We start from the raw sequence: 57671 nt of genomic DNA on the forward strand, positions 1-57671 counted from the left end.
TGGTGCGCAGCAGTTGCTCGCGCGGATAGCCCAGGATGCTGCACAGCGACGGGTTGACGTCACGCCAGGCGCCTTCCAGCGACACGATGGCCATGCCCTGCGGCGCGGTTTCGAAGGCGCCGGCAAAGCGTTCTGCCGCCAGTTGCGCGGCGGCCTGCGCCTGCAGTTCGGCGGTCACGTCGATGGCCATGGCCAGATAGCCGGCCAGGCCCTGCTGCGCGTCATGGATGATGTTGAAGCACAGCCGCACCCGCCGCAGCTCGCCGTCCTTGCGCACCAGGGTCCACAGTTCCTCGCGCAGCACGTCGCCAGCCGAGGCCGCGGCCAGTTTCACGTACGACGGTGGCGACAGCGCCAGGGTGGCCATATGGCGTTCCAGCTCGGCCTGCAGATGGAAGCGTGCCGGGCCGCTGCCCAGGACCTCCTCGGCCGTATAGCCCAGCAGCTGTTCGGCACCGGGATTGAACAGCTCGGTCCGGCCCAGCGGATCGAAGGCGATGATCGCCACGTCCTGCGAGGCATCCACCAGCGCCTGCAAGCGCGCGCGCTCGGCCGACAATGCCGCCGACGCATTCTTGAGCTCGGTGATGTCGTGCATCACGCAGACCGCGCCCAGTGCGGTGCCCTTGTCGCCTACCACCGGATCCGCATTGCACAGCACGCTGCGCGCCGGTTGCCCGGTGGCGCGGATCACCAGCTCGGCATTGCGCACATGCTCGCCGCGCCAGGCGCGCAGCAGCGGAATGGCTTCGGTAGGCAACAGGCCGTTGCCATCGGCGGTGTACAGGTCGAAGTGCTGCGCCCATTGCGCCGGCGGCAGTACGCGCGGATCGGTGCCGTGCCATTGCCGCGCAGCGTGATTGAACTCGCGCAGCAGGCCATCGGTGCCGCAGGCCACCACGCCATCGGGCATGGCTTCCAGCAACATGCTCAGGGTCTGCCGCTGCGCCTGTGCGGTCAACCGGTCGCGGCGGGCTTCCAGCTGGCTGACCGCCTGCCGCGCCAACCGGATCAGCGCCTGCTTTTGATTCTCCTCGAGCACGCGCGATCGGGTGCTGAGCGTGCACAGGGTGCCGTAGGCGTAGCCTTCGCGGCCGATCAGCGGCACGCCCACATACGAGCGTACGCCCGGGGCCGCAGTCACCAAGGGGTTGTTGACGAAGCGCGGGTCGGCCTCGGCATCGGGCACCTCCATCAGCTCGGTGCCCATCACCGTGTAGGAGCAGAACGACACGCTGCGCGGCGTGCCTTCCAGGTCGGTACCGCAGCGCGCCTTGAACCACTGCCGGTCGGCATCGAGCAGCGACACCAGCGCCATCGGCGCACCGGTCACGTGCGCGGCCAGCCAGGCGATGTCGTCGAACTCGGCTTCGGCTTCGGTGTCCAGCACCTCCAGCCGGCGCACCGCTTCCACGCGCAGGGCATCGTTGGCGGGGATCGGCACGGGCGGCAGCGGGGCGGTCATGGCGTGGTCGGCGAGTGGCGTCGGGTCAAGGTAGGTCGCCCGAAGTAACGGCGAGGCGATGGCCAACTTAAGCATCCGCGGCCGCGTTCGTTGACGCGGATCCGTCGGCATCCCGGTACAGCGGGTTCGACTGCGGTCCCCCAGGGCGCGTGCGAACTCGGGCTGCGAACGCGGCACGGACCCACCCTGCCTGGGCGCCTGGAGCGGCTGGCAAGACATGGCGAGCGGTCGTCAGGTGGGTGTGGACGGCGCCGAGGAACCCCAGCGTACACGTGGCACATGCCGCACCGAGCACCGGCCGCGCCCACCTGGCGGTGAGCGCAGTCGTTTTGGCTAGCCGCTCGTAGGTCGGCATCGCGACGCCTGCGGACCATCGGCATGGGCCGGGCTCGCCCGCCGGCCAGGGCAGCACACCTTGGCCGGTGCTGTGCGTCTGACCTGCCCGCAGCGCGGCCCCACATCACCTTCCAGCAGCGCGACGGCAAGCCACGAGCGCGGCCCACGCCCAGGCCCGCCCCTACCGCCGGCCCAACGGTGCCGGCGTCACCGCCCTGCCGCGACCGGCCGCCACCCTGCCGGACCGCATTTGCGGCCTCGCCAGGCAGCCACTACCCTCGGCCGATTGTCCCGTCCTGGAGTGTCACATGCTGCGTCCGCTGTCCCTGTTGATCGCCGGTGTGCTCGGCGTTGCTGCCGGATCCGTTGCCCCCGCCGTCGCTGCCGCCCCGGCCAGCCTGTCCAAGCCTGCGGCCAGCAGCGCCATTCCCGACATCGCCTACACCCGCTTCACCCTGCCCAACGGCCTGACCGTGGTGGTGCATGAAGACCACAAGGCGCCGGTGGTGGCGGTCAGCATCTGGTACCACATCGGGTCCGGCGACGAGCCGGCCGGCAAGACCGGCTTTGCGCACCTGTTCGAGCACCTGATGTTCTCCGGCTCGGAGAACAACAAGGGCAGCTTCTTCGCGCCGCTGGAAAAGGTCGGCACCACCGACATGAACGGCACCACCTGGTTCGACCGCACCAACTACTTCGAGACCGTGCCGACCACCGCGCTGGATACCGCGCTGTGGCTGGAATCGGACCGCATGGGCCACCTGCTCGGTGCGATCGGCCAGCAGGAACTCGATACCCAGCGCGGCGTGGTGCAGAACGAAAAACGCCAGGGCGAGAACCGCCCGTATGGCCGCGTGGAACAGAACATCCTGTCCAACCTGTTCCCGGCCAACCACCCCTACCAGCACGACACCATCGGCTCGATGGAAGATCTGGACGCGGCCTCGCTGGGCGACGTCAAGCAGTGGTTCAACGACAACTACGGCGCGGCCAACACCACCCTGGTGCTGGCCGGCGACATCACCGTGGCGCAGGCGCGGGCCAAGGCGCTGCAGTATTTCGGCGACATCCCGTCCGGCAAGCCGGTGCCCCGCCAGCAGCCGTGGATCACCCCGCTGGCCGCGCAGAAGCGTGGCGTGCAGCACGACCATGTCTCCCAGCCGCGCATCTACCGCACCTGGGTGGCACCGCAGCTCGGTACCGACGATGCGATCCAGCTGGACCTGGCCACCACCGTGCTGGGCGGCGGCAAGACCTCGCGGCTGTACCAGCGTCTGGTCTACCAGGACAAGTTGGTCGACGACGTCTCCGCCTCGATCCAGCCGCTCGCCCTGTCCAGCCAGATGCAGATCCAGGCCGACGTGAAGGACGGCGTGGACCCGGCCAAGGTCGAAGCGGTCATCGACGAAGAACTCAAGAGGTTCATCGCCCAGGGCCCGACCGCCGACGAACTGCAGCGCGCGCAGGTGGCCTACCGCGCCGGCTTCGTGCGCGGGCTGGAGAAGGTGGGCGGCTTCACCGGCAAGGCGGTGATCCTGGCCGAGGGCCAGGTCTATCGCGGCGACCCGGGCGCCTACAAGAAAGATCTGCAGCGCGGCCAGGCCGCCACCGTGGACAGCGTCAGGCAGGCCGCCGCCACCTGGTTCGGCAAGGGCGACTATCTGCTGACCGTATTGCCGGCCGGCAAGGACTTCGACCCGGCGGCCGAGGACAAGGCGGTGGTGGCACGCGCCGCCGAGCCGGGCAAGCCGGCGCCCAAGCTGCCGGCCGCCGCCCGCTACAAGACCGTCGCCAGCACGCTCGATCGCAGCAAGGGCGTGCCGCAGACCGATCAATTCCCGGACCTGAGCTTCCCGCAGTTGCAGCGCGGCAAGCTGAAGAACGGCATCGAAGTGATCCTGGCCGAGCGCCACACCATCCCGGTCACCCAGGTGGAGCTGCTGTTCGACGCCGGTTATGCCGCCGACCAGGGCAAGAAACTCGGCACCGCCAGCTTCAGCGCCGCGCTGATGAACGAGAGCACCGCAGCGCTGGATTCGGTGGAAGTGGCGCAGCGCCGCCAGCGCCTGGGCGCGATCACCTCGGTGGGCTGCGACCTGGACAGCTGCAGCGCCTCGCTGGACGCGCTCAACGATCGGTTGCAGCCCTCGCTGCAGCTGTTCTCCGACATCGTGCGCAACCCGGCGTTCAAGAGCAGCGATATCGAACGCGTGCGTGGGCAGTGGCTGTCCGGCATCGCGCAGGAGAAGACCCAACCCAACAGCCTGGCGCTGCGTGCGTTGCCGCCGTTGCTGTTCGGCAACCAGCACCCCTACGGCATCCCGCTCACCGGCAGCGGCACCGAGGCGGCGATCAAGAGCCTCACTGCGCAGGATCTGCAGGCTTTCCACAGCCAGTGGCTGCGTCCGGACAACCTGCGCATCCTGGTGGCCGGCGACACCACCCTGGCGCAGATCATTCCGCAGCTGGACGCGGCGTTCGGCGACTGGAAGGCCCCGGCCACCCCGCTGCCGAAGAAGAACCTGGTCGAGGTGGCGGCGCAGCCCAGGCCGCGCGTCTACCTGATCAACCGCCCGGACGCGCCGCAGTCGGTGATCCTGGCCGGCCTGCTGGCCCCCTCCACCAAGACACCGGACAACCTGGCCATCGGCGTGGCCAACGGCGCCTTCGGCGGCACCTTCACCTCGCGCCTGAACATGAACCTGCGCGAGAGCAAGCGCTGGGCCTACGGCGCCGGCACCCGCATGATAGACGCGCAGGGCCAGCGTCCCTACATGTTCTCCGCGCCGGTACAGACCGACAAGACCGCCGAGTCGGCCAACGAGATCTTCAAGGAAGCCAGCGCGGTTATCGGCGCCAAGCCGCTGACCGGCGAGGAGATCGAGAAGATCAAGAACCAGCGCATCCGCGCCCTGCCCGGTAGCTTCGAAACCACGGACGCGGTGATGGGCGCGATCGAAGGCATCGTGCAGTTCGACCGCCCGGACGATTACGTGCAGACGCTCAAGCCGCGCCTGGAAGCGATCGATCAGGCGGCGGCGCAGAAGGCCATTGCGCAGATCATCAAGCCCGAGGCCATGACCTGGGTGATCGTCGGCGACCTGAAGAAGATCCAAGCCCCGGTGCGTGCACTCAAGCTGGGCGAGGTGCAGGTGCTGGACGTGGACGGCAAGCCGGTCAAGCGCTGAGCACCGCCGCATCGGCCCCCGCAGCATGCAGGGGGCCGATGATGCGGCCAGCCTGAGCGGCCTGCGCCAGCCGCAGGGACACGCTGGCGACGACCTCCCCCCGCGGCGGTACTGCCGCAGGAGGCCGCAGGCCCGATCCAGCGCGCAACCGTACAGTCGGATGCAGCCTGCCTTTCCACGCTGCGTTATCGGCCGGCCCGGTTAAGCTTGGGCACTCTCCTCGACAGGTGCTTGGCTCATCCGATGAAAGAGATGCCGAAGGCAGACGAAGCTTCCCGCCAGCAGGTGCTCGACGGTTATCGCATCGTCGACAGCCTGCCCGAAGACACCTACCAGGACATCGTGCAGGTGGCCGCGGCGTTGTGCGAGACGCCGATCGCGCTGATGTCGCTGGTGGACCGAGACCGCCAGTGGTTCAAGGCGCGACTGGGCGTGGACCTGCAGCAAACCGACCGTAGCCAGGCGGTATGCGATCACGCCATCCGCGAGCCCAGCAACCTGATGGAAGTGCCCGACCTGACCCAGGACCCGCGCTTTCGCGATATTTCCGTGGTGACTGGCGACACCGGCGCGCGTTTCTATGCCGGCATGCCGCTGGTGACCGACGACGGCGTGGCCCTGGGCACCGTCTGCGTGCTGGACACCGAGCCGCGCCGGCTCAACGACATGCAGCGCACCGGCCTGCAGGCATTGGCCCGGGTCACGATGAACCTGCTGGATGCGCGCCAGCAGGCGCTGCAACAGGAACGCGAGGCCATCCTGCAACCGGCCGCCGATGCGGCGGTGGGAACCAGCCAGGCCAGCAGCGACGATCCGTATCGCCTGGTGATCCTGGAGGTGCAGGAACTGGCTGCCCTGGCCGAGCGCCAGAGCGAGCGCCTGCTCGGCCGCGCCTTGCAGGACCTCGACCAGTCCTTCGCCACGCTGGTGCAAGGCCCCGGCAACAGCATCGACCGGGTCACCGACAGCGCCGAATTCATCGCCGTGCTGCGCGGCCCCGATGCCGAGCGCACCCTGCAGGCCCTGCGCGAGGTGGCCCAGCAGCAACACCCGCTGGGCCTGACGGTGTTGCTGGGCGAGGCACGCGCCAGCCGCGCGGACGAACCGATCGGGCAGGTGTTCCTGCGCGCGGAAATCGCGCTGAGCGCAGAGAAGGACCGTTACCGCCAGCATCTGGCGTAGGCATCGCTCCGCAGGCGTACCCTCACCCCAACCCCCGCTCCGCGCCCCGGCCCGCGCCATTGGCGCGGGCGCTCCAAGGCACATGCGCCAATGGCGCGTAAGCCATGCCTTCTCGCCCCGGCGGGAGAGGGGCATGAATCGATTCTCCGGCGGAACAGGGGCTTGAAGTGCTCGCCCGGCGGGAGAGTGGCTCGAATTGCTTCAGTCTGGTCTGCCATTGAACCCAAGCGGCCAAACAACAACTCCAGCACGCAACAGCGTCCGTCGCGTCTGAAGCCCTTTCCCGCCGAGATGGGATGGGGTGAGGTGCGGCAGTGCTGCGGTGCTCGACGTCACGATGACGGTACCGCGCTCCCAACTGCTTTGAGACAGCAACGAAAACTCAGCACTCACCCCACCGCGCACTGCTTCAGTTGCCGGTCCGCGTACCACAGCGCGCGGCGCGCCATGTCGTAGGCGTTGTCGGCCTGGCGCGGCAGCAGTTGCGCGGCCATCACCGGATCGGCGCCGTTGTTCAGTGCGTGCTCGGCGCGCTCCAGATCCGACAGATGCGTGCGCACCGGCGACAGCAGCGAGGTGCGCCGGGATGCATCGCAGCGTGCGCTGCGTTGCTCCAGCGATGCCAGGGCGTCGCGGATGCGGCGGCTGGCTTCTCCCTTGAGGTCGGGCGGGCTTTCGTGCGCGATCGGTGCGGCCTTGTAGGCATCGCCGGTCGCCTCGCTGCCCAGATCGGCCTGGTTGCCGGCCAGTGCGGGATTGAAGCGCACATCCGGCGGCGGACGCGCCTTGGCTACCTGCGTCTGCGGCCCGTTGAGCATGTCGTTGAACTTCTTCATGCCGCGATCCATTTCCTGCATCGCCACATCGCCCAATGTGCCATCGCTCTTCCAGTCCTTGGCAAAGCGCGTTTGCTGGTACTGCACCGGGTTGACCCGCTCCATCACGCTGCGTGCTTTCGCTTGCGCGCGCGCGTCGGTCATGCCCGGCGGCACCGCAGCGCCTGGCGCCAGCGGATCCAGCCGGGTGTCCGGCGGCATGCGCAGGCGGCCTTCGCGGGTGTACAGCTGGGCGGCCATCGCATCGTTGGCCGATGCATTGGCCGCCGCCACCTGGCGCTGCGGCGGTGGCGTGCGTGTGGGCGGCGGCGCAGCACGTGCGGTCGATGCGGCGGCGGGCGGCCGTCGCTCGGCCTGCGTTGGCGGCACGGCCGGAGCCGGCTGCGTGAGCGGCTGGCGTGGCAGGAAATACACCTGCAGACTTTCGTCGTGGCGTACCGACTGACGCGGGGCTGGCATGTACAGCAACAGGCAGGCAAGAAAAAACAGGATGGCGCCCGTGCATGCGGCTGCAGCCATATGCGGGACAAGCGCTTCCTTCCTGCGGGTAATCACTATGCGGGAGACCGGTGAGGTGGGAGGGTTGGCAATCGCTTCTGCAGTCACGGTGCCGAGCGCACAAATCTAGCGGGCCCGGCGTTTGCGCGCGTTCGAAATTCGTTGTCCGGCCACTCAGCCCCAGCCGCCATTCACATTCGCTGGGCATGGCCGGATCGGAGCGCATGGAGCGGGCCTGGTGGCGTGCAGTCACTCGTCGTGGGTGGGCATTCCGAAGTCGACTCGCGATGGTTGGCTCATGCCGCATCACGCGCAGGCAGTGCCCAGATCGGATCGCAGGCTCGCTGTCCTTACGCGTCGTCGGGCAGATACAACCGCTGACAAACCTCGCAGAAGAACGCGCGCCGGCCGGCCTTGCCCAAGTGCTTGCGATACTGCAACGGCGCGCCATCGCGCGGGCAGCTGCTCTTGGTATGCACCTGGAAGTGCTTCTTGAGCACCGCTGCCTTCTTCCACGTATAGAAATCGAAACTGTACTCGCGCGCCTGCGTGACCAGTTCGCCGAGTTTGCGCGCCGGCAAGGCACCCACCCGGCTTTCCGGATGCACGCCAATCCGATGCAGGACCTCGTCCTTGATGATGTTGCCAACCCCGGCAAAGATGTCCTGGTTCAACAAGGCATCGGCTGAGAGCATCGCAGGGGCGGCACGTAGCTTGCGGCGCGCCTGCGCTGGGTCCCAGTGGGGGCTCATGACATCCGCGCTCCAGTCGTAGACCGTATCCAGCGGACCTTCGACGAACTGCACCGAGCACGCATAGACGTTCAATCGCTCGCCCTTGGAGAACTCCAGCCGTAAGCGCGGCACGGCATTGGGCTTGTCTTCGTTGATGCGGTAGCTGCCAAACAGCAGGAAGTGGATGCGTACGCTGAACTGCGCGCATTCGATCAGCAGATGCTTGCCCCAGCTGCGCACGGCCAGCACCTTGCGATGTTGCAGGCGCGCGATGTCCAGCTTGCTGTTGCCGGACACGCGCAGCATCTTGCGGCCCACGAAACGGGCCGCTTCTTCGCGCAGGATGACCAGTGAGGGGCCTTCGGGCATGCCCCAGTATCGAAGCGGCGCGTGAGTCGGTCGTGATCGCTGCGCACACGCAATCCTGACGTGGGCACCGGCATACCGTCGTGTCAGCCAACACCGTCGATGCCATGCCTGCTCGCGCTTCCCTCGCAACTGAGTGCCTCCGGTGTGGCTGCGCAGGCTGGTCGATTCCCGCTGCCGAGCGTGCCGCCTTCGGCGCGGGCGCCAACGTGCTGCAGCGCTACGCCACCCGCTTCAACGCGGTAGAGATCAACTCCTCGTTCCATCGCCCGCACCGCCGCGACACCTATGCGCGCTGGGCCGACAACGTGCCCGAGGACTTTCGGTTCTCGGTCAAGCTGCCACGCAGCATCAGCCACGATGCGCGGCTGCACGCTGCCGGACCCTTGCTGGATGCCTTCCTCGCCCAGGCCGGTGCGCTCGGCGCACGCCTGGGCTGCCTGCTGCTGCAATTGCCGCCCAGTGCGGCATTCGAGGCGCGCGTGGCGGCGAGCTTCTTCGCCATGCTGCGGCGGCGCTGGGATGGCAGTGTGGTCTGCGAGCCGCGCCACGCCAGCTGGTTCACACCGCAGGCGCACGCGGTGATGATCCGTCACCGCATCGCACGTGCCGCCGCCGACCCAGCGCCGCACCCGTCCGCAATCACACCGGACCCCACCACCGGCCCGTCTTACTGGCGTTGGCATGGGAGTCCGCGCGTCTACTACAGCAGCTACGATGCGCCGGCGTTGGCTGCGCTGGCGGCAGCCGTGCACGCTGCGGCGCGGCCCGGTAACGACCGCTGGGTGATCTTCGACAACACCGCCGCCGGCTTGGCCGTGCCCAATGCCTTGCGGATGCGGACCCTGCTGGGCATCGAAGCGGTCGGTTGACGCGCTTCACTGCGTTCGCCGGCCATGCCGTTGCATTGCCGGGCCGCGCATCTAGCTGCCAGGGCGGCTGCGCCGGTGCAACGGCCAAGCTGCACTTTACCCTGACGCATGCCGGCGTGGTGTCGCGCCTGCCGACGCCTGCGCCCGCACTGCATCAACGGTGCCACGCGCCGCAACCGGCCAAGCCGGCTCTGGCGCATTTCTTGCAGTTCCACTGGCGATCCAAGGCGACGCCGCGGCGCTCAAGCTGCTCCGATCCGCGCCGATACGCCAGGATTGGCGCACGTTGCGGCGGCGCGCCGGATCACCTTGCTGAATCCTGTTGCCACCACGCGAAGTGCGCCGGCGTTCCGGCCACCCGCGCGGTCCCGCCCGCCACTTCGGTCGTTTACCATGCCACACGCCACTGCCCGTTCTGGAGATGCCATGAGTTCTGCCGCGCCCCCGTGCTGCACGTCGCTGCTTGGCCTGTCGCTGAGCATGTTCGTCGCGCCGTGCACGCTGACCGCCGCGCCGCTGGAAACTCCGGTTGTCACTGCGCCCGCCTCGACGCCGCCCACGCCGGACCTGGCCTATCCCGAATTGTTCCAGGCGGTGCAGAACGCAGACCTGTTCGAGGACCAGAAGCACTTTGTCGACTTCCTGCCGCTGCGCGACCCGGCGCTGATCAACGCCGACTATCTGGCGCAGCACGACCACCCCGGCTTCGACCTGCGCCGCTTCGTGGACGCCAACTTCGAAGAATCGCCGCCGGTGCAGACCGACGTGATCCGCCAGGACACCGCACTGCGCGAACACATCGACCTGCTGTGGCCCAAGCTGGTGCGCAGCCAGACCCAGGTGCCGGCGCACAGCAGCCTGCTGGCGCTGCCGCATCCCTACGTGGTGCCGGGCGGGCGCTTCCGCGAGGTGTACTACTGGGATTCCTACTTCACCATGCTGGGCCTGGTGAAGAGCGGGCAGACCACGCTCAGCCGCCAGATGCTGGACAACTTCGCCTACCTGATCGACACCTACGGGCATATTCCCAACGGCAACCGCACCTACTACCTCAGCCGCTCGCAGCCGCCGTTCTTTTCCTACATGGTGGAACTGCAGGCCGGCGTGGAAGGCCAGGCCGTCTACCAACGCTACCTGCCGCAGCTGCAGGCCGAATACGCCTACTGGATGCAGGGCAGCGAGGGTCTTGCGCCCGGCGAGGCCGCACGCCACGTGGTGCGCCTGGCCGACGGCAGCGTGCTCAACCGCTACTGGGACGAACGCGATACCCCGCGCCCGGAAGCCTGGCTGCACGACACCCGCACCGCCGCCGAAGTACAAGACCGCCCGGCTGCCGAGGTCTACCGCGACCTGCGCGCCGGTGCCGAAAGCGGCTGGGATTATTCCAGCCGCTGGCTGGCCGACGGGCAGAACCTGCGCACCATCCGCACCACCGCCATCGTTCCCATCGACCTCAACAGCCTGCTCTACCACCTGGAGCGCACCCTGGCCCAGGCCTGCTCGCAACCCGGCGCCGACTGCACGCAGGACTACGCCGCACTGGCGCAGCAGCGCAAGCAGGCCATCGATGCGCACCTGTGGAATGCGGCCGGCTATTACGCCGACTACGACTGGCAAACCAGGACCCTGAGCGACCAGGTCACGGCGGCCGCGCTGTATCCGCTGTTCACCGGCCTGGCCTCGGACGCACACGCCCAACGCACCGCCACCACGGTGCGCGCGCGCCTGCTGCGCCCCGGCGGCCTGGCCACCACCGCGGTGAAGACCGGCCAGCAATGGGACGAGCCCAATGGCTGGGCGCCGCTGCAATGGGTGGCCGTGGACGGCCTGCGCCGGTATGGCGAAGACGCACTGGCCCGCAGCATCGGCGAACGCTTCCTCGGCCAGGTGCAGGCGCTGTTCGCACGCGAGCACAAGCTGGTGGAAAAATACGGCCTGCACGCCGATGCGGCCGGCGGCGGCGGTGGCGAATACGCCTTGCAGGACGGCTTCGGCTGGACCAACGGCGTCACCCTGATGCTGTTGAACCTGTATCCGGGCAAGGACGCCGCGCTCGTCAAGCGCGTGCGCAAGCCCGAGCCGGCAGCGCGCTGACCCTGCGCACGCTGCCGGGCACTGTTCGGCAGCGCTGACGGCCCTTGCATCCCTGGCAGGCAGCAGCACAGGCGGATGACTGCAACACGCATCGCCTGCGTGTTGCGCCAGTGCAGGGCGTACCGGCGCGCTGCAGTGATCGTTGGTTACTGCACCACCGGCCAGCCCTTGCTGTCGTAACCCAGGCGGTTGATGCCCAGCCGCGCATCGCCGCGATCGTCGTAGTAGTGGTAGACCAGGATGTCGCCATCGCCATCGCGGAACACCGATTGCCCGCCCGGCCCATGCATGCTGCCCTGGCCGGCATGGATCACCGTGCCGCCGCCGTTGCGCATGTCCACCCCGGCACGATCCAGATACGGCCCGGTCACCGACCGCGCACGCCCCACGGCGATCCTGTAGGTGCTGCTGGCGCCCTTGCAGCACGCATCGAAGGACACGAACAGGTAGTACCACCCGTTGGCCTGCTGGATGAAAGGCGCCTCCACTGCGCCGGGCGAAGGCCGGCTCGCCAGGCTGTAACGGAACGTATTGCTGGCCAGCTGCTTGCCGGTGCCCGGGTCGAGCTGGATCAGCTTGATGCCCGACCAGAACGAGCCGAACGCGAGCCACCATTTGCCGCTGGCATCCACCACCAGGTTGCCGTCGATGGCGTTGTAGTCGTCGCCGCTGCGTGAGGCGTAGACAATGCCCTGGTCCTTCCACGAGCCCGGCTTGCCGGTGCTGCTGCTGGCCAGGCCAATGGCCGATGCATTGGAACCAAACGACGATGCGGTGTAATACATCAGGTACTTGCTGCCGCGCAGCGAGACATCCGGCGCCCATACCTCGTTCTTCGGGTTATAGGTCTTCACCCAGCCCGGCATGCTGCCGAAGATCGCACCTGCATTACTGAATCTGGTGCGGTCGGTGCTGGTGAGCACGCCCACCGTGGAATAGATGTAATAGCGCCCATCGCCGAGCTTGAGCATCGACGGATCGTGCACGATGGTATCGCCGGTCACCACGCCCGGGCCGGTGGCTGCCCATGCCGCCGTGCCATCCACACCAGACACCGCAACCGCCGCTGCGCACAGCAGTGCAAGCGCACCCACACGCAACGCGCCTGCAGTGCGCACCGGCTCCCATCGATTGCCGCGACCTACACGCATCGTCTTTCTCCTTCGATTCTCGAGATCCCCTGCCACGGCAATCTAATCCGGTAAGGTCTGCTTGAACCCGACGCCGTTCGCAGAAGCGTGCAGGGTGCGGTGCCGACGTGCGCGGTCGTGGTGAGTCGTGGAGCGCCGATGGCCACCGATACATCGCGAATCGTTCGATGGCAGCGCGGCGTTAAGCACCTGCAGGCGCCGAGTCGCGTAACGCCGATCCGCACGCTGCGACGATCAACTTTCTGCAGCGGCGCATTGAATCGTGTTGCAACACACACGCAGTGCCACCGGATCAGCGTGGGTTACCGCGCAGCAGTCCACCGGTCGTTGCTATGTCACCGCACAACACTCGCAAGCGTTTGCCTGCCGCCGCATCGCTGTACGTATCGCTACTCCGCACGCAGGCGCAGGTCGCGGTGACCGATCGCTTCGTTGCCGCTGTAGTCGCGTGCAACGATGCGCAGGACATAGTCGCCCGCCGGCAGCGCGCCAGCCTGCCAGTGGCCGCTGCCGATGCGCCCATCGCGCACGGTGTTGCTGACCATGTAGCGGAAGCGTGTCACCGCGCTGCCGTGCACGGTGATCCCGCTGTCGGGCGCATAGGCGACCAATACCGCATCCGGATCGGCCGGCATGCGATTGAAGACGATCGTCATGCGTGGTGCGTCCTCACCCGGCAATGCCACGCCCTGCGCATCCAGCACCTGGTAGCCCAGCGCATACAACCCCAGCCGGCGACGCGGCAGGTTGCCATCCACTTGATCCCAGGCGTCGACCAAGATCTGCACGCCTGCCGCGCGCGGCACCTGCACCACGCCCTGGATCACCGGCAACGGCTGGCCACCGGCATCGAGCAAGCCGATGCGATCGATGCGTGGCGCGACGTGATCGGCATATCCGGTAAAGCCCAGCTGCACCGCATTGCGCTCGAAGCCATTGGCGCCGGCAGTCAGATGCACATGCGCCATGCCGTTGAGCGTGCCCAAGGCATCGCCGGCATGGAAGCGCGTACCGCGCAGCACCCGCACGCGCTCGGGTTCGCCGTGCTCATCGCGCAACAGGTGGAAGCGTTGCGGATCCAGCACTGCGCCCTGTGCGGTGCGGCCTACGCGCATGTGGATGTAGCCCAGCGTGTCCAGCGCCATGCCCTCGCCCAGTTGCCCCAGCCCCCAGCTGGCATTCGGGCTGAGCACCTTGGCATCGGCGATGGCGACCACCCGCTGGCCGACATCGCCGGCGATATCCAGGCCCGCGTGCAGGTGATCGCGACTGAGCCCCTGGTAGTTGCCGCGCACTTCGCCCAGCGTGCCCACCACCTCGTGCCAGCCATCCTGCGGCTGCAGCGGCCAGCGGCCCTGCGTCTGCGGCAGCGGCAGCGGTTGGGTCGGCGCCGGCCCCACCACCGGCGATGGCTTGGCGATGGCCTCGCTCGCCGGTACCAGACGATGCACGCGGGCACTGCCGGCATCGCCGACATACACCGCACCGCGTGCATCCACTGCCACCCCGGCCGGCCGCGACAGCCGCTGGTCGACGTCCTCGCCACCCAGCATGACGACATGCCCGGCCCGCGACACCTGCAGCACGCGGCCGCTGGCATCGGCGACGTAGAGCACCCCGTCCCGGGTGATGGCCATGCTCGTCGGCCGATGGATCAACCCACTGGCATCGGTGGGCCGACCGCCCAGCAGCGTGGTCACCGTGCCGTCCGGCGCGATACGACGGATCGCATCGTTACGCATGTCGGCCACCCACACGGTGCCATGCGCATCCACAGCCAGATCGGTCGGCGTATCGAAGCGCGCCTGCGCGCCGACACCGCCGGCCATGCCCGGTCGCGTGCCGCCAGCCAGGGTGCGCACCTGGCCGCCGGGTTCGATCACGCGGATGCGATCGTTGTAGGTGTCGGCCACGAAGACGCGCCCGTGCGCATCCACTGCCACGCCGATCGGCCCATTGAAGCGCGCCTGCGCTGCAGCACCGTCGCGATCGCCGGCAACGCCATCACCGGCCAGGGTGGTCACTGCGCCCTGCGGCGTAAGCTTGCGGATCGCATGGTTGCCGGTGTCGGCAATGTAGAGATTGCCGGCTGCATCGAGCGCGATTCCCGACGGCGTATCGAAGGCCGCCGCCGCACCGATGCCATCGGCAAACCCTTCGCGGCTGCCGGCCAGCGAGTGCACGGTGCCCTGCGCGTCCATGGTGCGGATACGGTTGTTGTCGCCGCCATCGGCGATGTACAGCCTGCCCTGCGCATCGATCGCCAGGCCGTAGGGTTCGTCGAACTGCGCATCGGCCGCGCGCCCATCCCGTGCGCCCCGCACCCCGTTGCCCGCCACCCACTGCAGCTGTGCCCTCCAGCCCAGCGGCGTGGCAGCAGGCTCCTGCTTCTCTGCCGCTATGCGCGGCCTGGACATCGACCACCACGCCAGCAACAACGCCGTCGCGGTTGCTGTCAGCAGGATGCCGATCCATCGAATGCGGGGATTCGCCATGCGGTGCGCAGTAGGTTGAGAGAGCGGCACTGTAAGCGGGTTTGCCCTGCTGCGGGGAGCGCGCCGGACCCACGGACGCCGCACGCGGCGCATGCAGGCATGCATCGCCCGCTGCGCAGGCCTGCGCGTATCATGCGCACTCTTTCACTCCAGGACGGAACGCATGGCCGTACGCACACTCAACGAGTTTCTCGCCCACTCCAAGGAAAAGGACGTCAGCCCCGATCCCTTCGAGCTGGAAAACCCGCATCTGCTGGAAGTCCGCCTGGACGGCATGGTGTGGTCCAAGGCCGGCGCCATGGTCGCGCGCACCGGCAACGTCAAGTTCACCCGCGAAGGCCTGCTCGAGCAGGGCCTGGGCAACCTGCTGAAGAAGGCGGTCAGCGGCGAAGGCATGCAGCTGATGAAGGCCGAAGGCCAGGGCCGCGTGTATCTGGCCGATGTCGGCAAGCTGGTCACGCTGCTGCGCTTGAATGGCGAGTCGATCTTCGTCAACGGTAACGATGTGCTGGCGTTCGAATCCGGCATCGAGCACAAGATCACGATGATGCGCAAGGTGGCCGGCATGCTCTCCGGTGGCCTGTTCAACGTGCGCCTGAGCGGCCACGGCATCGTGGCGATCACCTCGCACTACGAGCCGTTGACCCTGCCGGTCACCGCCGCCAGCGGCCCGGTGTTCACCGACCCCAATGCCACCGTGGCCTGGTCGGGCACGCTGACCCCGGAGCTGGTCACCGATGTGTCGCTCGGCACGCTGTTCGGCCGCGGCTCGGGCGAGAGCCTGCAGATGCGCTTTGCCGGCGAAGGCTGGGTGGTGGTGCAGCCGTACGAAGAAGCCAGTTTCCAGGCCAAGGGCTGATCGTGCATGCCCGGCTGCGCGTTGCGTGGCCGGGCAACGTGCCGGCACTGAGCTCATGCGCAACGCGGCGCATATCGCGCTGATCCCGGGACTGCGCCTGGCGTTCGCCGACGCTGTACTGGCCGTGCGCGTAGCCTCGGGACATCAGCGATGGACGTGCAGCTGCGACGGTGCAGATCACTGGCATGACCTCGTGTCGAGGGGATCGCAGAGGGCAGTTCGCAGTTCGACGCCACCAGACACACCACATCCTGCACACGCATGGATCGCGCCGTTTAGATCGACGAGCGCGTGTACGGGTTTCTCTTTTCGGACCTGAAGATCTAGCGTGCCGGTCCAGTCGAATCGGCCTGGATACGCTGCAGGATCGCAAACGCAGCGACCGGTCTCACACCCAGCCACGCTTGCGAAACCACGCCAGCGGAATCACCACGCTCAGCGCGATCACCCCCAGCGCCCAGAAGTAGGCGTCGTGCCACTTGAGCTCGGGCATGTAGGCGAAGTTCATGCCCCAAATGCCGACCAGCACGGTGGGCGGAATGCCGACCACCGAGGCCACTGCCATCACCTTCATCACGTTGTTCTGGTCCATGTTGATCATGCCCAGCACGCTGTCGAGCAGGAACTCGATGCGGTCGTCCATGTGCTGCTGGAATTCGCTCAAGGTGGTCAGGTCCTTGTGCAGCAGACCGATGCGCCTGGCCGCATCGGCACCGAACCAGTCCGGCGTGGCGCTGTCCAGATAGGTCACCAGCCGCAGCATGCCCTGCCCCGCATTGTGCAGGCCGCCCAGCTGCCGGCCCATGCCACCGACCTGGTGCAGCATGCGTTCCAGATCGCGGGTCTTGTGCGGGTTGTCGAATACCTGCCGGGTGGTGTCGGTCACCGCCGCTTCCAGGGCTTCCAGCCGGTCTGCCAGTCGCCCGACCAGCTGGTCGAACATGCGCAGCAACAGATCGTCGGAACTGTGGCAGGGCTCGTGCTCCAGCCGCGCGGCTACCGCCTCCAGCGAGCCGATGCGCTGCTCGCGCAGGGTCACCAGCATGGTCGGCGACAGCGCAAAGCCCAGCGGCGCGGTGGGGCCATCGTCGTCCTGGAAACGCGGCACGTTGAGGAACAGCACCTCGCCCTGGCGGCGCACCCGGCTGGAGAATTCGATCTCGCCGATCGCCGCACGATCCGGCAGCGCGAAGCCCACCCGTTCGGCCGCCTCGGCCAGCTCCTGCGGACCGGGCTGACACAGGTCCACCCAGCACCCCTGCGCGTGGTGGATTCCGGCAATCGGGTGGATCGTGATCATGCGGCAGGCCATGGCGATAGATGGCCGCGAGCATCGTGCCCGGCCTGAGCCGCGTCAACGCTGCGCGCAAACGCGCTCAGCTGGCAGTGGCCTTTATCGCGGTGTTGTGCAGCCAAGAACACAAAGGCCCCGCACTGCGGAGCCCTTGCAATACAGCCAACGCTGCGGCACTTACCCTGTGCGCGTCTGGGCACGCTTCACGACATAGCCGATCGCCAGGATCAGGAACCACACCGGGCTGGCCAGCAGGGCCTGGCGCGTATCGGCCTGCAGGGTCAGCAACACGATCACGAAGGCGAAGAACGCCAGGCACACGCAACACATCACCACCCCGCCAGGCATCTTGAACTGCGATGCTGCATGCTGCTCCGGGCGCTTGCGGCGATAGGCGATGTAGGCGCACAGGATCAGCGACCACACGAACATGAAGAGCACCGCCGACAAGGTGGTGACCAGCGTGAACGCGGTGACCAGATTGGGGATCAGATACACCAGCATCGCGCCCAGCAACAGGCACATGCAGGAGAACAACAGGCCACGTGCCGGCACCGCCGCACGCGAGAGCCTGGCAAATCCCTTGGGCGCATGCTGCTCCTCGGCCAGGCCGTAGAGCATGCGGCTGGTGGAAAAGATGCCGCTGTTGGCCGAAGACGTCGCCGAGGTCAGCACCACGAAATTGATCAGGCTGGCCGCGGCCGGCACCCCGGCCAGCACGAACAGCTCCACGAACGGGCTCTTGTCGGCCACCACCTGCCGCCACGGCGTCACCGCCATGATGGCGATCAGCGCCAGCACGTAGAAGATCAGGATCCGCACCGGAATCGAATTGATCGCCTTGGGCAGATTGCGGCGCGGGTCGGCGGTTTCTGCTGCGGTGGTGCCTACCAGCTCGATCCCGACGAACGCGAACACCGCGATCTGGAAGCCGGCGAAGAATCCGCCGATGCCCATCGGGAACATGCCGCCGTCGTTCCACAGGTTCGCCAGCGAGGCCACATTGCCCGACGGCGAACGGAAGCCCCACGCCACCAGCCCCGCACCGGTGATGATCAGCGCGCAAATGGCGATGATCTTGATCAGCGCAAACCAGAACTCCATCTCGCCGAACAGTTTTACCGTCACCAGATTCAATGCCAGCAGCAACAGCACACACGCAATCGCCGGAATCCACGGCGCCAGGCCGGGAAACCAGAACTGCGCGTAGGCGGCAATGGCGATCACGTCGGCGATGGCGGTGATGATCCAGCAGAACCAGTACGTCCAGCCGCAGAAGAATCCGGCCCAGGGGCCGAGCAGATCGGTGGAGAAGTCGATGAACGACTTGTAGTCCAGGTTGGACAGCAACAGCTCGCCCATCGCACGCATCACGAAGAACAGCATCGCGCCGATGATCAGATAGACGAACAGGATCGACGGCCCGGCCAGACTGATCGTCTTGCCCGAGCCCATGAACAGGCCGGTGCCGATCGCCCCACCGATCGCGATCAACTGCAGGTGGCGATTGGAGAGACTGCGTTGCAGATGATCGGGCGCGGACGGATCGGACATGGGCACGGCACCGGCAAGTGAACAATCCGTCAAAAATACGAGATCGCGCCGGCCGGCACCAGGGGGCTGCAAGAGCCGGCGGCACGGGGCGGCATGCGTCGTACGACGCCGACATGGTGCGTATGGTGGAGGTGTGCGCGGCGAAGCGCTGTCCGCCCGTGCGCGGGCCAGACGCGTTTGGCAACTCGCTCGCCGACGCAGCTCCCGGTCCGGCGCCAGACGGCCAAGACCGCTGCCCCCATGACGCCGGGCCATCCATTGCGCGCAATGGTCGGGCATTCCAGGCCCGGTGTGCGCTCCGCGGCAACCCCATGGCGCGCAGCTGACAGCAGCGCGCGCAGCACGCCGTGCTCGATTGCATCATGGCGGCGCGGCATCTCGCACGAACAGCGACTCCCATTCCAGTGCCCACGTCCGCCCGTGGTTGCATGCATGCTCCCGCCCGCTTCCTTGACTGGGCGCACGGATCGCGGCCGACATAGCTGGTTTCCTGCGCAGCCGTCACTCAGGAGACTTACATGCATTCGCGCTCTCATGTCTTTCTCGCGCTAGCGCTGCTGGCCCCCGTCACCGCCTCGGCCGTCCAGGTCGACACGCGCGGGCAACTGATGGACACGCAGGGTCGGCCGCTGCAGATCCGCGGGACAACCTGGCCGGGATTTGACCGCGCCGGACTGGCCGCCACCGGCTTGCGCGACAACACCCTGGCACATCTGCTGGACCAGCTGCAGGCGGCCGACATCAATGCCGTGCGGCTTCCGATCTGCGCAGCGGTGCTGCAGAGCAGGCCCATCACCGCCTCGGAGGTCGCCGGTGACCCCGCACTGGCCGGCTTGAATGCGCTGCAGCTGCTCGACGCGGTGGTGCGTGCAGCCAGCGAACGTGGGCTACAGGTCATGTTCGCATTCGCCGATGGTCGCTGCGATGACGGTGCACCGCAGCTCGGCACGCAAGCTCAAGCCTGGATGCAGGGCCTGGCCACGCTCGCGCGCCGCTACGGTGCAAACCCTGCGGTGATCGGCATCGATCTGGGGAGCAGCGGGTATCGCAATGCCAGCTGGGCAGGAAATGACGCCCAGGCCGACTGGAACCGGGTGGCATCGCGCGCCGCTGCGGCGGTGCTCGCACTGGCGCCGCGCTGGGTGGTGGGTGTCGAAGGTGTCGGCAGCACTGCGCTGTGCAGCGACACCGCACGCAAGGCCGCGGGCAGCAATCTGCAGCCGCTGGCGTGCGTGCCGTTGCGCGTTCCGGCGCGGCAGCTGGTCCTGATGCCCAAACTGGCCGGGCCGGATCGCGACGCGGCACCGGCGTTTGCAGCACCGGACTTTGCCCAGGCGCTGCCAGCCACCTGGCAGCGCGATTTCGGCAGGTTTGCGGCCGATCACGCGGTGGTGCCGGTCAGTCTCGGCGGCGGCCTGGGCGATGGCGATCCGCGCGACCCGGCATGGCAGGCCGCGTTGAGCGGCTATCTGGCCAACAGCGGACTGCGCAGCGCGTTCCTGGGCAGCTGGGAAGTGGGCAATGCCAACAACGGCGGGCTACTTGCGCCAGATGGCAGCCCGCGGACAGACAAACTGCAGCTGCTGCACCGGGCGTGGGGAACGGCGCCTGCGGCAGGCGTCGCCGCATCGGCGAACACAGCCGCTGGCAAGAACGCGAGCAAGGCGACCGCCTGGAACAGCACCTTCACCGGTACGGCGACGTACACCGGTTCCGGCTACTCGGGCGGTGCGCTGTTGCTGGACCCGATCCCCAGTACCGCCTTCATCACCGCGCTCAACCCGACGCAGCTGAACTTCGGCGGCGTAAAGGCGGCAATGGCTGGCGCCTACCTCGAAGTGACCGGCCCCAAGGGCAAGACCACGGTCTACGTGACCGACCTGTATCCGGAAGGAGCCTCCGGCGGGCTGGACCTGTCGCACAACGCATTCGCCGCGATCGGTGACATGGTGGATGGGCGCATCCCGATCAGCTGGAAGCTGGTGCGCGCACCGATCACCGGCAACGTGCAATACCGCATCAAGGAAGGCAGCTCGCGCTGGTGGGCCGCGATCCAGGTGCGCAACCACGCCTATCCGGTGGTCAAGTTCGAAGTCAAGCAGGGCAACACGTGGAAGAACCTGCAGAAGATGGACTACAACCACTTCCTGGGCGAGCAGTTGGGCAACCAGCCGCTATCCATTCGCATCACCGACATTCGTGGCAAGACCCTGCTCGATACGATTCCGGCGCTCTACGAAGACGGCAGCCATCCGGCCTATTTCCAACCGGGAAACGTGCAATTCCCCTGAGCCATCCTGCCAGGCGGACTGCGTGCCGCCTGGCGCCCGGTCCGGCATCCCATTGCTACGCCGCGCGTTACGTAGATCGCCGATTCGGATGGGGACTCTCGTGCAGCAGGTCTGGAGAAAGCGCGCAGAAAGGTCGATGCCAGCGTCTCACCACTGGCTGTCACGCGTGGCATCGGATACAGGCGGCGGCGACCGATTACCCGCCCGCAAGACCTCCGCCGACACGCCCCGGCAGGGCGCTGTCATCAGTCCTCTCAAGTTCGCCGACCTCATCGCGCAAGCCGCCTTTCTGGGGAGGCCGCTCTTCCAATGGAATCTCGTCTTCGTTCGTATCTGGATCTGGTGTGCCATGCATCGACATGGCGAACGTAAATATCTGGCGATCGATGTATGGAGTAAGCTGCATGGGTGGCTCCGTGGACGCGATGGGTGGGACCACGCTAGGCCGGCTGACGCTACCCGGCTGTGAGCCAGGCAGCCTGCGCCGTAACGTCGTGTTGACAGGCCATCGGGATTGTTGCGCCCTCGGTGCGTGAAGCTGGCGCCGTTGCACCTGACACCCACTGGCGCGATAGCAATTGCAGAACGTGTGGCCAAGCCGACAGCGGCCGTTGATGGGCCAACACTTCCACCGGCACTGCAGGGTGCACGACAGCGATGGCCTTCGCCTTGCGTCACTCCGCCTGCGCCGATCTGCAAGGCTGTCGCACCCACACATATCGCTATCATGTGCCTCCCTCTCGGAGCCATGCCATGCGCGCTCGCATCTTGATCGGATTGCTGCTGACCTGCGGCGTCGCGCACGCGGCTCCGCCAGCCTCACGCCTGGATGCAGTGCTTGCCTCCGGTGTGTTGCGCGTGTGCACCACCGGCGACTACCGCCCCTATTCCTTGCTGCGCGCCGACGGCACGTTCGAAGGCAGCGATATCGCGCTGGTGCAGTCGCTGGCCAATAGCCTGGGCGCGCGGATCAGCTTCGTGCGTACCAGCTGGCCGCAGCTGTTGCCCGATCTGCTTGCCGACCGCTGCGAGATCGCCGTTGGCGGTATTTCGGTGACCCTGCCGCGGCAGCGCCAGGCCAGCTTCAGTGCGGTACTGGAGGTGGATGGCAAGATTCCGCTGGTGCGCTGCACCGACCAGGCCCGCTACCGCAGCATTGCGCAGCTCAACCGGCCCGAGGTACGCGTGATCGAACCGCCTGGCGGCACCAACGAAGCCTTCGCACGGCGCGAGCTGCCGCGCGCGCAACTGCGCCTGTTCGCCGACAACACCGCCATCTTCCAGGAGCTGGTGGAGCGGCGCGCCGATGTCATGATCACCGACGCCTCCGAAGCGCTGTACCAGCAAAAACGCCTGCCCGGCCTGTGCGCCATCGCTCCCGAGCAGCCGTTGCAATACAGCGAAAAGGCCTTCCTGCTCCCGCGCGACGACGCTGCATGGAAAGCCTACGTCGACCAATGGCTGCACCTGAGCAAGGCCAGCGGCGAGTATGCCGGTCTGGTTGAGGCCTGGCAGAGGCCTTGATTGGGGATTCGGGATTCGGGATTCGGGATTGGGGATTCGCAACAGCACTACTGCGCTCACGTCGCGCTGAGCCGAAGCACTTGCTCTTGCTTCTTGCAAATCCCCAATCCCCAATCCCAAATCCCAAGGCGCAAAGCGCCGCCTAAACGATCTTGGTCCGCCGCCACCAGCGCGAGACCTGTTCCTCGCGGATCAGCGTGAACAGGCCCGCGCCCAGGATCAGTGCGATGCCCACGCCCATCGGCCAGTCCAGATGGTCGTGGAACAGCAGGTAGCCGAAGCCGATCGCCCACAGCATCTGGCTGTACTGGGTGGGCGCCACCACGCTGACCGGCGCCAGGCGCGTGGCGTACATCATGCAGATGGCAGCCAGGCCGGCGAGCAGGCCGTAGCCGGCCAGCAGGCCCCACTGGTAGAGCGAGGGCCAGACGAAGCTCGGCAACATCAGGATGCCGCCCATCACCAATGGGCCGATGACGCCGGCGCCGTACAGCGTCAGGCGCTTTTCGCCATGCCCGGCCATGCGCAGGGCGATCACCGAGATGGCGCCGACCAGGCCGCAGACGATCGCTGCCACATGCCCGTGGGTGAGATGCCGAAACCCGGGCCGCAGCACGATCAGCACGCCGATGAAGCCCACGATCACCGCCGTCCAGCGTCGCCAGCGCACTTCTTCCTTGAGAAAGACCACCGACAGCACGGTGACGAAGATCGGCATCAGGAAGATCAGCGCAAACGCTTCGGCCATCGGCAAGGTGGTGAAGGCGATCACCGAGGTGAGATTGCCGATGGCACCGGTCAGCGCGCGCAACAGCCACAACGCAGGCTGCCTGGCCATGACCAGCTCGCGCAGCCGGTCGTCGGGCTTTTTCAGGAACGGCACCGCCAGCAGCATCAGCAAGGCGCCCAGAAACAGCACCTCGTAGACAGGCAGGCTGCCTTCCAGCAGCTTCACGAATGCATCGCTGATCGAATAGGCCGCATAGCAGGCGAACCCCAACAACACACCTTTCAGCATTGCCGACACTCCACGGTTGATGCCGATCCAGACCAGCCGTGGATGTGGGCAGCCCGCAGTATGCGACCGGACGGATGTCAGCGGAACCGCGCCGGGTTCGCACGGCGGCAGCGCCAGGCAAGGCCTGCAGGCAGCCGGCCATCTGCCGCATCGGCAAAGGGCGCTGCGTACCAGGCAAGGTAGCGCGTCGGCGACGTGCCGCAGGCGGCCGCCACCATGCACCTGCGGCAGGCGCACTCGCCCACTGCTGCCGCGCAAGCTGGCGCGGCAGGATCCTGCCACTGCACAGGTGCGCTCACTCTGAACGCTCGCCACGCTGGCGCGACGCGGGCGGTCCTGCCGCGGTGAGCCGGCCGCACCGCTACGGCGCGATGCAGGCAACGGCGCAGGTGCCGCGGTGCAATGGGTCGGTTACGATGCCGTTCCTTTCACGCAGCGGCGCGCAGACCCGTGCCGGCCCAGCAGACCCTGACGCGTGCCCCACTATTCCGGACCGTTGCTCACTCTTTCCGATGCCCAGGCGCTGCTGGCGGCGCGTAGTGCGGGCCTTGCCGCGTGGACCGGCTCGCTGGATCTGGGCCGCAGCACCGACACCGCACAACTGGATATGCAGACCTGGCAATGGCGTGGCCGCGGCTACCCCTACCCGGGCAAGCTCAAGGACCGCACGCTGTACTTCTGGGACAACGACGACTTCGCGCCGATCTCGCGTTTCGGCAGTGCGCTGATCAAGCTGGTGCCCACCGAATGGGGCGCGCCCACCTTCGAGATCGATGGCATCAAGATGCTGCCGTCGGCACAGCTGTCGCCGTTCGAGGATGCGCGCCGCAAGGTGGCGCTGGTGAATCCGCGCGGCAAGAGCGTGCTCGATACCTGCGGCGGGCTGGGCTACTTCGCGGCGTGTTGCCTGGAAGACGGCGTGGCGCAGCTGCGCTCGTTCGAGAAGAACGCCGACGTGCTGTGGTTGCGCACGCTCAACCCATGGTCGCCGGACCCGGATGCGGCATCGGCCGCTGGGCGCCTGCAGCTGGTCCATGCCGACGTGTCGCAGCAGATCGACACGCTTGCGGACGACTCGGTGGACGCTATCCTGCATGACCCGCCGCGCTTCGGCATTGCCGGCGAGCTGTATTCGCAGGTCTTCTACGATCACCTGGCGCGTGTGCTGCGCCGTGGCGGGCGGCTGTTCCACTACACCGGCGCGCCGAACAGGCTCACCAGCGGGCGCGATGTGCCCAACGAGGTGAGCAAGCGGCTTGCCAAGGCCGGCTTCAGTACCCAGCTCGCGCTCGACGGCGTGCTCGCCATCTTGCCCGCGCGCCGGTAACGCGCGCGGCGTACTGCCTGGCCGCGCAACGGATCTGCGATGCCGCCCCTTCGACACCACCCCGTGCGCGTAGTCCATCGTGCACAAGCGTCCGCTGCAGCAGCCGCGTCGCCGGCAGTGAGCCATGTACGGTAGCGGGCAGTCGTCAGGCGGGTGAGGACAGCGCACTGGCAATCGGCGTGTCGGGATGGCCCTGCCGATTCGCAGCACCGGCCGCACCTTTCGGCCGCTGCGCAACAGTTGTGTCGGCTGCTTCTGGAAGCAGAGTCATTCGCACCGGTGTGATCGCAGCGCTGCTGCAATCGCTGGTGGCTGTGCGGCGTGATCGACGATCGCTGCACAGCTATTGCGGTCTTGGCGCCACGACCGTGGTGTTTCAGGCGACGATTCGCTGCCGCTAGCCATCCAGGCCAAAGATCAGCGTGCGATGCGCCGCCACGCCGGCCATTGCACCGCTGGCGACGGCGAAGGCTACCGATGCGGCGGGGTTGGCGACATCGCCGCAGGCGAATACGCCTTGCACCGTGGTGGCCTGCAGCGCATCCACCGCGACGTGGCTTCCCAAGGGACCATCGTTGCTGCCACAGCCCAGCTGCGCGACCAAGGGGCTGAGGGTGGTACGCGGGGTGACGAACACGCCATCCAGCGCAAACGCCTGGCCATCGCACAACACCAGTTCCAGCGACTCGCCCTCCCCTTGCAATGCGGCCACCGCACCGCCGACCACTTGCACACCGCGCGCCTGCAGCTGCCGCTGCTGCGCAGCGTCCAGCACCAGCGTGTCATTCAAGAACAGGCGGGTAGCGCCCCAGTCCGGCAGCATCGCCGCCTGGTGCGCCGCAAACGCCGAGGTCGCCAGCACCCCGATGTTCCCCCGCTGCAACTCGTAGCCGTGACAATAGGGACACACGAAGACCTGCCTGCCCCAGCGCTCGGACAGGCCGGCGACCGCGGGCAACTGGTCGGCCACGCCGGTGGCCAGGATCAGGCGGCGTGCGGTGTGGCCGCTGCCATCGGCCAACGTGACCTGGAAGGCATCGGCCTGCCCACCTAGCTGCGTCACCTGCCCGTCGACCCACTGCACGCTGGGATACGCCAGCAGCTGCGCGCGCGCTTCGGCGGCGATCTGCGCCGGCGATTCGCCATCGCGCCCCAGAAAACCGTGCGAGGTCGCCGCGAAGCGGTTGCGCCGCTGGCCGCCATCGACCACCAGGACCGTGCGCCGGGCGCGCGCCAATTGCAGGGCGGCGGAAAGCCCCGCGTAGCTGCCGCCAATGATGATCACCGCGTGCTGCATGTCCGCTCCCGGTCGCTACGCCATTTATGTAATTTTCAATGTTACATGAAAAGACGCACAGCTCAACCCCGGGGCAGTGCCGCGCACTGCGCCGGATATGTGCGGGATCAACGCTGCAGCGTGCGGCTGCGCTTGCCTGCGGCCTTTGCCGGCGTGCCTGGCGTTGCCGTGCCGGCGCCGCACATCGCATCGAAGTCGCTGGCCAGGGCGGCCAGCGTCACCGACCCCAGGCGATGCAGCAGCAGCGCTTGGGCATCGGCCAGCGCATCGGCGATCGCCGCGTTCACCACGCGCTCCACCCCGCACTGCGGGTTGGACTGATCGGCGCCGATCGCAAACAGGTGCGGGCCGCCGACCGCGCGATGCACATCCAGCAGCGTCACCTGCGCCAGATCGCAGGCGATCTGCCAGCCACCGTTGTGGCCCTTGCTCGATTGCACGTAACCGGCACTGCGCAGCCCGGCCATGGTCCGGCGCACCACCACCGCATTGGTCGACAACATGCCGGCGATCTGCTCGGAGGTCATCGGCTGCGCGCTTCTGGCCATGTGCAGCAGCACGTGCAACATGCGGGAGAGACGGCTATCGGTGCGCATGCGGTCCTGGGGTGGTCGGTCGGTTCACGGCAACGACCTGTCGTCGTCGCTGCACGATTGTGCCGCAGCACCACGCCATTATCGCAGCACGTCGCTGCGCCGCAGGCTCAGCACACCGCCCACTGATCGCGCCCGGCGGTCTTGGCGGCATACAGCGCCAGATCGGCCTGGCCCAGCAACACGTCCAGCCCGCTCCCCGGTGCGACGCTGACCGCGCCCATGCAGAACCGCACCGGTTGCTCGGCGGGCAGGCCGGGGATGGCGATGGCAGCCACGGCGTTGCGCAGGCGTGCGAACACCGCCGGCAGTTCGTCCGGGCTGCATCCGGGCAACACCAGCAGGAATTCCTCCCCGCCCAGCCGCCCCAGCCGGTCCTGCGCGCGCAACGCCAGCTTCGAGGCGCTGGCCAGCGCCTTGAGCACCGCATCGCCGGCGGCGTGGCCATGCACGTCGTTGATCAGCTTGAAATGATCCAGGTCGATCAGGGCCAGCATGCAGGGCGTCTGCGTACGCAAGGCGTGGTCGATCTGCTGCTGTGCCTCGACGCGGATGGCACGGCGATTCGGCAGGCCGGTGAGTTCGTCGCGCATGGCCAGGCGCGACAGCTGGCGGCGATGGCGCGCACCGAACGCCAGCACCACCAATGCACCGACCAGCAGCAGGCAGGCCGCGCACAGCGCGATCCAGAGCGCGCGCTGGCCGGCCTCGCGTGCCTGCAGCGCCAGCCGTGCGGTTTCGCTGCGGCGGCGCAGCTCGGCGGTTTCGGCGTCGCGGCGCGCATCTTCGTAGCGCGCCTGCAGCCGCAGCATCACGGTGTCGCGCTGGCGGCCCAGGTTCTGCGCGCGCAATGCGTTGGAGCGTTGCAACTCCTGGTAGGCCTCGGCGTGCCGGCCTTCGGCGGCCAGCGCCTGGGCGATGGCATCGACCAGCTCGGCACGCCCGGTCAGGGCCAGATTCGGGTCGTCGGCGGACTTGGCCGCGGTGATCGCACCGCCCAGCTCGGGCGATTTCAGTGCGGTGAGCGCCTGCAACAGCACGGTATGGCAGGCCGCCACGCGGCCAACATTGCCCTGTTTCTGCATCAGAGGCAGCGCTTCGCGCGCCATCGTCAAGGCTGCCTCGGCATCGCCGGTCCTGATCAAGGCCTCGCTGGCATTGGTCAGCGCCGCCGCCACGCCGGCCTGATCGCCCAGCTCGCGGCTCAACGCCAGCGCGCGCCGGAAATGCAGCAACGCCGCCGCCGGTTGCTGCAGCGCCAGCGCACTGCCGTATTCGTATTCGATCAGGCTGCGCTGGAAGCGCGCCGGCTGGTCGTGCAGGCGCGCCAGGGCGCGCTGCAGGTAGTCCTGCGCATCGTTGTCGTCGGCCACCTTGCCGGCGACACGGCTGGCCAGTGAGCCGAGCTGGGTCAGGCCATCGACCTCCAGGCCGAGCAGCCCTTCGCGCGCGGCGCACTGGTAACTGGTTTGCGCCGCGCTCCAGGCTTCGTCGCTGCTGCCGGAGGCCAGCATGCTCCACATGTCGATCGCTTCGACCTCGCACAGCAGATCGCTGCGCCCCAGCGCGCGTGCCTGCTGCCGCAGGCCGTTCAAGCGCGCCACCACGCTGCGGTTGGGGTTCTCGCGCACATCGCTGAGCGTCTGCACGATGTCCAGCCAAAGCTGCGCCTGCGCCGCACTGCCGTGCACCTGGTCCAGCAGGCCGCGCGCCCGGGTCAACGCCGCCTGGCGCGCCTCGTTGTCCTCCAGCGAGATCAGCACCCGCGCCTGCGCCAGCGACGCCCAGAACTGCGCGTCGCTGTCGTGCTCGGCCCTGGCCCTCTGCAGCGCCTGCTGGGCGATCTGCAACGCGCCGACCGGGTCGTCGAGCGTGGCCGACTCGATGGTTTTCCACGGCTGCGGCTGCGCACAGGCCACGGCGCTGATCGCCAGCAACAGGCACGCGATGAGCACGCCCCGCCAGACCGTCGCAGGCATGCTCAACGATCGCTCACGGCGAAGCGGGACCACAGCGCTGGCGCGCCGCGCCCACGACCACCCGGCCGACCTGGGCACTGGCTGTTTGCTGCGGCATCTCAGGCACTCCCGTGGTCGCACAGCGGTGGAATCCAGTAAGCGAGACAGCAAGGCCTGCGCGCTCGAGGTGATGCGGCTGCCATCATGACCGGCGCAGCTCGCCTGTAACGTGATCGCCAGCAGTGGTCGAGCCCGTTATCGGCCCGGCTACAGAAGACTTGAATCGCCGCGCCGCGCTCACGCGCAGGCACGACGCCGCCACTGCCCGGGGACGTAAACTGCGCATGGCCGCTGCCGCCCCCGACCCTGCTGGAGATGCCGTGAGCTTGCCCCTGCGCCGTGTGCCGCCCCTGCTTGCCGCCGTGCTGTTGTCGGCCTGCGCGACCCAGACCCCGCGTGCGCCGCAACGCTCGCCGGAGGTGGTCAAGGCCGATATCGTCCGCCGCCTGCCGGCCACGCTGCCCGACCGCGCCGGCTGGGCCAACGATGTGTATGTGGCGCTGTCCTCGCAGGCGCTGGACACCAGCGCCGACCAGATCTGCGCGGTGCTGGCGGTGACCGAGCAGGAATCGACCTACCAGGCCAACCCGGTGGTGCCCAACCTGGGCAAGATCTCGCGCGCCGAAATCGGTCGCCGCGCCAGCGCGCACCACGTCCCCGCCTTCATGGTGGAAGCGGCGCTGCGGATCACCTCGCCGGACGGCCGCAGCTACGCCACCCGCATTGCCGCCGCGCGCACCGAGCAGGAACTGAGCCGCATCTTCGAGGACTTCAGCGGCAGCGTGCCGCTGGGCGCGCGCCTGTTCGACGGGCTCAACCCGGTGCACACCGCCGGCCCGATGCAGGTGAGCATCGCCTTTGCCGAACGACATGCCGAGCGCTATCCGTATCCGCTCGACGGCTCGATCCGCCACGAGGTGTTCACCCGCCGCGGCGGGCTGTGGTTCGGCACCACCCATCTGCTGGGCTACCCGACCAACTACGACGCGCTGTTGTACCGCTTCGCCGATTTCAACGCCGGCTGGTACGCCAGCCGCAACGCCGCGTTTCAAGCCGCGCTGAGCAAGGCCAGCGGCATCGCGCTCGCGCTGGACGGCGACCTGCTCACCCCCGGAGCCAGCCTGGACGCACCCGGCGGTACCGAACGCGCCGCACGCGCGCTTGGCAGCCAGTTGGCAATGAGCGACCGCCAGATCCGGACCGCCCTGGAAGCGGGCACCACGCTCGAATTCGAAGACAGCGCGCTGTATCGCCAGGTCTTTGCGCTGGCCGACGGCGCTGCCGGCACGCCATTGCCGCGCGCGGTACTGCCGGGCATCACCCTGGACAGCCCCAAGATCACCCGCACGCTCACCACCGCCTGGTTTGCGCAGCGGGTGAACGAGCGCTGGAAGCGCTGCATGGCCAAGTAGGTGCACCCGCCGCAGGACGCGCGGCACATGCCGCGCCACGTCCGACACCTTCGTTGCGCGACAAGGCACGACCTTTGGCAGGGTCGCGTGCCGCGCGCGCGCACGTAGCATGCGAGGTTGCGCCGCCGTTGCCGGCGGGTGTCCTTTCGATGAGGTCCACATGCCCACCCCGTTGCCGCTTCGCCGCCTGCTCGCCACCCTGTCGATCGCCTTGCTGCCTGTCGCAGCCAATGCGCAGGCCCCCAGCGTGACCGAGGCCGACTACGCGCGTGCCGAACGCCTGATCTACTACGCCGCCCAGCCCCTGGTCGACCATGCCCCCACGCGCGTCAGCTGGCTGGATGCCACCCACGTGGTCTACGTCGACCACGATGCCAAGGGCGACCAGCTGTTGCAGCTGGACACCGCCACCGGCAAGACCGCACCGCTGTTCAAACCCGCCGCACTGGCCGCCTCGCTCAATGCCTTGCTCAAGACCGGCGACAAGCCGCTCAAGGCCGCCACCCTCGCACCCAAGGTCAGCCTCAGCGCCGATGGCCGCTACCGTTTCAGCGTGCGCGACACGGCGGTGCTCTGCGATGCGCGTGCAAGGTGCAGCAAGCTGTATGCGAAGGACAAGCCCGAACCGGGCGTGCTGTCGCCGGACAAGCGCAGCGAAGCGTTCATTCGCAACTGGAACCTGTGGGTACGCGAGCTGGCGACCGGCAAGGAGACCCAGCTCACCCGCGACGGCGTGGAAAACTTCGGCTACGCCACCGACAACGCCGGCTGGCAGCACAGCGACAACGCCATCGTTGCGTGGTCGCCGGACTCGCGCAAGATCGCCACCTTCCAGCAGGACCAGCGCAAGACCGGCGACATGTACCTGGTAAGCACCAAGCTCGGGCATCCGGAACTGCAGTCGTGGAAGTATCCATTGGCTGGCGACAAGGACGTGACCATGATCGAGCGCGTCATCGTCGACGTGCCCGGCGCCCGCGTGGTGCGGCTGAAGATGCCCGCCGACCAGCACCGCTCCACGCTGTGCGACGACGTGAGCTGCTCGACGGGCCTGTGGGACGATGTGAAGTGGGCGCCGGACAGCAAGACCCTGGCGTTCGCCTCGACCTCGCGCTTCCACAAGCAGGTCTGGTTGCGCATTGCCGATGCCCAGACCGGCGCCGTGCGCACCGCCTTCGACGAAACCGCAAAGACCTACTACGAAAGCGGCCAGGTCGCGGCCAACTGGGCCTACCTGCCCGGCAGCAACGAGGCGGTGTGGTTCTCCGAGCGCAGCGACTGGGGCCAGCTGTATCTGTACGACCTGGCCACCGGCAAACCCAAGCGTGCCATCACCACCGGCCAAGGCAATGTCACCGAACTGCTGCGCGTGGACCCGGTGAGCCGCACGGCGTGGTTCGTCGGCGTGGGCAAGCTGCCGGGCGTGGATCCGTATTACCAGCAGCTGTGGAAGGTGAGCCTGGACGGCGGCGAGCCGGTGCTGCTCACGCCCGAGGTCGCCGACCACAGCATCGCGCTGTCGCCCGATGGCAAGCGCTTCGTCGATACCTATTCCACCTCGGTCACGCCGCCGGTGAGCGTGCTGCGCGAGGCCGCCGACGGACGCACACTCAACACGATTGCGACGGCCGACATCAGCCGCCTCAAGGCGGCCGGCTGGGTACCGCCCGTGCCGATCACCGTCACCGCACGCGATGGCAAGACCCCGCTGTACGGGCTGATGTTCAAGCCGAGCAACTTCGACCCCGCACGCAAGTACCCGGTCATCGACTACGTCTACCCCGGCCCGCAGACCGGCTCGGTGCGCGGGCGCAGCTTCCTCGCCGGCCATGGCGACAACCAGTCGCTGGCCGAACTGGGCTTCATCGTCATCGCCATCGACGGCATGGGCACGCCGTGGCGCTCCAAGACCTTCCACGACACCTGGTACGCCAACATGGGCGACAACACCTTGCCCGACCAGGTGGCGGCGGTGAAGCAACTCGGCCAGCGTTACCCGTGGTTCGACACCAGCCGCGTCGGCATCTGGGGCCACTCAGGCGGCGGCAATGCCTCCACCGCCGCGATGCTGCGGTATCCCGACCTGTTCAAGGTGGCCTGGTCGGAAAGCGGCAACCACGACAACCGCGGCTACGAGGACGACTGGGCCGAGAAGTATCACGGCGAGCACATCGTCAACAAAGACGGCACCTCCAACTACGACGACCAGGCCAACGCCACCCACGCCAGCAAGCTCAAAGGCAAGCTGATGCTGGTGCACGGCACGCTGGACGACAACGTGCCGCCGTACCTGACCTTGCTGGTGGCCGATGCGCTGATCAAGGCCAACAAGGACTTCGACATGCTGATGCTGCCCAACGCCAAGCACAGCTACGGCGATCTCACACCCTATGTCGCCCGCCGCCGCTGGGACTACTTCGTGCAACACCTGCTCGGCGCTACCCCGCCGGCGCAATACCAGATGAAGCCGATGCCGGAGAAGTGAGCGACGCGGGAAGCGACATCGTCGACCATCGACGCTGCCGCGCTCGCGTCGTTGATGCGGGAGTGCATGCACCGTCACCGCAGGCGCTCTGGAGCGTGCGCCCCATCAGGCAACACCTGATGGGGTGCCTGCCTTATTTCGCAGTCCCGCCACCCAGCTGCTTGCTCAAGAACGCCAGCAGGCGCGTGTAGTACTCGCGCCGATGCGCTTCGGTGTAGAAACCATGGCCTTCGTTGGGGAAGTACAGCGCTTCCACCGGCACGCCGGCGCCCTTGAGCGCACGCTCCATCGCCTTGGTGTGCTCGATCGGCGCACGTTCGTCCTTGCCGCCGGCCGCCAGGAACACCGGCGCCTTGATCTGCCGCGCCAACGTCACCGGCGAGCGTGCCGCCAGGGTGTCGCGCGCACCCAGCCAATCCACCGTCCAGTTCTTGGCCCAGCGTGCGTGACGACCGGTATCGCGCGACATCATCTCCAGGTCGTACACACCGACGTAGCCGGCTGCGCAGCGGTACAGCGCAGGCTCCTTGGCCACGCCCATCAGCGCCGCGTAACCGCCATAACTGGCGCCATAGATGCAGATGCGCGAGGCATCGGCAATGCCTTCAGCGATGGCCCAGCGCGTGGCATCGGTGACATCGTCCTGCATGCGCCCGCCCCACTCCCTGGCACCGGCCTGGGTAAACGCGTACCCATAGTTGGCCGACCCGCGATAGTTGACGCGCAGCACCGCATAACCGGCAGCCGCCAGCAACTGGGTATCGTCGTCGAACTGCCACTTGTCGAAGATCCCGAACGGCCCGCCGTGCGGCATCACGATCAACGGCAACGGCTTGCCGGGGTCGGCGTGCAAGGGCTGGGTCAGGTAGCCGTGCAATACCAGCCCATCGCGCGCCTTGAAGCTCACCTGCCTGCTCGGCGGAACCGCATCGGGCGCAAACCACTCGCGGCTGCCGAACACGCGGTCGGCCTTCTTGCTCACGGTGTCGAACAGGTAGTAGTCGCCGTTGTTGCGGTCGCTCCACACATAGACCATTGCAAGGCGACGGTCGCTGGTGGCCGAGGTGATATAGATCGCATCGCCGTTGAAGGCCTTCTCCAGGCTGCGATACAACTTGGCCGTGGGCGACGTCTCGTCGAAGAACCGGTTGCGCACCCGGTCGCTCATGTAGGACGCGCCGATCGGCGTGCTGCCGTCCAGATCGAACAGGATGCGGTACGGATCCACGGTTTCGTCGCGCAGCAACGGCGCGCTCTTGCCGGTAGCCGGATCCCAGGACACCAGCACATCCGGGCCGACCGCCTGCTCCACCTGCAGGTAGGCCAGCGTGCCATCGGCAGAAAAGCCCAGTGGAAACTCGCGATTCTTGCTGCTGGCGGCGTCGTGGATCAGCCGCCACGGCGCATCATCGTTGTCGCGGTAATACAGCTTGCTGGCGTTGCTGACATCCAACCCGCGGGCAAAGCGGATCCGGCCCTGCTGGTCGGTCGCAAACTGCGCGCGCCGCACCGGCGAGGTGGCCACGGTGCTGCGCCGGCCGGTCTGGACATCCAGCTTGTCGATGCGGATGCTGGGGTCGCCCACGAATGGCACCGTGGACACCAGGATGTTGCGCGGGTCCTCGCGCAAGGTGTCCAGCACGAAGGTGGCCGGATCCAGCTCCATCTTCAGCTGCTGCGCACCGTTGATGTCGGGATTGGTGCCGTAGGGGCTGGCCAGCAGCCGGCTGTTCTTGCCATCGGCATCGATGGCGTGCAGCTGGCCGATCGCCACCGGCTCGTCGCGCGAGCCCAGCCGCTGCGCCATCGACACCACCATGCGCTCATCGCTGGCCCACCAGAAATCGTCCACCACGCTGTTGGCGCCACCGGTGACCTTGGCGGTGGCGACCTTGTCCTGCCGCCGCACGATGCCCAGCACGGTGCGGTCCTCCAGCGGCATGGTCAGCGCAAAATAGGCGCCCGACGGTGAAATCTTGATGCGTTCGAACTGATCCCGCTTGAGGTACGGCGCCAGGTCCACCGCTTCCTGCGCCTGTCCCGGCATCGCCGCGGCCAAGGCAAGCACACACACCACACCCATCTTCCAACACCGCATATCGCCCCCCCTGCGATCATGCTTGAGGCCGCCATGGTGGCAAACGCCAGACGCGGCGTCCATGCCCTTCGGCAGGCGGCGTCGGACCGACCAGCCGGCGCAGGCGCGCAACGACACGCCGCCCGCGGCAACGCCCGCACCTGTAATGGGCTGCACCGCCGCTGCACGCGGCGCTGCATGCCTCCCCCATCAACGCGATCGGTCAGCGCGCGGCAGCGCTCCGCCGGCCCAGCAAGCCGATCCGCCGGAACCACAGCTCCAGCGGCACCGTCACCAAGGGCGGCAGCGCCGCCAGCAGACTCAATGCCCACGCCCACCATGGCCAGCGCAGCCGCAGCGCGGCGAGCACGCTGACCACCACGTAGAACACGAACGCCGCCCCGTGGGCGCGACCGAACAGCCATACCACCGCCTCGGTGGTCTGCGTGCCGTACTTGAGAAACATGCCGAGCAACAGCCCGGCCCAGGTGATGCCCTCGATCAACGCAGCGACCGCAAACAGCCGGCCCATCGGCGACAACGCAGAGAACGACGCACGCATGCACACCTCCAGACGGAAAAAGATTGCCGCGACACGTTGGCGGCGGCGACGCCCGCTGGCATGCGCAGTCTAGCCCCGATGCCGCGCGCCGCGCAGCGGGCTTCGGATGCACGCAGCGGCCGCATCCTGCAGCGGCTGCCCACGAGGGTGACGTACCTGACGCATATCCCGGCGATAATGCAGGTCCTGCTGTCTGCTCGGGTTCTCGCCGTGCGTATTGCCTTGCTGCTCCTTGCCTTCTTCGTACTCCTGCCGGCATCGGCACATGCCCTGCGTGTCCAGGATGGCGACCTGCTGTTCGTCACGGCAGCACGCACCGGTCTGAGCGGCGCCATCGACGATGCCACCGCCCGGCAGGGCGCTCCCAGCTTCGATCACGTTGCACTGCTCGCACACGACGGGCGTACGCAGGTGGTGCTGCATGCCGACCAGAAGGGCTCGCGACAACAGCCGTTGCGTGAGTTCGTCGAGGAAGCGGTTGCCAAGCATCGGCAGATCGTGGTGTACCGGCTCACGCCCGCGCATCGGCCTGCCATTGCCGACGCCATCGCCCAGGCGCGCGGCATGTTGGGCAAGCCGTATAACGACACCTATGTTCCGAACGAGGACAGCTACTACTGCTCGGACTTCATCGAACGTGCGTTCCGCGCTCACCACGTCTTCGCCCTGCAGCCGATGAACTTCAGGAACCTGCAAACCGGCACCATCTCGCCGTACTGGACCGAGTTCTATCGCAGCCGCGGCATGGCGGTTCCGCAGGATGTACCCGGCACCAATCCCAACGATATGGCGCGTGCGCCGGCGCTGGTGCGCGTCGCCGTCTTCCCGGGAACGTGATCGCCCGTTGCGGCGTGCGGTGGAAGCCCGTGCCGGCCTGCGCGCGCGGCAGGTTCGCAGACGCGTCGCGTGTGTGGCTGCGCGCACGGCAACCTTGTACGCTCACGCACCGATCGTCCTCAAAGGAGTTGAGATGCAACTGTCGCAAGGCCAACGCGTCCCGCTGTCCAGCCTGATCCAAGAGCGTGAGTTCACCCTGTCCATCAAGATCGGCACGCAGCGCACCGTCGATTACGTGTGCTTTGGCGTGGATGCCGCCGGCAAGCTGTCCGACGACCGCTACATGGTGTTCTTCAACCAGCCAGGCAGCCCGTGCGCAAGCGTGCGGCAGGGGCCGGCCGATACCTTCACGCTGAACCTGGCGAGCCTGCCGGCAACGATCGACCGCCTGGTGTTCACCGCGTCCATCGATGGCGCCGGCGAAATGCGCGATATCCAGGACAGCTATTTCGCGCTCGCCAGCGGCGGCATCGAAGTGGCACGTTGCACGTTCTCCGGCGCGAGCTTCGCTGCCGAAAAGGCCATCATGGTGGCCGACATCTACCGCAGCAAGGGCCAGTGGCGCATCGTCGCCAACCTGCAGGGCTTCAATGCCGGCCTGGATGCCCTGGTGGTCCACTTCGGCGGTGAAGTCACCGACGCCCCATCGCCGCCGCCACCGCCACCTGCTGCCGTGCCCGATACGAAAGTCTCGCTGGAAAAACGTGTGGCCAGCGCCGCGCCAAAATTGGTGAACCTGGCCAAGAAGGCCCAGGTCAGCCTGGAGAAGGCGCAGCTGCTGCACGTCAAGGCGCGCGTCGGGCTGGTGCTGGATGCTTCAGGGTCGATGAATTCGCAGTACAGCCGCGGTCATGTCCAGGAGGTGATCAATCGGCTGATTCCGCTTGCCGTGCACTTCGACGACGATGGCACGCTGGACTGCTGGGCATTCGGGGCCTCGCCGACGCAATTGTCTGCGGTGTCGTTGCAGAACTTCGCGGGCTTTGTCGAACGCGATGCCGGCGGCTGGAAGAAGTGGCCGGTGGGCATGCGGATCAACGACGAACCCAAGGCCATGCGCATGGTCATCGACTACTACAAGAAGAGCGGCGACCGGACGCCGGTCTACATCCTCTTCATCAGCGACGGCGGCGTGCACCAGGATCGCGAAATCACCAAGCTGATGATCGAAGCGGCAAAGCTGCCGATCTTCTGGCAATTCGTCGGACTGGGCGGCCGCGGCTACGGCATCCTGGAGAAGCTGGACGATATGGGCGGGCGTGTCGTGGACAACTGCAATTTCTTTGCTCTCGATCGCCTGGATCAGGTGCCCGAGGAACGGCTCTACGACCTGCTGATGGAAGAGTTCCCGCAATGGCTCAAGGACGCCAAGGCCAAGGGCATCCTGTAATCGCCAAGTGCATTTGCTCGCTGGCTGCTGTGCCCGCGTGAGTGCGGGCACACGCCGGCCGCGGCGGCCTTGCATCGCCGCGCGGTTGGCACTGCGCTGTGGGCGGGCATGACTAGCGACGCTTTCACCCGCACCACGACAGGGTGACCGATGCACGGGCGATGGCGCTGGACCCGTTCAGCGCATCGGCGCGCGCAGCCAACCAGCAGCCATCACCGGCACGGCGCAGTCCGTTGCCGTCCATCCGATCCCCGCTGGCGCCAAGCCGCCACCGGCTCGCGCACTGCCCCCCCGACTTCCGGCACATGGCGTAGATACAACAGCGCTTATACATTTGCGCCATGAGCACGCGCACTCCCACATTAGGCACCCTGGTCCGGCACCTGATCGAGCTGCTGGACGGCGATCTGGAAGCGGTCTACGCGGCCTCGGGGCTGCCCTGGCGGCCGCGCTACACACCGGTGTTGCGCGTGCTGATGCAGCTTGGCCCGGCATCCATCAAGGTGCTGGCACAGCAGATCGGCATTACCCACTCCGCCGCCAGCCAGACCGTCGCGCAAATGGCCAAGCAGCGTCTGGTCGTGCTCAAGCCCGGTGCCGATGCACGCGAACGCATCGTCGTCCTCACTGCCAGGACCCGTCGCCTGGTTCCCGCCCTGGAGCAGCAGTGGGCGGCGACCAATGCGGCGGCGGCACAGCTCGATGCCGAGCTCTCCATGCCGCTGTCGGCCGTCCTGGCCGAAGCCATCGCCGCATTGCAGCGGCGCCCGTTCGCAACCCGCATCGCCGCAGCCACTGATGTCGTCCCCCGCAGTTCCGACCAATGACCGGTGTATCCACAAGGAGTCGCACATGCATGCAGTGACGCAATCCACGACGCGTATCGCGGTGACCGCCACGCACACGCCCCACGCCATTGCCCTGGGCGAGCAGGGCATCCTGGCTCCTGGCCGCCTGCGCTGGCTGCGCGCATGCAGCTGGGCGATCGTGCTGTTCTTCCTGGTCGCCATTCCCACCGGCGTGTTTAGCCGGTTTTTCGGCGGCCTCTGGCCGAAGAGCGACGAGCCGCTGCAATTTGTCGTCAGCGTGCTGGGCGCGTTGCTGGCGCTGGGCATCTACGCGCTGGCCGTTCGCCTGGCCGAACGCCGTACGCCGTCCGAAATCGCATTGCGCCCCATGCTGCCGCAGCTGGGAATCGGCCTGTTGGCCGGTGCGGCGATGTTTTCCGCCGTCATGGGCGTCATGGCGTTGTTCGGTCTCTACGATATCCAGCTGATCGGCCCGGCATCGGCATGGACGCCGCTGCGCAAGGCCCTGCAGGCAGGCGTCGTGGAAGAGCTGATGATGCGCGCGGCAATCCTGCGTCTGTTGTGGCGCGCCTTCGGCCCCTGGACGGCGTTTGCGGTGTCCTCTGCGGTATTCGGGCTCAGCCATCTGGGCAACCCGAACGCCACGGTCGTGGCCGCGATCTGCATCGCCCTGGAGGCCGGTGTCATGCTGGGCGCGTTCTATGCGCTCACCGGCCGCCTGTGGGTGTCGATCGGTGTGCACATCGCCTGGAACTTCACCCAGGGCTATCTGTTCGGCGCTGCCGTCTCGGGCATTGCACCAGGCCAGGCGATCGCCCGCAGCACGCCGAACACCGCCATGGCCGACATGCTGACCGGCGGTGTGTTCGGCCCGGAGGCATCGCTGCCTGCGGCATTGGTCTGTCTTGCGGTAGGCCTGGCGGTCGTCTGGAAGGCATGGCGGTCGGGCGGGTTCGCAGTGCGCTGATTGGGGATTGGGGATTGGGGATTGTCCCAGGCTTCGCTGGGTAGCTTGTCTGGAGCTGCTTTGTCGTTGTCGCCGCAGCGGTAACGTACGACGGTCTCGACAATGGCAGCGCAGCCTCTGCGCCATGCGACGCGCTGCCAGTCACCTGGCGGCACGTCCCCAGTGCCGGGCACTGCGGTCTCCACACGCTGCGTGCAGCGCATCTTGCCAAGGCCCACACATGCCACCGCCTAGGCTGCCGGTATCGGTAGATCGTGCCGGCACGCAGCGCATCCCGCCTGCGGCCGTGGTACGCGCAGAGGTGTCTATGGCTTTGATTCATTCCATCCTGATGGGCGCGGTGGCCGGCATGCGCTCGATGACGCCACTGGCCGCGGTCACCAACGCCGCGCGTAGCGGCAAGCTTCCGCGCGACAACGGTGCCCCGCGCCTGCTCGCCAATCCGCTGGCATCGGCCGGCATGCTCGCCTTGGCCAGCGGCGAGATCGCCGGCGACAAGATGAAGACCGCGCCCGACCGTATCGTGCTGCCGGGCATGATCGCGCGTGTTGCCACCGGCATGATTGCCGGCGCCGCGCTTGCGCCCCGCCACCAGCGCGGCCTGGCTGCCGTGCTGGGCGCCACCGCTGCGGTCGGTGCCGCCTATCTCACCTTCAATCTGCGCATGCGCGCCATTGAACGGTACGGCCAGACCAGCACGGGGGCAGTGGAAGACGCCATTTCGGTGGGCGCGGCAGCGCTGATCGTGCGCAGCGCCGCCGAGGAATGATCGAACCGGGGACGCGCCGGCGCGCCGTTGGCAGTTGACTGGCGATCAGGCGGCACGATGATGCCGGATCAGCCGTCGTTAGGTCTGCCACGTCCATGTGGCGCGTCCAGGTCCAGCGCTGGCCCGATCGGCACGATGCCAGTGGGGTTGATCGTGGCGTGGCTTTGGTAGTAATGCCCCTTGATGTGGCGGAAATCGACGGTCTGCGCGATCCCTGGCATCTGGTAGAACTCGCGCAGGAATCCCGACAGATTGGGGTAATCGGCAATGCGCCGCACATTGCACTTGAAGTGCCCCACGTACACCGCATCGAAGCGCACCAGCGTGGTGAACAGCCGCCAGTCGGCTTCGGTCACGCTGTCGCCGCACAGGTAGCGTTGCTGGCCCAGGCGCGCCTCCAGCCAGTCCAGCGACGCGAACAGTGGCACCACCGCGTCTTCGTAGGCCTGTTGGGTGGTGGCAAATCCCGCCTTGTAGACGCCATTGTTGACGGTGTCGTAGACGCGCGCATTGACCGCATCGATCTGCGTGCGCAGCCGCTCCGGATAATAATCGCCTGCGCACGCGCCCACCGCATCGAACGCGCTGTTGAACATGCGGATGATATCGGCCGACTCGTTGCTCACCACCGTCCTGCGCTCGCGGTCCCACAGCACGGGCACCGTCACCCGACCGGAATACTGCGGGTCGGCCTTGAGGTACACCTCGTACAGACGACGCGCGTGATTGACCGGGTCTTGCACCACACCCGGGCCCACGTCGAACGTCCAGCCGTGTTTGCCCATCAGCCAGTTCACCACCGACACATCGATCAAGGACTCCAGCCCTTTCAGCTGACGGAAGATCAGCGTGCGATGCGCCCACGGGCAGGCCAGCGAAACATACAGGTGGTAGCGCCCTGCCTCCGCCTGGAATCCACCTTCGCCATGCGGGCCCGGAGCGCCGTCGGGCGTCACCCAGTGACGAAACTGCGATTGCGAGCGTTCGAAGCGCCCATCGCTCTTGTCGGTATCGTACCAACGGTCTTGCCACTTGCCTTCGACCAGCAGGCCCATGCTGCTTTCCCATGCGCATCAACAGGCGCTCACCGTAGCCCAGCCGGTCGGGAGAGCGCGTGAGTCGCCACGCTGCTCGGCGCGGATGCAGCCTGCAGCAGGCACTGCATGCGCCGGGACAGGCCATGCGCGGCCTGTCCCTCATGGGCGTGCTATCTGGCAATCACAGAGGTGCCGGACGGCACCATGTAGCAGGCCTGCGCCTTCTTGCAGGCCTCGGCATTGAGCTCGGCGATCTGGCTGGCCAGATACTGCTCCGGCGTCAGCCCCATGCGGTTGCGATAGGCATTGTCGGCATCGGCCTTGGCTACCTGCTCCTGCTCGCGCTGCCGCTCGGCGGTGGTGGCTTCGACCAGGGTCTTGACCCGCTGCTGCTGCGCGGCAGTCAGGTTCATCTGCTGCAATACATCCGGATTCGGCCGCGCACGGCCGAGCGTGATGTTCTGGATCTCGATCGGCAGCCGCTGTTGCTTGACCAGCGCGCGCACATTCTGCGTCACTGCATCGTCGATCTTACTGGCCGTCTCCGGATCGCTCATCATCCTGGTCATGTCGTAACGCTTGACCTGGTCGCGCACGATGGACGCGTACTGGCTGGCGACATTGTTCTTGAACCAGTCCGGCCCGAATCCGGACAGCAACGGCGCCGGCGCAGTGATGCGATATTGAATCTGCGTTGAGAAATCCAACAGGATGTTGTCGCTGGACGAAAAATCGTCGAAGGCCACCTGCACGGTCTGTGGTGTCACGTCCACATACGTGGCCGAGCTGGTCAGCCACGTATAAGAGCAGCTAGCAAAACTACTGCGCGGCCGCCAGGCGGGCGCGGTCGGTGCTCGGAATCCTCATGTACCACGCGTACACTGCGGTTCCTCCGCGCCGTCCGCACCCACCTGACGACCGCTCGCTACGTTTTGTTAGCCGCTCTAAGTCCTGCCCGGCTCACGCACATCGTTTAGCCGGATGCCGCCCTTGCCGAACAGCAACGGCTTGTCCACCAGTACCGCCTTCTGGCCCGGGTCGGGCGATACCACCGTACACGCACACAGCACACCCGCCAGCCCAAGCGCCAGCCCATACGTCTTCATCGATTTCCCCCTGTTCGGTAGGCACCCTTGCCCTTCCGATAGCGGCGAACAATAGCCAGGCGGCGAGCCGTCGCGCCAGTGGCATGACGTCCGCCCCATGCCCTGCCGGCAGCTGCCCTTGCCTTGCCCAGCCGGCCTGTTCGCTGCACACCTGCCACAGGTGGGCGCTGCACCCGGAAGCGCGCGCAGGCGGTTGCTCCGGACCGGCGCAGGGCGTCGCCTCTCGGGCTGCCTGGTGCGCTGTCCGGCCGCTCGATTGGCGCCACCACCCCACAATCGGCGAAAATGTCCATGCGACGGCCTGATCGCTGGCCGCCAGCCGGCAGCACTGCCGTCCTCACCTGTCGCCTTCGCGCTTTCCCGGCTGCCCGCCGTCGCTGCTACGGCCCGTACCGCTTCTTCCCGGATCTGTCTTGAACACCACCGCCCCGCCCTCGCCCGCCGACGACCTGCCGCTCACCGACCGCCTGCGCGCCGCGCTGGATCTGCTGGAGGCCATCGACGCCGACCGCAGCGTGCTCGATACCCTGCCCGAGGCCGACCGCGTGCGCCTGCACCAGGTGGTGGCACGGGTCTACCACCCCGAGCCCAAGGCGCGCCGTCAGCTGCTCAAGCAACGTGAGCGCGAACGCCATCAGGAGAAGGTGCGCAAGGCCGAAGCCCTGCTCGAACAGCGCGGCATCCGTGCCCTGCGGCGCAAACCGGTGTTCAGCACGCCCAATTACTTTCCGCCGCATGCCGCCGGCCTGCACGACGCGCACAACGGCGAACATGCCAGCGCTACGCCGGAGCCGATGCATTCGCCGGAGCTGCGGCACTGCTACGTGTGCAAGCAGAAGTTCACCCAGCTGCATCATTTCTACGACCAGATGTGCCCGGCCTGCGCCGAGCTCAATTTCTTCAAGCGCACCGAAACCGCCGACCTGCGCGGACGCGTGGCCTTGCTGACCGGCGGGCGGGTCAAGATCGGCTACCAGGCCGGCCTGAAACTGTTGCGCGCCGGCGCCGAGCTCATCGTCACCACGCGCTTTCCGCGCGATTCGGCCGCCCGCTATGCAGAAGAGCCGGACTTTGCGCAATGGGGCCACCGCCTGCAGGTGTTCGGTCTGGACCTGCGCCACACGCCCAGCGTGGAAGCGTTCTGCAGCCAGTTGCTGGCCACCCGGCAGCGGCTGGATTTCATCATCAACAACGCCTGCCAGACCGTGCGCCGCCCGCCGCAGTTCTATGCACACATGATGGCCAACGAAACCGCCGCACTGCACGAACTGCCGGAAACCGTGCAACGACTCGTTGGGCATTACGAGGGCCTGCGCACCCCCGAGCTGCTGCGCGACGCCTCGGCCACCGCGCTGCCGGCGGTACACGGCCGCGGCCTTGCCGATGCCGATGGTCTCACCCGCGCCGCCGAGCTGTCGCAGATTGCCTTGCTCGACGATGAGCTGGTGGGGCAAGAGCATTTGTTCCCCGACGGCCGGCTCGACCAGGACCTGCAGCAGGTGGATCTGCGCGGGCGCAACTCCTGGCGTCTGCTGATGCACGAAGTGCCCTCGGTGGAACTGCTGGAGACGCAGCTGGTCAACGCCGTCGCACCGTTCATCATCAATGCGCGTTTGAAGCCGTTGATGCTGCGCACGCCCGAACGCGACAAGCACATCGTCAACGTCTCGGCGATGGAAGGCCAGTTCTACCGCAACTTCAAGACCACCCGGCACCCGCACACCAACATGGCCAAGGCTGCGTTGAACATGATGACGCGCACCTCGGCGGCCGATTACCAGAACGACGGCATCCACATGAACAGCGTGGACACCGGCTGGGTGACCGACGAAGATCCGGCCGACATCGCCGCGCTCAAGGTGCAGCAGGAGCGCTTCCACCCGCCGCTGGACATCGTCGACGGCGCCGCGCGCATCGTCGACCCCATCATCCACGGCTTCAATACCGGGCAGCACGTGTGGGGCCAGTTCCTGAAGGACTACGCGCCGACGGATTGGTGAGCGCCGGCGCAGTGGCGCGGTAACGCAGCGGCATCGCCTGCCGCAGCCGGCCGCACGCGCAGGTCGGCACTGGTGGCCTCAGCACACCAGGCGGCCTTGAGGGCCGTCCCGGCCGGCATCGCCGCGCGTGCAACCGCAGCCCGGGTGCCGGCAGCGCGCCCTTTGGGTGGGTAACTCCTGCATCCGGCGCTCATGGCGCTTCTGCTTCTGCTTCTTCTTCCGGTGGCGGCCCGTAAACGATGCGCCCGGCAGGCAGGTAGAACAATGCGATGACCCGCCCGCCCCTGGCCTCCGGGTAATGGTGCGAGCCCGGCGCGGGCGCCGTCCATCCGGCCTCGCACCAGCCGTTGGGGCCCATCAACGCCGCCCCCGGATCCAGCGGAACCACCATGTTGAATTCGCCGTAGGTATGGGTGTGGTACTGCCCGCGATACGTGTGGTCCGGCGTGTTCTGTGCGCTGCCGCTGTCCATATAGACCGCGGTGATGCTGAAGTAGTGCGTGCGCTCTGAGGGCGCGGCGATCCGGCTGCGCCGATAGACCGCACCGTCGAGTTCCTCGTTGGCTGCCCAACCGGCACGTACGCCGTGCGTCACCAGCTCGGCCAGGGCCTGGAACAGCGCCGAGTCCGGACCATAGGTGCGGTTCAACCAGCGCTCGACCTGCGTACCGGCCGTGCGCTCCTTGATGGCATCCAACAGCTCGATGCTGCGCTGGATAAGTGCCTCGCGATGGTCTTGCATGGGGTCCTCATCGATCCGATCCGCATCGGAAACTCGTGTTCCGGCCTGCACGGCGGTGGCCTGCGCAAAGCCAGGGCAGAACGCCGGGTATCGGCGTACATGTGCCTGCTGTGTCTGACGCAACGGATCATGGGTGTTCGGCAGGAGACAGGGAACTGGCGTGTTTTCAGGTTTAAGATGCAGCAAATTCATTTTGCGGTAGGTGACGCGCGTGCCCATCGGCCAGGTGGACCTCAATCTGCTGAAGGTCTTCGACGCGATCTACGAACATCGCAACCTCGTCGCCGCCGGCCGCCGTCTCCATCTGAGCCAATCGGCGGTGAGCCATGCGCTATCGCGCCTGCGTGCGGTGATGGGCGACGACCTGTTCGTACGGACCGGCAAGGGGATGCTGCCCACCGCACGCGCCACGGCCGTTGCCCCGGAGCTGCGCGATTGCCTGCGCCGGGTAGAGGCGGTGCTGGGAGCCGAACGCTTCGATCCCGCCACCACCACACGTCGCTTCGTGTTCGCGGCCAACGACTACCTCACCGCCACGATCATGGCGCCCCTGCTGCGCACATTGCGGCAGGCAGCGCCGAACCTGGACGTCGCCATCCTGCCGTCCACGCGACTGGATCTGGCCGAGCAGATCGACCTGGGGCGTATCGATCTGGCGATCGGCATCTTCGCCCAGGTGCCCGAGCGCATGACGCTGACGCATCTGATCGCACAGGACGAGGCGCTGCTGCTGCACAAGGCGCATCCTGCCGCGGGTCGTCGGCCCACGCTGAAGGACCTGGCCACCTATCCGTTGGCGGTGGTGTCGGTCGGCGGGCGCGAAGAAGGTGCGGTGGACGGCTTCCTCCTGGAACGCGGGCTGGCCCGGCATTCGGAAATGTTCGACCGGCATGCCTTGGAAGCCGCGCTGGCCGGTATCGGCGCACGGCCGCGGCTGTGCGTCACGATGCCGCACGCGCTGGCCATTCCCGCGCTGCTGCCCGGCAGCGACATGATCGCCATCGTGCCGCAATCCCTGGCCCAGGCATTGGCCCAGGACGCCCAGCTGCAGGTGTCCCCGTTGCCTTACGCGACCACCAGCGTGGCGACCAGCGCGCTCTGGCACCGGCGCAACGATCACGATGCCCTGCACCTGTGGATCCGCGGCGTGCTCGCCTCGACGGTGGACGCGGGTCAGCCCGGCCTGCAGCTGCCGTAGGCTGTCCTGCACATTGTCTGTCTTGCGTGCCGCCTGCCGCGCAGGCGTGGCTCAATACGCACGCCGCGTCTCAGCGCGCACGCCGGCATCCTTGTTCGCTTGCGCGCGGGCAAGCGCGTCGGCTTTGGCAATGACCTCCGGCAACGCGTTCCAGAACGCGTCCACCTGGTCGGCCGCAATCACGCCTTCCAAAGCGGCGCCGTCGAAGAGCGGCCGGGCCTGCAGGAACAACCCGTCGCGGCCCTGCAGGACGAAATGGAAACAGGCCTGCCAGCGCGGATCCGGGTGGGCAGACAGGTCCACGACCACCTTGCGGATCTTGCGATCGACATCGCTGGGCACGGCCGTGATCGTGCGTGCAGTAATGGTGCTTCCGGTACTCATGGCTGCCATGATCGAGGCGAGCGCGTCGCCGTTGCGTGATCCACGCCCGCCCACGCGCGCGTTCCAGCCACGCACATCCCCTTGCCCGACGCCAACCTCACGACAACGTCACCCGGCCGGCGACAACGCCACATGCCGCATGATCGGTCTTCGTATCGGCGCAGCAACGCCCGCCTCCTGTCCATGCGCATCGGCGTCCCGCCCCACCAGTGCCTTCCAACGCGCACCGCGTGTCACACGATGGGATTGGCTTCCACATGCCTGCACCGACCACCGGACGCGTCCTACACATCCCGCTGACACCCGCACGGCGGGTTGCTGGCATCCTTGCGCCAGGATCCCCACCACCGACGCAGAGGACGCGGCCGTGTCGCAACACGCCATCGAGGAACTGATCGAACGCTGCATCCATCTGGTCGATGCCAGCGCAATGAAGAACTCGCGCAAGGCAGCGCTCATGCATGCTCTGCTGCGCCTGCAGGCGCGCTACGACACCGGCGTGACCTGGCTGCGCATGCGCACCGTCCTGCTGCGCCATGGCGTGTTGGTGCGCAGCCTCGCCCACGACATGGACAACACGGCATTGCGCGCCGAAGCCCTGGCCGCCGACGCCCCGGGCTGGCTCCATCATGCGCACGGCCCCGCCTATCTGGAATGGGAAGGCGACACCCGCGTGGTCTACCACCTGGCCGAACCGGCCACCGACGTGCCGCTGGCCGATCTGTTCTGCGAGGTGCTGACGCTTGCCGACCAGGCGGGCGACGGCGCGCTCTTCGTCGATGGCTATGGCCTGCTGGTGAACGGCTGGCTGGACGAAACCTTCGACGCCAACGACGGCATCGCCGCCACGCTGGACGGCCTGCTCGCTTCCGATGCGTTGCAAAGCATCCGTGCGCTGGCCGCGCGCCAGGGGCTCAAGCGCCGCCGCGATGCACCCGAGGATCTGGCCCTGCCGCGCCTGGACGACAGCGGCACCGCGGACGACATCGAGCGCACTGTCGGCCTGCGCTTCTTCCTGCAGCCAAAACGCACGCCGGCGGCGCTGCGGGCCGCGCGCGCCAAGGCACAGCGCCAGCAGGCACGCGTCTACGAGGTCCTGCCACAGCTGATCGATCGACACCTGGGCACATCGCTGCGCGCCGCAGGCTGGTCGCCCGTCGCTGTCGCGGCGCCCCTGCAATGGCACTGGATCCGCGATCTCGACGGCAGCCGTCAGCATCTGTGGGCCAGCTACGACGCCTCCCTGGGCGAGCTGATGCTCCAGGTGGGCATGCAGCATGCACGCCTGCTGGCCTGGCAGCAGCGTGTGCCCACCACTCACTTGCACGATCTGCATGTCGTCGATGGTGCAGCCCCTTTTCTCGGCGAAGACCTCCTGCGCAGTGCGGATATCGGCAACTACGGCGGCTGGGTGGTGAATCCGGCAAGCAGCGATGCCACGCTCGAGGCTGGCCTGGATCGCCTGGCAGCTGCGCTCCCCGCGCTGGACGCAAGCTATTTCGGTCGCATTGCCGCGCAGCTTGCCGGCCCCTGGTTCGAACGCCCTGCCGACGCCTGGCTACAGGTGCTGGAAGCAGGCGACGACACCGGCGCGGTGCCGCCCACGGTGCTGTTCGCCAGCCCCGACAGCCTACTGCTCGCCTTCGTTTTCTTTCATCTGGAAGCTGGCGAAACTGCGCGTGCAGACGCACTGGTGCAGCAGTTGCGCGCACGGTTGGATGCACGCCCGCGACCAAGCGCCTGGCATCGCCTGGCACTGGCACCGTTTCTGCAGCAATGGGAACAGGGGGCGCGCAGCATGCCGATGCCTGCGGTGCTGCACCCACTGCTGCTCGGTCATCTGCGCGCGCAGGAGGGCGGCTGATACCCTCGCCACGGTGCGCTGCGGCAGCACCGGATCGCTACCGGTATTGGGACTCGTGTCGGCGTCATCATGCTGCGCATGAGCCGCACGCGTACGCAGCATGGGGGCATGCCACTGATCGCTGCTGTCTTGCCAAGTGGTGAAAGCTGCTCCACAGGCCCGATTCAACGAGTGCCCCTACGAAAACGTTCACGCGCCGATGGCTTGGTGGGAGTTTCCTGCAGGTTCCGAAGATGCCATCGAATGCCGTCCCACGCTGCGCGTGTGGTGCTCAGTAGCGTCGTGCAGCGGGTGTGGGCGCCAGCGGCGCAAAGCGTGCGCTGTTGAAATCGTGCAACAGCCGCACTCCCTGCTCGCCGTCTTGTGGATAGCGCGCAATGGCGCTCTTGCACAATCGATACAGACAGCCAGCACGCGCGAATAACAGATCGCCACCATCCCAATCGGCCCAGTCGGTGCAGGGTAGCGCTGCCAGCACATTACCCTGGCCATCCAGTACGCGATGGTCCAGCGCATACCACGCATCGTTCCGGCGCCCCACTGCCTGCAATAACGACTGCAACACCTGCCCGGCCTCGCTTTTCTTCTCCCACACACGTGGACGCACAAAGCGATAGAGCACGCCGCTGCGCAGCCCACCGCTCTCGCCTTCGCCGGCATCGCGCTCCCGCCACCCATCGCGACGCCGTAGCGCATCGTCGATGGGCGCATCCTCGCCACCGCCAGACCATTGCCCGAATGGCCGCACCTTCATCTCGTGCGGCACCGCAAACCCGGTGGGCAGCGGAAACGGCTCGCGGCCGTCCTGTGGGCGGTGATTCAACAGCAGCGTGCGCTCGCTCTCGAACAGGCCGCCACCGCCCCAGGTATCGCCCTTGGGCCACAACGCCAGCGCGGTGAAGAACGGGGGCCGCGACAGCGCTGTCCAGGTGCCGAAGTCGCCCTTGTGCTTGGCCGCGAAATACACCAGCAACCGACCCGACGGCGACAGATCGCAACGCCGCTCGTAGATGCGCCCCTTGAACCATTGCCCATGCGCGAAGGTATCGGTGCGCAGGTCCCAGGCAATCAACTGCACCTGCTTGCTGGGCCCACGACGAAAGATCACCCCGGTCCTGGCCTCGCGCGCCAGCAGTGCATACAGCCGCGTAGCCGGGGTGAACCTGTCTTCCGTGAGAGATGTCGCCTGCATCTGCTTGCTCATTGGGCGGTTGGGATCCAGCACGAAGGGACGTCTCATGCCGGCGTGCAGACAGTCTGCGATCGCAGGCCGGTCAGGGTTACCGTCTGCAGGCAACATACTGCACGATCAGCGGTGCAGACACCCACAAACCTCCTCCCGCGCGGCAGCCACGCATCGCCCGCTGGCAGACTCTTGTCGCCCCAGCCATTATCCTGACCAGCGCCAGCAGCCTCACTACGCTGCCTTTCGCAAGGAGCCGCCCCTGAGCAAGCTCACCCGTCGCCAGTTTCTCGAAGCAGGCCTCATGACCCTGGCCACGGCGGGCATGCTCGGCGCCTGCACCACACAGGACACCACCATGCAGACACGCTGGACGCACTGGCAGGCGCAATGGCGCTGGATGGAAGCCATCGCCCGCAAGCGCCACTGGCAGGTGACGCCGTTGCTGATCGCCCCGCCGGCGACAGAGCGCCAGCTGCTCGCGCTCGAAGAGCGCCATCGCCTGTCCGTCCCCACTCAACTGCGCCGCGTCCTGCGCGAGTTGTCGGCGGATGTGACCTTCGGCTGGCATATCCCCTCGCACCTGCACGCAATGGAACAGCAGGACATGCCATCGATGAGCGTCAACCGCGATGCGGTGTGGAGCCTGACGCATATCGACACGATGGCCCTGCCCATTTTCCTGGAGTGGAAACGGGATCTGGCCTCGCGCGACCTGTCCGAAGCGCCGAACCGCCCGGAGATGTGGGAAAACCAGTTCGCCTTCTACAACCTCATCAACGGCGACTGGCTGACCATCGACACCGGCCATCCCGATCCGACCCGGCAGCCGGTGCGCTATTTCTCGCACGAACTGGAAATGCTGCACGGCCTGGCACTGGCGCCGGACTTCTTCACGTTCATCGACCAGATGTCGGCGCTGGGGCTGGCAGGCACCGAGTGGGCCTCGTGGATGCGCTTTGGCAAACGCCAGGATGAAGACCGTTTCTATCTCGACGCAAGCAGCGACGGCGCCAAGACATGGCTGGCCTGGCTGCAGCGCGACCCGGCGCAGCACGGCCCGGACACACCGCCACTGCCCATCGTGGAACGCAGCGTCGCCGACCGCGCACTCCTGGACGCAGCGCGTGCCAACGCGCTCGACGACGTTGCCGCGGCATTGCTGGCCGGTGCCGTGCCCGACTGCACGCCGGACAGCGACTGGCTGATGGAACACACGGCCTCCGATCAGGAGTTCTCCACCGCCATCAACTACGCCACCCGGCACGACAACACCGCCATGATAGAGCGCCTGCTCAAGGCAGGCGCCACGCTCAACACCCGGCTGCTGCCACTGAACACGGCGGTCAAGTACAGCACGTTGGCCACGGTACGCTGGCTGATCGACCACGGCGCGCGCGTCAATGGCTGGCAGCATCAGCGCTACTGGCCACTGCACGACCTGGTAGTCACCCGCGGGTCGATCGCCGCGATGACGCGCGAGCAATACCGGCAGCAGCTGATCAACAACTTCAGTATTGGCAGCCTCGATACGCTGGATGCAATGATCGCAAGCGCCAAGGATGCCGAAATGCGCGAGCGCTACCTGGCTGCAAAACACGCCTTGCAACAGGCCAGCGAAGAGGCGTTGAAGGAAGTCGATGGCAGGCTACGCAACCACATCAGCTTGCAGGAGTATCTGGACATGCTGGAGGCGCTGCTCGACGCTGGCGCCGACCCCGACGCGCCCTGGGACAACGGCAACACCATGCTCAGCTGGTGCGGCGCGGCCACCGCACGCGTGCTGCTGGCACACGGCGCAGATCCCAACGCACGCAATATCCACGGCAGTACCACGCTGCACACCGCAACCACCGGAGAGAAGGTGCGTCTGCTGGTCGCCGGCGGCGCCGACATCAATGCATGGGCCATCGCGCAGGACCCCGACGACTCGCAGCATTACACCCCACTGCAATCGGCGCTGCTCAGCTGCACGCTGGAAGGCGACAGCCCGATCACTGCGCTGCTGGAACTGGGCGTAGATGCCACCCTTAACTCGGCCGATGGACGTTCGTCGCTGGCCTATTGCTTCCAGCCCGACCTGGTCCGCCTGATCATGAGCAAGGGGCTGGACCCGCTGGCCCTGCAGCCAGGCCGGCAGACCCTGCTGCACAACCTCACCGCCCGCCACTGGCTACCGCGCCACACCTTCCCGCAGGAAGTGGCGTTCCTGGATTTTCTGCTGAGCCTGGGAATCGACATCAACGCACGCGACGCCCGGGGCCGCACCCTGCTGCACTACGCCGCCGAACAGGAAAGCAATGATGAGAGCGCGCCCAACTACGCACTCGTGCTGGCCAGGGGAGCCGACAAAACCATCGAGGACAACGACGGCAAGCGCGCCATCGACCTGTTTGCCACCTCGCTGCGGAGCGTGCGCGCGGCATTGCGGTGATGCGTCTCAAGGGTGATGGCAATGTCCATCGCCCCATCCCCTCCGGAACGCTGGCGCCGGCGAGGTACCCCTCTGCTGTTCGTCATGCCGATACGCTTCCTGCGCGTCGGTAGCGGCCTCGTACGCGGCAGGCGCTACGTGTTCGTCGCTTGAACTTCCATGTTCGCCACAAGGGCAGCGCTTTCACCGGCGCGGTAATCCCGGTCCAGATGGCCTGCCTACCACGTAAGCAGGTGTCCACCCGGCGGACACTTCCGCCGCAGGTGGGCAGCGCAGCGCACGTCACATGCGCGCCACGTGCCGACTGCCTGGCACAGGTGTGCCACCTTCTCCTGACGCCGCCCTGCAATGTTCCAGGACGGTCCGCCGCCGCGCATGGTCAACCTGCACCGATCGCAGCGACGAACGGATCCTTGGTGGAATCCTCGTTCCACACGTATTCCGCAATGTCGGCCACGTTCTTGGCAGCGTCGCGGCCGAAGAGTTTGGCGATCAGCGCCAGCGTCATGTCCGTGCCAGCCGACACGCCGGAGGAGGTGAAGAGATGTCCATCCTCCACCCAGCGCGCCTGCTTCACCCACTCCACCTTCGGCCCTTGCGTCGTTACCCAGTGGAAGGCCCGCTTGTTGGTGGTGGCGCGCCGCCCATCCAGCAGGCCGGTACGCGCAAGCAATGCGGCGCCGGTACAGATGCTGGCCACATGCGGCGCGGCACGGGCCAGGCGCGCAATGCCCCCGATGAGCGTGGCGTTGTCCACCTCGCGTCGCGTGCCCATGCCGCCGGGCACCATCAGGATGTCGACGGTGGGCGCCGCATCCAGCGTGTACTCCACCGCGACCGCCGGCCCCGCACTGCTGGCCACCGCACCGATGCGTTCGCCGAGCATCACGATCTTCACCTTGCCCTCAAGATTGCCGAACATGTCCAGCGGCCCGAACACGTCCAGCAGCTGAAATCCCTCGAACACCACCATGCCCAGCGTCAGGTGAGGCGCGTTGCCGCCAGCTTGGCCGCGCCGCGCACTCGCCGGGCGCGTGTCGCTGGCCACCGCGCCAGGCGAGATCAGCGCCGCACCGCTCAGCAATGCCGTGCGCAGCACCATGCGGCGCGTGGGGTCGGCGTGGGTCTGCTCCAGTTCGGTGGACATGGCAGGGTTCCTTGTGTGCGGATGAAAGCCGGATGGCGCGCACATGGATGAGTTCGCAACGCCGCGCAGGCGCTCACCGATGGCGCGCTGGCCACTGTATGCACCGCTGCGCAGCACAGCGTGAGGACGCCAGTATCGGCGCGACCGTCACCTGCTACATTGCCGCTACTGCGGATCGACACGGGGATCTCCATGACGCCAGACACGCTCAGTGGCCGCTGCCACTGCGGAAGCGCGGGATGGCACCTGTCCGGCGACCCGGGCTCGATCACCGCCTGCAACTGCACACTGTGCCGCCGCTATGGAGCGCTATGGGCCTACGACGTCGAATACGGACGCATCGCCCTGCACGGGCCGACCCAGACCTATGTGCGCCACGACGCCCGCGACCCCGTGCTGGAAATCCACTTCTGCCCAACCTGCGCCAGCGTCCTGTGCTGGCGTGGCCTGCATCTGGAAGCGGACGGCCGCCGCCGCATGGCAGTCAATCTCCGGCTTGCAGATCCACAGGCCATCGCCCACCTGCCCATCGACCACTTCGACGGCCTGAACAGCTTCGAGGATCTGCCATCCGATGGAAAATGCGTACGGGATCTGTGGTTTTGAGTTGTGTGGACAGATGGCTACTGCCGCATCAGTGAGATCGTTTGCATGCATGGGGGGAGGCGCCGACGCGAGCCGAGTCGGCGCCTCCTAGGACGTCCACCTTCTGGCAAACGGCCCGAACTATCGCCGCCCGCCGCCTGGATTCTTACACCATCCGAGGGTGCGGAGAGACTGATTGCTCGTGTTGCTGTTCCTGCTGTTGGGAGTATTGCTGGCGCTGCGTCTCGCTCAAGGCTTGGAGCTGCGCCAAAGACTGCTCGACCGGCTGTGCGATGGCGTCGGTCGTCTTCATGTGCGCCCTCTTGTGTGCGGGGTCGTTCAGCGCTCCCTCCACCACAAAGACGTTTTCGCCGGCCCTTACAGACTTGTAGCTCTCGCTGAGCACGACATGATCGATTCGTGACAACCCGTTCTCTTTGGCAAGATACGCGCTGCTCGCGGCCAACCGTTCGCTGTTGGCGTCGTACTCTCTGCCAAGACCTTGCTCCAGGCGGCGCACCACGTCCTCGGCCCGGCGCACTTCACACCACGCCTCGGAGCGGTCGACTGCCACTACGGCATCCCAAAAAGGCTGCATGTCCGCGTTATACGATCCGCGCCATGATTGTTGAACAACCACACGAGCCCAGCACGTTCTCGCGAGATTGGCATGTTCGACGCATTGATCGGCCGCTCGTACTCAGGCATGGACGCAGCCAGCAGCTGGTCCCCATCTGCAGCATTGCGCCTACAATCAGTGCAGCCCAAGTCTCGTGCGATCTGCAAGGGCTGCGGCATCGATCATTGCCAACTGTCTACGCTGCGCATCCGTTAGATTGATACCGGACTGACCCCAGATCGCAGCATTGTTTGAGCGATTGAATGTATAGCCATAGTGATACGCCCAGAGTTCCGTAGACACTCAAGACCCTCGTTGCGCGTAGCGCCGTTCAAACTCTACAGGGGACAGGTCACCAGTTGAACCGTGGCGGCGGTTGGGGTTGTAGAACATCTCGATGTAGTCGAATACCTCGGCGCGTGCGGCGTCCTTGGTGGGATAGATCCGTCGCCTGATCCGCTCGCGCTTGAGCAGGCCGAAGAAGCTCTCCACGGGTGCGTTGTCGTGGCAGTTGCCACGCCGACTCATGCTGCACACCAAGCCATGGGACGCCAGGAAACTCTGCCAGTCATCGCTGGTGTAGACCGACCCTTGGTCCGAGTGAACCAAGCAACCAGCGTTGGGTTTGCGCCGCCACACCGCAGACAACAAGGCCTGCACGACCAACTCGGTGTCGGCCCGATCGCGCATCGCCCAGCCGACGACTTGCCTGGAAAACAGATCGATCACCACAGCCAGGTACATCCAGCCTTCGTGCGTGCGAATGAAGGTGAAATCGCTCGCCCAGGCCGTGTCCGGCTCGGTCACGTCGAACTGCCGATCCAGCAGGTTGGGTGCCGCCTTGCACGGCGTTCCGCCATGGAAGCGCGGTTTGCGACCATAGCCCACCTGGGCACGCAGTCCCTCGGCGCGCATCAATCGATGCACACGATGGCGACTGCAACGCTCACCCAGATCGCGTAGATCCTTGGCGATCTTGCGATGCCCATACACACTGCCGCTAGCCAGCCAGTGGTGCTTGATCAGCCCCAGCAGGCGTTCGTCTTCCTTGGCGCGCTCACTGTCGGGCGAGCACAACCAGGCGTAATAGCCCGACCGGTTGACCCGCAATACCCGGCACATCGCACAGACCCTGAATTCCCTGCAGTAGGCTTGCATGAAGGCGTACTTTGCCTTTACCCCTTGGCAAAGTACGCGGCGGCCTTTTTTAGGATGTCGCGCTCCTCGGTGACGCGGCGCAACTCGGCCTTCAGGCGCCGAACCTCGGCGCTCTGGTCTACCTCGGCGCGCTGTACCACGCCGGGCTTGCCGAACTTGCGCAGCCAGGCGTACAGGCTGTGCGTGGTGACACCCAGCCGCTCGGCGACTTCTGCCACCTTGAACCCACGATCGGTCACTTGCCGGACCGCCTCGATCTTGAACTCATCCGTATACCGCTTGCTGCTCATAGACACCTCCGAATCGACCATTTTCCATGGCCATGAGATGTCTAGGAAACCCTGGGCGTATCAATGTGATTGCGGGAAGCAGTGTAATCTGCCGGGATGAGATGACCGAGTCGGTGGACACCGAGGCGTTTCAGAAACGGCTCTGGGACATGTTCCCTGCCACATTTTCATGCCAGCTCAGCTTGCCGCAGATAGAGCGGATTCGCTGGCATCTGTTTCCGCAGCTACGTATCGTTCCTCCTGAGCAGGTGCAGTTGTTTGCCTCACCTCAGCCGGACAAGCCCATTGCCATCCCTGATTTGATCAAGGTGATGGATCTGCAACAAGAGCAACTTGCTCGCTCGATGGGGGACGGCCACCGAGTGATCCATGGCGTGGCAGGCTCTGGCAAGACAATGATCCTGGGCTACCGATGCGTTGAGATTGCGAAGCGTCAAGGCAAGCCGGTGCTAGTGCTCTGCTACAACAGAACACTTGCCGGCCGCCTGGAACACATTATTCACGCGCATGGTGTGCAGGACCGCGTGAGTGTGCGTCACTTCCACGGATGGTGTGGTGAGCAGCTGAAGGCCTACGGCATCAAGCCTCCGTCCGCACAGCCAAACGCCCAACAGTATCTGGACGCATTGGTCAGCAAAGTCATTGCAGCAGTGGAGTCGCAGCAGATTCCGCGAGCACAGTACGCGGCAGTGATGATCGATGAAGGCCATGACTTCGCACCCGAATGGCTGCAAATCGTCACGCAGATGGTCGACCCGGAAACCAACTCGCTGTTGCTGCTCTATGACGACGCGCAAACCATCTACAGCACAGGTGGACGTCGAAAGTTCAGCTTCGCCAGCGTTGGCATCCAGGCCAAAGGGCGCACCACGATACTGCGTCTGAACTACCGCAACACCTTGGAGATCCTTTCCACGGCAAAGGCCTTTGCCCAGGAGCTCTTGGCCGGGGAAGATGCGGATGAGGACAACGTGCCCGTGATCGCGCCAGAGAGCGCAGGACGCCGAGGCGCCGTCCCCGAGCTGATACAGGCGAGCAACATTTGGGAAGAATCACGCATCATCGCCCAACAGGTACGCGAAGCACTCAATAACGGTGCAAGCGCCAACGACTTTGCGGTTCTTTGCCGCAATAAAGCGCTAGCCACGCATATAGCCTCGCGGCTCCGGATTGCAGAACTTCCAGTTGTATTAGCGGAAGAAATCAACAAGCGACACCTATTTGACGGCGCGCCTGCAGTTAAGGTGCTGACAATGCACTCCAGCAAGGGCCTGGAATTCGAGTCGGTGTTCATTCCCGGTATCTGCGAGATTGGGCAACGTCTGCAAGCCGACAGTGAGGAAATGAGGCAGGAGGCCAAACTGCTATATGTCGCAATGACTCGAGCTCTTGGCTCCCTGACAATGCTGCATCATTCAGAGACAGTACTAACCGAGCGGATTGGACAGGCCGTAGAGCAGATACGGGCCAGACTCGCAGCGTGAGATCTCGACGAGACTTGGAGGGCGCTTGACCTGAGATGCTACTTGCGTAGCGCCCCCCCCCCTGAGCAACGATCATCGTGCTGGTTGTCTGACCATGATGCCCGCTAACGCGCACGATAAGACGCTGATCCATACCAAAT

At 66.6% G+C, this 57671-nt stretch carries 41 protein-coding genes, 2 other RNA genes and 3 pseudogenes (1 of these 46 cut by a window edge); 22 read left to right on the forward strand and 24 right to left on the reverse strand.

The window, feature by feature from the left end; genetic code table 11:
- A protein-coding gene (locus ACCQ05_RS18405; RefSeq protein ID WP_372391994.1) for a PAS domain S-box protein crosses the window boundary here: on the reverse strand, positions 1–1576 show its 5' portion. Its footprint begins 1133 nt before the window's first position; only the first 1576 of its 2709 coding nucleotides appear in the window; the start codon lies at positions 1574–1576; its stop codon lies off the left edge, out of view.
- A 94-nt stretch (positions 1577–1670) separates the two neighbouring features.
- Positions 1671–1746, reverse strand: a non-coding RNA gene (locus ACCQ05_RS18410) — sX9 sRNA.
- Positions 1747–2109: 363 nt separating this feature from the next.
- Here ACCQ05_RS18410 and ACCQ05_RS18415 point away from each other — a divergent pair.
- Positions 2110–4989: a M16 family metallopeptidase gene (locus ACCQ05_RS18415; protein ID WP_372391997.1), complete on the forward strand. Its 2880-nt coding sequence runs from the start codon at positions 2110–2112 to the stop codon at positions 4987–4989.
- A gap of 243 nt (positions 4990–5232) precedes the next feature.
- Positions 5233–6171 (forward strand): GAF domain-containing protein, encoded by a 939-nt coding sequence (locus tag ACCQ05_RS18420; protein ID WP_372391999.1) that lies wholly within the window; start codon positions 5233–5235, stop codon positions 6169–6171.
- Between the two features lie 389 nt (positions 6172–6560).
- Here ACCQ05_RS18420 and ACCQ05_RS18425 read toward each other — a convergent pair whose 3' ends face one another.
- Positions 6561–7562, reverse strand: a complete 1002-nt coding sequence (locus tag ACCQ05_RS18425; RefSeq protein ID WP_372392001.1) for a hypothetical protein — start codon at positions 7560–7562, stop codon at positions 6561–6563.
- Between the two features lie 293 nt (positions 7563–7855).
- Positions 7856–8608 (reverse strand): DNA-formamidopyrimidine glycosylase family protein, encoded by a 753-nt coding sequence (locus tag ACCQ05_RS18430; protein ID WP_372392003.1) that lies wholly within the window; start codon positions 8606–8608, stop codon positions 7856–7858.
- A gap of 104 nt (positions 8609–8712) precedes the next feature.
- Between ACCQ05_RS18430 and ACCQ05_RS18435 the strand changes: the two genes are divergently transcribed.
- Entirely contained in the window at positions 8713–9477 is a 765-nt protein-coding gene (locus tag ACCQ05_RS18435) for a DUF72 domain-containing protein (protein ID WP_372394169.1), read from the forward strand.
- A gap of 426 nt (positions 9478–9903) precedes the next feature.
- Positions 9904–11571 carry an alpha,alpha-trehalase TreA gene (treA, locus tag ACCQ05_RS18440; protein WP_372392006.1) on the forward strand — a complete coding sequence of 556 codons (1668 nt, stop codon included), beginning with the start codon at positions 9904–9906 and terminating at the stop codon, positions 11569–11571.
- Positions 11572–11717: 146 nt separating this feature from the next.
- Here treA and ACCQ05_RS18445 read toward each other — a convergent pair whose 3' ends face one another.
- The gene (locus ACCQ05_RS18445; protein WP_372392008.1) at positions 11718–12722 is read right to left on the reverse strand and encodes an arabinan endo-1,5-alpha-L-arabinosidase; all 1005 of its coding nucleotides are present in this window, start codon (positions 12720–12722) and stop codon (positions 11718–11720) included.
- A 389-nt stretch (positions 12723–13111) separates the two neighbouring features.
- Positions 13112–15217 carry an NHL repeat-containing protein gene (locus tag ACCQ05_RS18450; RefSeq protein WP_372392010.1) on the reverse strand — a complete coding sequence of 702 codons (2106 nt, stop codon included), beginning with the start codon at positions 15215–15217 and terminating at the stop codon, positions 13112–13114.
- A gap of 163 nt (positions 15218–15380) precedes the next feature.
- Here ACCQ05_RS18450 and ACCQ05_RS18455 point away from each other — a divergent pair, with 163 nt between their 5' ends.
- Entirely contained in the window at positions 15381–16076 is a 696-nt protein-coding gene (locus ACCQ05_RS18455; RefSeq protein WP_228963876.1) for an AIM24 family protein, read from the forward strand.
- Between the two features lie 388 nt (positions 16077–16464).
- On the opposite strand, the gene ACCQ05_RS18460 is transcribed toward ACCQ05_RS18455, so the two are convergent.
- Together ACCQ05_RS18460 and cycA are read right to left on the reverse strand one after the other, a co-directional pair.
- Entirely contained in the window at positions 16465–17376 is a 912-nt protein-coding gene (locus ACCQ05_RS18460; RefSeq protein ID WP_372392012.1) for a CorA family divalent cation transporter, read from the reverse strand.
- 171 nt (positions 17377–17547) lie between these two features.
- A complete protein-coding gene (cycA, locus tag ACCQ05_RS18465; RefSeq protein ID WP_372392014.1) occupies positions 17548–18924 on the reverse strand; it encodes a D-serine/D-alanine/glycine transporter in 1377 nt (458 codons plus the stop codon).
- 518 nt (positions 18925–19442) lie between these two features.
- Here cycA and ACCQ05_RS18470 point away from each other — a divergent pair.
- Positions 19443–21215, forward strand: a complete 1773-nt coding sequence (locus ACCQ05_RS18470; RefSeq protein ID WP_372392033.1) for an expansin EXLX1 family cellulose-binding protein — start codon at positions 19443–19445, stop codon at positions 21213–21215.
- Positions 21216–21411: 196 nt separating this feature from the next.
- Here the strand turns inward: ACCQ05_RS18470 and ACCQ05_RS18475 are convergent, their stop codons facing one another.
- Positions 21412–21621 (reverse strand): hypothetical protein, encoded by a 210-nt coding sequence (locus ACCQ05_RS18475; RefSeq protein ID WP_372392035.1) that lies wholly within the window; start codon positions 21619–21621, stop codon positions 21412–21414.
- 347 nt (positions 21622–21968) lie between these two features.
- Between ACCQ05_RS18475 and ACCQ05_RS18480 the strand changes: the two genes are divergently transcribed.
- Positions 21969–22739 carry a transporter substrate-binding domain-containing protein gene (locus ACCQ05_RS18480; RefSeq protein WP_372392036.1) on the forward strand — a complete coding sequence of 257 codons (771 nt, stop codon included), beginning with the start codon at positions 21969–21971 and terminating at the stop codon, positions 22737–22739.
- A 142-nt stretch (positions 22740–22881) separates the two neighbouring features.
- Here the strand turns inward: ACCQ05_RS18480 and ACCQ05_RS18485 are convergent, their stop codons facing one another.
- Complete coding sequence (locus tag ACCQ05_RS18485; RefSeq protein WP_167394438.1) at positions 22882–23757, reverse strand: DMT family transporter; 876 nt, start codon at positions 23755–23757, stop codon at positions 22882–22884.
- Between the two features lie 475 nt (positions 23758–24232).
- Between ACCQ05_RS18485 and ACCQ05_RS18490 the strand changes: the two genes are divergently transcribed.
- On the forward strand, positions 24233–25084 hold the full coding sequence (locus ACCQ05_RS18490) for a class I SAM-dependent methyltransferase (RefSeq protein WP_228963862.1): 852 nt from the start codon (positions 24233–24235) through the stop codon (positions 25082–25084).
- Between the two features lie 397 nt (positions 25085–25481).
- Here ACCQ05_RS18490 and ACCQ05_RS18495 read toward each other — a convergent pair whose 3' ends face one another.
- The 3 genes from ACCQ05_RS18495 to ACCQ05_RS18505 form a co-directional block, all read right to left on the reverse strand.
- On the reverse strand, positions 25482–26381 hold the full coding sequence (locus ACCQ05_RS18495; RefSeq protein WP_228963860.1) for an NAD(P)/FAD-dependent oxidoreductase: 900 nt from the start codon (positions 26379–26381) through the stop codon (positions 25482–25484).
- 107 nt (positions 26382–26488) lie between these two features.
- A complete protein-coding gene (locus ACCQ05_RS18500) occupies positions 26489–26977 on the reverse strand; it encodes an Rrf2 family transcriptional regulator (protein WP_228963857.1) in 489 nt (162 codons plus the stop codon).
- A gap of 107 nt (positions 26978–27084) precedes the next feature.
- Positions 27085–28953 carry a GGDEF domain-containing protein gene (locus ACCQ05_RS18505; RefSeq protein WP_372392037.1) on the reverse strand — a complete coding sequence of 623 codons (1869 nt, stop codon included), beginning with the start codon at positions 28951–28953 and terminating at the stop codon, positions 27085–27087.
- Positions 28954–29312: 359 nt separating this feature from the next.
- Between ACCQ05_RS18505 and ACCQ05_RS18510 the strand changes: the two genes are divergently transcribed.
- Both ACCQ05_RS18510 and ACCQ05_RS18515 read left to right on the forward strand, forming a co-directional pair.
- Positions 29313–30404, forward strand: a complete 1092-nt coding sequence (locus ACCQ05_RS18510; protein ID WP_228963854.1) for a DUF1615 domain-containing protein — start codon at positions 29313–29315, stop codon at positions 30402–30404.
- Between the two features lie 160 nt (positions 30405–30564).
- Positions 30565–32889, forward strand: a complete 2325-nt coding sequence (locus tag ACCQ05_RS18515; protein WP_372392038.1) for a S9 family peptidase — start codon at positions 30565–30567, stop codon at positions 32887–32889.
- Positions 32890–33022: 133 nt separating this feature from the next.
- On the opposite strand, the gene ACCQ05_RS18520 is transcribed toward ACCQ05_RS18515, so the two are convergent.
- Together ACCQ05_RS18520 and ACCQ05_RS18525 are read right to left on the reverse strand one after the other, a co-directional pair.
- Entirely contained in the window at positions 33023–34972 is a 1950-nt protein-coding gene (locus tag ACCQ05_RS18520) for an alpha/beta hydrolase family protein (protein ID WP_372392039.1), read from the reverse strand.
- A gap of 217 nt (positions 34973–35189) precedes the next feature.
- Complete coding sequence (locus tag ACCQ05_RS18525) at positions 35190–35528, reverse strand: DUF3817 domain-containing protein (RefSeq protein ID WP_228963849.1); 339 nt, start codon at positions 35526–35528, stop codon at positions 35190–35192.
- Between the two features lie 177 nt (positions 35529–35705).
- On the opposite strand from ACCQ05_RS18525, the gene ACCQ05_RS18530 reads away from it, so the two are divergent.
- From ACCQ05_RS18530 to ACCQ05_RS18550, 5 genes are all read left to right on the forward strand, one after another.
- Positions 35706–36365 (forward strand): YiiX/YebB-like N1pC/P60 family cysteine hydrolase, encoded by a 660-nt coding sequence (locus ACCQ05_RS18530; protein ID WP_372394171.1) that lies wholly within the window; start codon positions 35706–35708, stop codon positions 36363–36365.
- A 133-nt stretch (positions 36366–36498) separates the two neighbouring features.
- Positions 36499–37755, forward strand: a complete 1257-nt coding sequence (locus tag ACCQ05_RS18535; protein ID WP_372392040.1) for a VWA domain-containing protein — start codon at positions 36499–36501, stop codon at positions 37753–37755.
- A 341-nt stretch (positions 37756–38096) separates the two neighbouring features.
- Entirely contained in the window at positions 38097–38582 is a 486-nt protein-coding gene (locus ACCQ05_RS18540) for a MarR family winged helix-turn-helix transcriptional regulator (protein WP_372392041.1), read from the forward strand.
- Between the two features lie 25 nt (positions 38583–38607).
- Positions 38608–39531 (forward strand): CPBP family intramembrane glutamic endopeptidase, encoded by a 924-nt coding sequence (locus ACCQ05_RS18545; RefSeq protein WP_372392042.1) that lies wholly within the window; start codon positions 38608–38610, stop codon positions 39529–39531.
- A gap of 307 nt (positions 39532–39838) precedes the next feature.
- A complete protein-coding gene (locus ACCQ05_RS18550; RefSeq protein ID WP_029218863.1) occupies positions 39839–40300 on the forward strand; it encodes a membrane protein in 462 nt (153 codons plus the stop codon).
- A gap of 68 nt (positions 40301–40368) precedes the next feature.
- On the opposite strand, the gene ACCQ05_RS18555 is transcribed toward ACCQ05_RS18550, so the two are convergent.
- Positions 40369–41355 (reverse strand): glutathione S-transferase family protein, encoded by a 987-nt coding sequence (locus ACCQ05_RS18555; protein WP_372392043.1) that lies wholly within the window; start codon positions 41353–41355, stop codon positions 40369–40371.
- A gap of 152 nt (positions 41356–41507) precedes the next feature.
- Positions 41508–42140, reverse strand: a pseudogene (locus tag ACCQ05_RS18560) (SPFH domain-containing protein); the annotation flags it as partial.
- A gap of 62 nt (positions 42141–42202) precedes the next feature.
- Between ACCQ05_RS18560 and ACCQ05_RS18565 the strand changes: the two are divergent.
- Positions 42203–42278: non-coding RNA, sX9 sRNA (locus ACCQ05_RS18565), on the forward strand.
- A 6-nt stretch (positions 42279–42284) separates the two neighbouring features.
- On the opposite strand, the pseudogene ACCQ05_RS18570 reads toward ACCQ05_RS18565, so the two are convergent.
- Positions 42285–42443: pseudogene (locus ACCQ05_RS18570) on the reverse strand (SPFH domain-containing protein); the annotation flags it as partial.
- A gap of 413 nt (positions 42444–42856) precedes the next feature.
- Here ACCQ05_RS18570 and ACCQ05_RS18575 point away from each other — a divergent pair.
- Positions 42857–44443 carry an SDR family NAD(P)-dependent oxidoreductase gene (locus ACCQ05_RS18575; protein ID WP_228963840.1) on the forward strand — a complete coding sequence of 529 codons (1587 nt, stop codon included), beginning with the start codon at positions 42857–42859 and terminating at the stop codon, positions 44441–44443.
- A gap of 190 nt (positions 44444–44633) precedes the next feature.
- Here the strand turns inward: ACCQ05_RS18575 and ACCQ05_RS18580 are convergent, their stop codons facing one another.
- A complete protein-coding gene (locus ACCQ05_RS18580; protein WP_372392045.1) occupies positions 44634–45404 on the reverse strand; it encodes a 4-hydroxylaminobenzoate lyase in 771 nt (256 codons plus the stop codon).
- On the opposite strand from ACCQ05_RS18580, the gene ACCQ05_RS18585 reads away from it, so the two are divergent.
- On the forward strand, positions 45397–46383 hold the full coding sequence (locus ACCQ05_RS18585) for a LysR family transcriptional regulator (protein WP_372392046.1): 987 nt from the start codon (positions 45397–45399) through the stop codon (positions 46381–46383). The genes ACCQ05_RS18580 and ACCQ05_RS18585 overlap by 8 nt on opposite strands.
- A gap of 51 nt (positions 46384–46434) precedes the next feature.
- Here ACCQ05_RS18585 and ACCQ05_RS18590 read toward each other — a convergent pair whose 3' ends face one another.
- Complete coding sequence (locus tag ACCQ05_RS18590) at positions 46435–46767, reverse strand: hypothetical protein (protein WP_372394173.1); 333 nt, start codon at positions 46765–46767, stop codon at positions 46435–46437.
- Between the two features lie 367 nt (positions 46768–47134).
- Between ACCQ05_RS18590 and ACCQ05_RS18595 the strand changes: the two genes are divergently transcribed.
- On the forward strand, positions 47135–48631 hold the full coding sequence (locus tag ACCQ05_RS18595) for a hypothetical protein (protein WP_372392047.1): 1497 nt from the start codon (positions 47135–47137) through the stop codon (positions 48629–48631).
- Between the two features lie 271 nt (positions 48632–48902).
- Here the strand turns inward: ACCQ05_RS18595 and ACCQ05_RS18600 are convergent, their stop codons facing one another.
- Positions 48903–49871: a hypothetical protein gene (locus ACCQ05_RS18600; RefSeq protein WP_372392048.1), complete on the reverse strand. Its 969-nt coding sequence runs from the start codon at positions 49869–49871 to the stop codon at positions 48903–48905.
- 247 nt (positions 49872–50118) lie between these two features.
- On the opposite strand from ACCQ05_RS18600, the gene ACCQ05_RS18605 reads away from it, so the two are divergent.
- On the forward strand, positions 50119–52248 hold the full coding sequence (locus ACCQ05_RS18605) for an ankyrin repeat domain-containing protein (RefSeq protein WP_372392049.1): 2130 nt from the start codon (positions 50119–50121) through the stop codon (positions 52246–52248).
- Positions 52249–52627: 379 nt separating this feature from the next.
- Here the strand turns inward: ACCQ05_RS18605 and ACCQ05_RS18610 are convergent, their stop codons facing one another.
- A complete protein-coding gene (locus ACCQ05_RS18610) occupies positions 52628–53395 on the reverse strand; it encodes a DJ-1/PfpI family protein (RefSeq protein WP_372392050.1) in 768 nt (255 codons plus the stop codon).
- Positions 53396–53587: 192 nt separating this feature from the next.
- On the opposite strand from ACCQ05_RS18610, the gene ACCQ05_RS18615 reads away from it, so the two are divergent.
- Positions 53588–54001 (forward strand): GFA family protein, encoded by a 414-nt coding sequence (locus tag ACCQ05_RS18615; RefSeq protein WP_372392051.1) that lies wholly within the window; start codon positions 53588–53590, stop codon positions 53999–54001.
- 145 nt (positions 54002–54146) lie between these two features.
- Here ACCQ05_RS18615 and ACCQ05_RS18620 read toward each other — a convergent pair.
- Together ACCQ05_RS18620 and ACCQ05_RS18625 are read right to left on the reverse strand one after the other, a co-directional pair.
- Positions 54147–54518, reverse strand: a pseudogene (locus tag ACCQ05_RS18620) (XVIPCD domain-containing protein); the annotation flags it as partial.
- Positions 54519–54902: 384 nt separating this feature from the next.
- Positions 54903–56047 (reverse strand): IS3 family transposase gene (locus tag ACCQ05_RS18625; protein ID WP_372360270.1). Its coding sequence is split into 2 segments (ribosomal slippage): positions 54903–55810 and positions 55810–56047, totalling 1146 coding nucleotides; the frame shifts between segments, so codons are not numbered across the junction.
- 101 nt (positions 56048–56148) lie between these two features.
- Between ACCQ05_RS18625 and ACCQ05_RS18630 the strand changes: the two genes are divergently transcribed.
- A complete protein-coding gene (locus tag ACCQ05_RS18630; RefSeq protein ID WP_372392053.1) occupies positions 56149–57531 on the forward strand; it encodes a DEAD/DEAH box helicase in 1383 nt (460 codons plus the stop codon).
- Positions 57532–57671 lie beyond the last annotated feature (140 nt).

This window comes from Xanthomonas sp. NCPPB 3582 (assembly GCF_041475735.2).
Taxonomy (GTDB): domain Bacteria; phylum Pseudomonadota; class Gammaproteobacteria; order Xanthomonadales; family Xanthomonadaceae; genus Xanthomonas; species Xanthomonas codiaei.

Bases quoted from the DNA above. Each gene is read 5' to 3' on its own strand.
- ACCQ05_RS18450 (WP_372392010.1), bottom strand. From the start codon at position 15,217: ATGGCGAATCCCCGCATTCGATGGATCGGCATCCTGCTGACAGCAACC.
- ACCQ05_RS18495 (WP_228963860.1), bottom strand. From the start codon at position 26,381: ATGCAGCACGCGGTGATCATCATTGGCGGCAGCTACGCGGGGCTTTCC.
- ACCQ05_RS18435 (WP_372394169.1), top strand. From the start codon at position 8,713: ATGCCTGCTCGCGCTTCCCTCGCAACTGAGTGCCTCCGGTGTGGCTGC.
- ACCQ05_RS18525 (WP_228963849.1), bottom strand. From the start codon at position 35,528: ATGCGTGCGTCGTTCTCTGCGTTGTCGCCGATGGGCCGGCTGTTTGCG.
- ACCQ05_RS18460 (WP_372392012.1), bottom strand. From the start codon at position 17,376: ATGATCACGATCCACCCGATTGCCGGAATCCACCACGCGCAGGGGTGC.
- ACCQ05_RS18420 (WP_372391999.1), top strand. From the start codon at position 5,233: ATGAAAGAGATGCCGAAGGCAGACGAAGCTTCCCGCCAGCAGGTGCTC.
- ACCQ05_RS18515 (WP_372392038.1), top strand. From the start codon at position 30,565: ATGCCCACCCCGTTGCCGCTTCGCCGCCTGCTCGCCACCCTGTCGATC.
- ACCQ05_RS18470 (WP_372392033.1), top strand. From the start codon at position 19,443: ATGCATTCGCGCTCTCATGTCTTTCTCGCGCTAGCGCTGCTGGCCCCC.
- ACCQ05_RS18475 (WP_372392035.1), bottom strand. From the start codon at position 21,621: ATGCAGCTTACTCCATACATCGATCGCCAGATATTTACGTTCGCCATG.
- ACCQ05_RS18615 (WP_372392051.1), top strand. From the start codon at position 53,588: ATGACGCCAGACACGCTCAGTGGCCGCTGCCACTGCGGAAGCGCGGGA.
- ACCQ05_RS18600 (WP_372392048.1), bottom strand. From the start codon at position 49,871: ATGAGACGTCCCTTCGTGCTGGATCCCAACCGCCCAATGAGCAAGCAG.
- ACCQ05_RS18605 (WP_372392049.1), top strand. From the start codon at position 50,119: ATGACCCTGGCCACGGCGGGCATGCTCGGCGCCTGCACCACACAGGAC.
- ACCQ05_RS18555 (WP_372392043.1), bottom strand. From the start codon at position 41,355: ATGGGCCTGCTGGTCGAAGGCAAGTGGCAAGACCGTTGGTACGATACC.
- ACCQ05_RS18630 (WP_372392053.1), top strand. From the start codon at position 56,149: ATGACCGAGTCGGTGGACACCGAGGCGTTTCAGAAACGGCTCTGGGAC.
- ACCQ05_RS18445 (WP_372392008.1), bottom strand. From the start codon at position 12,722: ATGCGTGTAGGTCGCGGCAATCGATGGGAGCCGGTGCGCACTGCAGGC.
- ACCQ05_RS18540 (WP_372392041.1), top strand. From the start codon at position 38,097: ATGAGCACGCGCACTCCCACATTAGGCACCCTGGTCCGGCACCTGATC.
- ACCQ05_RS18485 (WP_167394438.1), bottom strand. From the start codon at position 23,757: ATGCTGAAAGGTGTGTTGTTGGGGTTCGCCTGCTATGCGGCCTATTCG.
- ACCQ05_RS18530 (WP_372394171.1), top strand. From the start codon at position 35,706: ATGCAGGTCCTGCTGTCTGCTCGGGTTCTCGCCGTGCGTATTGCCTTG.
- ACCQ05_RS18545 (WP_372392042.1), top strand. From the start codon at position 38,608: ATGCATGCAGTGACGCAATCCACGACGCGTATCGCGGTGACCGCCACG.
- ACCQ05_RS18535 (WP_372392040.1), top strand. From the start codon at position 36,499: ATGCAACTGTCGCAAGGCCAACGCGTCCCGCTGTCCAGCCTGATCCAA.
- ACCQ05_RS18415 (WP_372391997.1), top strand. From the start codon at position 2,110: ATGCTGCGTCCGCTGTCCCTGTTGATCGCCGGTGTGCTCGGCGTTGCT.
- ACCQ05_RS18580 (WP_372392045.1), bottom strand. From the start codon at position 45,404: ATGGGCACGCGCGTCACCTACCGCAAAATGAATTTGCTGCATCTTAAA.
- ACCQ05_RS18520 (WP_372392039.1), bottom strand. From the start codon at position 34,972: ATGGGTGTGGTGTGTGTGCTTGCCTTGGCCGCGGCGATGCCGGGACAG.
- treA (WP_372392006.1), top strand. From the start codon at position 9,904: ATGAGTTCTGCCGCGCCCCCGTGCTGCACGTCGCTGCTTGGCCTGTCG.
- ACCQ05_RS18550 (WP_029218863.1), top strand. From the start codon at position 39,839: ATGGCTTTGATTCATTCCATCCTGATGGGCGCGGTGGCCGGCATGCGC.
- ACCQ05_RS18505 (WP_372392037.1), bottom strand. From the start codon at position 28,953: ATGCCTGCGACGGTCTGGCGGGGCGTGCTCATCGCGTGCCTGTTGCTG.
- ACCQ05_RS18480 (WP_372392036.1), top strand. From the start codon at position 21,969: ATGCGCGCTCGCATCTTGATCGGATTGCTGCTGACCTGCGGCGTCGCG.
- ACCQ05_RS18430 (WP_372392003.1), bottom strand. From the start codon at position 8,608: ATGCCCGAAGGCCCCTCACTGGTCATCCTGCGCGAAGAAGCGGCCCGT.
- ACCQ05_RS18455 (WP_228963876.1), top strand. From the start codon at position 15,381: ATGGCCGTACGCACACTCAACGAGTTTCTCGCCCACTCCAAGGAAAAG.
- cycA (WP_372392014.1), bottom strand. From the start codon at position 18,924: ATGTCCGATCCGTCCGCGCCCGATCATCTGCAACGCAGTCTCTCCAAT.
- ACCQ05_RS18590 (WP_372394173.1), bottom strand. From the start codon at position 46,767: ATGAGTACCGGAAGCACCATTACTGCACGCACGATCACGGCCGTGCCC.
- ACCQ05_RS18610 (WP_372392050.1), bottom strand. From the start codon at position 53,395: ATGTCCACCGAACTGGAGCAGACCCACGCCGACCCCACGCGCCGCATG.
- ACCQ05_RS18500 (WP_228963857.1), bottom strand. From the start codon at position 26,977: ATGCGCACCGATAGCCGTCTCTCCCGCATGTTGCACGTGCTGCTGCAC.